This is a genomic window from Pseudomonas sp. URMO17WK12:I6 (genome assembly GCF_003253625.1).
In the GTDB taxonomy this organism is placed as follows: domain Bacteria; phylum Pseudomonadota; class Gammaproteobacteria; order Pseudomonadales; family Pseudomonadaceae; genus Aquipseudomonas.
This window is the reverse complement of sequence record NZ_QKYZ01000023.1, coordinates 1-57671: the sequence shown is the minus strand read 5'-3', so window position 1 is coordinate 57671 and position 57671 is coordinate 1. Positions and strand designations below refer to the sequence as shown.

Genomic DNA, 57671 nt, shown 5'->3' with positions numbered 1-57671 from the left:
AGTCATTCGCGGGCAAACCCGCTCCCACGGCGGTGTTGAAGCTGTGGGGGCGGGCTTGCCCGCGATGCTCTTAGAAGCTCATGTCGACCTTGGTCCAGAGCGTGCGCCCCGGTTCATTGATGGCTTGCGGATCATTGGCCGGGAAGCCGAAACCGGCGTTACCGGCCAGGTTCAGGTGTTCGGCGTAGGCCTTGCCGAACAAGTTGTCGACGCCGCTGCTGACCTTCCAGTTCTTGTTGATCCGGTACGCGCCGTTGAGCGAGAACACGCCGAACCCCGAGCTTTTGTCGAAGTCTTTGCCGACCACGTTGCCCTTGTTCCGGTCGATGCGGTTTTGCGCCGCGACCACCCGCCACAAGGCGCCGGCGCTCCAGTTGTCTTCGCTGTAGGTCAGGCCGAAACGTGCATCCAGCGGTGGCATTTGCGGCAGGGCAGTGCCGTCGCTGCTGTTCTTGCCCCAGGCATAGGCCAGGGTCGCGTCGGCTTTCCAGTTGGCCGTCAGTTTGTAGGCTGCACCGAGTTCGCCGCCCATGATTCGCGCGTCGATGTTCTCGGCTTGCGAGGTCATGCCCATCATTCCCGGCGTGTAGTTGAACAGGATGTAGTCACGCACCTGCCCGACATAACCCGAGGCCCAGGCTTCGAGGTCGGCGGTCTTGTATTGCAGGCCGAAGTCGAGCTGGGTGGTTTTCTCCGGCTTGATCGCGTCGAACGCATTCACCGAACCGGCAGGGCCGGACTTGGGTGAAAACAGCTCCCAGTAATCCGGGAAACGCTGGGCATGACCGAGGCCTGCATACAGCGTGGTCGGGCTGTCGGCCAGGTCATGCTCGTAACGCACGAAACCGCTGGGCAGGGTATCGGCGCGGGTGTCATCGGCGGTCGGGTTGGGGCGGGCCATCATCCCGGAGCCGATGGTCTGCCGATAATCCTTGGCCGAAGCACGGTCCAGTCGTGCGCCAGTGATCAGCCGATCACGGTCGGCGGCGTACCAGGTCAGTTCGCTGAACACGCCGTAGTTGTGGAAGTCGGCGTCCTTGTTGCGCGGCACATCCTTGTAGGCGTCGACGCCCATGGCGCTGCGTTGGCGGTGTTCGTTGGTTTGCGCGTCCAGGCCACTGATCAGTTGCACATCGGCCCAGCGCCAGGTGGCTTTGATCCGCGCGCCGAGGGTTCGGCGATCGACATTGGAGGCCATGGGACCGGCCATCATCCCGGTGCCGGACGGCGTGCGCAGGGTGTAGTTGTCCATCACGTGGTCGGCGTAGTTGTAGTAGACCTGCGCCTCGACCTTATCCAGCACTTCACCGATGTTCGACTGCTCGAAGCGCAGGCCCAGGCTTTCGCGCAAGAACTGCGAACCGTCCATGCCACGCCCGGCGTAACGGGCTTCGCCGTCGCCTTTGCCGGCAGTCAATTCCAGCAGGGTGTCGGCGTTCGGCGTCCAGCCCAGCGCTATATCACCGTTCCATTTGTCGTAGCGCGAGGGCACGGTGTCGTTGTTGCCGTCCTTATAGTCATCGGAGTGCGCGGTGTTGCCGATCACGCGCACGTAACCCAGCGGCCCGCCAGCGGCGGCATCCACCACTTTGTCGAAGCGGCCGTTGGAGCCGGCCAATACGCTGGCATTCACCCGGGTGCCGAGTTCGCCGAAGCTTTCCGGCTCCCGGTCGAACAGGATGGTGCCGGCGGAGGCGCCGGGGCCCCAGAGCACGGTTTGCGGGCCTTTGATCACGGTGAGTTTGTCGTAGGTTTCCGGTGAGATGTACGAGGTCGGAGCGTCCATCCGGCCGGGGCAGGCGCCGAGCATCATGCTGCCGTTGGTGAGGATATTCAGGCGCGAACCGAACATGCCGCGCAGCACCGGGTCGCCATTGGTGCCGCCGTTGCGCACCAGCGCGAAGCCGGGGATGGTCTTCAGATAATCACCACCGTCGCTGGCCGGCACCGGTTGGCGCGGGTCCTTGGGGTTGGTGACGACGGTCAGCGGCGAGCTCGGCGCGATGGCGGTGATCACCGTCGGGCTCAGTTCTTCGGTGTGGCCGGCGTGTTCATCGGCCAGCACCATTGGCGTCAGCAACAAGCCGCAAAGGGCGGCGGTGGCTTGCCTGAAACGAACGCGGGATGGGTTCAGGGCAAAAAAAGCCTGGGCAGCGCCCAAACGTGTGTCAGCAGAAAACCTGGACATGAAAATTTCCATCGAACAGTCGTAAACGACACGGCCGGCAGCCTGCGGCTGTCTTCTAAACCGTGTGAGATCAGAGGTGGGGGTGTTTACGCGACGATGGGCGGGGCGCGGGTGCGGGCGCCAGGGAAGAAGGTTTGCCGGGCGTGGCCCAGGCGGGTGGCGGGTGTGGTGAAGGTGGTGGCGGGCGGGGTGTCGAACGCGGTGAATGAAGCGCCACCGGTGAGCGCTGGGCAATTGAACAGCAGGCTGCAATAGCCGCATTTTTCCCACAGCGCGTGATGTTCGGCTGTCGGCCGGCAGTGTTCGGCGGCGGGTTGTGCGTCGTGGTCGGCGTGCTCCATCGCCGACATGTCCGAGCCCATGTCCATCGACATGTTCATGGACATGGACATGCCCATCGCCATGCTCGAAGCAGCCGCGCGCGAATCCATCGGCATCGACTGAGAAATCAGCGGGCCGATAAAGATCATCAGCATGGCGAACAGGCTGATCCAGCTGCCGCGGGTCAGGCTCATTGGCTGACGGCGGCGCACGGATGGCCTGGCGCTATGCGGGCGCATAGGCGTTTTCAACGGGGGCGATTACTGGGCGTGCATGTGCGCTTGCATGCTGTCCGGCGCCTTTTTCTGCACCGAGACCTCGACCGTTACATCACCGGACTTCTCGAAGTGCAGGGTCAGCGGGAAGCGTTTGCCGTCGCTCAACAGGCTGCGGTCTCTGAGCTCCAGCAGCATCACGTGGTACGCCATCGGGGCGAAGGCGACTTCGCCGCCAGCCGGGATTTCGACGTCGGGCACTTGCTGCATTTTCATCAGATCATTTTGCATCACATGTTCGTGCAACTCGGCCTTGCCGGATATCGGCGAGCCGACGCTGAGCAGCCGGTCGGCGGTTTTGCCGTTGTTGTGAATCACGAAATACGCTGCGACGGTGGGCGCGTTGGGCGGCAACTCCTGCGACCACGGATGGGCGATCTCAAGTTCGCCAACCTTGTATTCGTGGGCATTGGCAAAACAGGCAGGCAGCAGCAACGCAGCCAGGACGATGAGTTTGTTCAACATGGCAGTTCTCCAGAACGATTCAAAACGCAGGTCAATTGCGAGAAGGAATCACACCAGAGGGGACGCGCGGGGGTTGAGACTCGGCCATTGCTGGCGCGGTGTCGGTGTGTCGAGCGTGGCCGGCGGCACGCTTCGATTGGCCTCGAATCGCGCGTAATACAACTGCGGCGTATGCCCCGGCAACGCCACCAACGGCGCGGAGCCCGAGCAACACCAGCAATGCTGCATGTTGGAATGATCGTCGTTCTGCGGGGCTTTCTGCTCGATGTCGCCCAGGGAAATCGCCACCAGCTTCGTGCCGCTGGAAGAGCAGAAACTGCCCCACAGCAACTGTTCGGCCGGCGATTTCGCCGTTTGCGCCATCGCTCCGGACATCGGCATGGCGAGCATGTTGAACAGCACTGCAAAGCAGGCGATCCAGGCAAATGCGAGCCGTTGTCGGGACATGGGACAGATCCGTTTGAGTGGGCGATCAGGCGCGGTTATTTAGCCTGATCAGGGGCGATAAGTAAAAAGACCGCGTGCGGTGTGGTGTCGCAGCGAGTCAGTCAGCATATCGAGCAGCCGGCGTGCAAGCTCAGCCTCGCCGTTTTGAAAGAGTGTAGCGACTTCGACTCTTAATGCCTGAGCGAATTGAGGGTCACTTTGGATTCTTGCCCGGATTGTGTGTTTGACATCTCTGAGCGCTACACGATTGAAGCTTCCATCGCCCGGGTCTTCCTCTTCGCAGGCCTTGATGTAGTGCCACATATCGGCAGACGTCAGGAGAAACTCAGTGATATCGAAGCGAGTGAATTTTTCAGTCATCCGCCATTTCCCGTTACATGGGTGGGGCTTTGAAATATGGGGGTTGGGTTGTGAGCCCACAAGTCAGTCGATTTGGATGATGTTGTGCGTTAGGTCCGATGGATATGTAGGGGATTGCGCATTTTATGTAGCAGCTGCCGAAGGCTGCGTTCGGCTGCGTAGCGGTCGTGATCCCATGCGCCGCAGTCAACCTGGCAGACCGTGGTGTTTGATTTTACGACTGCTGCGCAGCCGAACGCAGGCTTCGCCAGCTGCTACCAGTTTTGTGTGAGGGCCGTTAAAACCTCAGTCACCGCCCCAAACTCCCGCTCAACCCCCGGCAACACCGGCCGCTTCAACACCAGCACCGGCACTCCACGTTCCCGCGCCACTTCCAGCTTCGGCTCGGTGGCGGTGCTGCCACTGTTCTTGCTGATCAGCACATCGATCTGCCGCCGCTCGAACAGCGCGCGTTCATCCTCGATCAGAAACGGCCCACGGGCGCCGATCACTTCGCAGCGCGCGTTGCCCGGATAAACGTCCAGTGCACGCAACGTCCAGAATTGCTCCGGCGGGATTTCGTGCAGGTGCTGCAATGGCTCGCGACCGAGGGTGAACAGCGGTCGGCGAAAGGGTTTCAGCGCTTCGATCAGCTCGCCCCAGTCGCTGACTTCGCGCCAGTCATCTGCGGCTTGTGGCTGCCAGGCCGGACGGCGCAAGGCCCAGCAGGCAATGCCGCTCAACTTCGCGGCGGTGGCGGCGTTGTGGCTGATGCGGGCCGCGTAGGGGTGGGTCGCATCCAGCAGCAGGTCAATACCTTCATCGCGGATGAACTGCGCCAGACCTTCGGCGCCGCCATAGCCGCCAACGCGGACCTGACAGTTCAGATCCGTCGGCACACGACCGACGCCAGCCAGGCTGTAGATGTGCTCCGGCCCCAGGGTTCGGGCGATGGCCAATGCCTCAGTGACGCCGCCGAGCAACAACACGCGCTTCATTGAAAAACTCCCGCATGGCCGACAATCCCGCCCTGGCGATCGATGGCGAACACTTCGACCTGAACCTGCGCCGGCACCACGCTGCGGGCAAAGTCGAGAGCGTGTTGGCACACCGCGTCGCCGAGGGCGATCCCGGCGGCGCTGGCCATGGCCAAGGCTTGTTGACTGGTATTGGCATCGCGGATCGCCTGTTGCAACGCCGCATCGGCACCGACCGCCGCGGCCCATTCGGCCAGTTGCGGCAGGTCGATGCTTGAATGCCGACTGTGCAAATCCATGTGCCCGGCCGCCAGTTTACTGATCTTGCCGAAGCCGCCGCACAGGCTGAGTTTTTCCACAGGTACTTTACGCAAGTGCTTGAGCACCGCGCCGACGAAGTCGCCCATTTCGATCAGGGCGATTTCCGGCAAGTCGTAGACCCGGCGCATGGTGTCTTCGCTGGCGTTGCCAGTGCATGCGGCGATGTGCAGGTAACCGTTGGTTTTGGCGACGTCGATGCCCTGGTGGATCGAGGCAATGTAGGCGGCGCAGGAGAATGGCCGGACGATGCCGCTGGTGCCGAGGATCGACAAGCCGCCGAGAATGCCCAGCCGCGGGTTCATGGTCTTCAGCGCCAGGGCTTCGCCGTCCTCGACGTTTACCGTGACCTCGAAGCCGCCCTGGTAATTCAGTTCCTCGGCCAGCAACGTCAGGTGATCAGTGATCATCTTGCGCGGCACCGGGTTGATCGCCGGTTCGCCGACGTTCAGCACCAGCCCGGGCCGGGTGACGGTGCCGACGCCACGGCCGGCGCTGAAGCGGATACCCGGTTCGCTGTGCAAGCGCACCTGGGAAAACAGCAGGGCGCCGTGGGTCACGTCGGGGTCGTCGCCGGCGTCCTTGATCGTTCCGGCTTCGGCGCCGTCGTCCGTCAGTCGACAGAATTCCAGGCGCATTTGCACCCGTTTGCCTTTGGGCAGAATGATCTCGACGGCGTCCGCTTCCACGCCGCCGAGCAGCAGGCGGGCGGCCGCGAGGCTGGTGGCGGTGGCGCAGCTGCCGGTGGTCAAGCCGCTGCGCAGCGGGGCGGGTTGTTCGGCGGTTTCGTCACGCATCGAGGGGTTTCGTCACGTCCAGCAAGGTAATCGGCAGCGCCTGACGCCAGGTATCGAACTCGCCCAGCGGTTGCGCCTGGGCGACGTGAATGCGGGTCAGCTCACCGCCATGCCGTTCACGCCAGGCCGTCAAGGTCACTTCGCTTTGCAGTGTCACAGCGTTGGCGATCAACCGGCCGCCGGGTTTGAGTTGCGCCCAGCAAGTATCGAGCACGCCCTCACGAGTGACGCCACCGCCGATGAAAATCGCGTCCGGGCGTTCGAGTCCGCTCAGGGCTTGCGGCGCACTGCCGCGAATCAATTGCAGGCCGGGAACGCCCAGGGCATCGCGGTTGTGTTCAATCAACGCTTGCCGTCCCTCATCCGCTTCGATGGCCAGCGCCCGGCAACTCGGGTGAGCGCGCATCCATTCGATGCCGATCGAGCCGCTGCCGGCGCCGACGTCCCATAGCAGTTCGCCGGGGATCGGGGCGAGGCGAGAAAGGGTGATGGCGCGCACGTCGCGTTTAGTCAGTTGGCCGTCGTGCTGGAAGGCCGAATCCGGCAGGCCGGCCAGGCGCGACAGGCGCGGTGTGTTGGGTTCAGCGATGCATTCGATGGCGATCAGGTTCAGATCGGCGATCGCCGGGTCGCTCCAGTCGTTGGCAGCGCCCTCGATGCGCCGTTCGGCTTCGCCGCCCAGATGTTCCAGCACGGTCAGGCGACTCGGCCCGAAACCGCGCTCACGCAGCAGCGCCGCAATGGCCGCTGGACTCTGGCCGTCGTTGCTCAGCACCAGCAAACGCACACCACTGAACAAATGAGCGTTGAGCGCCGCGACGGGACGGGCGACCACCGACAGCGTCACCACATCCTGCAACGGCCAGCCCAGGCGAGCGGCCGCCAGTGACACGGAGGATGGGGCGGGCAGGATCAGCATTTCTGCGCCGGGTAGTTGCCGCGCCAGGCTGGCACCGACGCCAAAGAACATCGGGTCGCCGCTGGCCAGCACGCAAACCGGCTCGCCCCGCAGCGCCAATAGGGGTTCAAGGGAGAACGGACTAGGCCAGAGCTGGCGCTCGCCGCGAATGCACACGGGCAACAAATCCAGTTGCCGTTGGCCGCCGAATATCCGCGAAGCGCCCAGCAGGGCGCGACGGGCGTTCTTGCCCAGCCCCTTGAAGCCGTCTTCACCGATACCTACTACTGTCAGCCAGGGCGACATCTGCAGTCCTCAAAAAATGCCTCAAACGGGGTGTTCCGACGGGCAGGCTTTTCATGCCGTCGGACAAAGCAGGCATAATACCGCGCCTTCGCCCGCGAAGCGCCTTTCCCACACAGCCGGTCGCCCCTTTGAACGAACGCCCGATGTCTACCGCCTTACGCCCCTCGGCCTGCCCGGGGTTGCTGCGTATCGTCCCGGCGCTGGATGGCGGCATCTGCCGGATCAAATTGAACGGCGGCTCGATCAGCGCGGCCCAGGCTGAAGCGGTGGCCAGCGCGGCCGAACGGTTTGCCGGGGGCGTGATCGAGGCGACCAACCGGGCCAACCTGCAGATTCGCGGGATTGGCAGTGAGCAGACGGCTTTGATCGACAGCCTGCTCGCCGCAGGGTTGGGGCCGCGTACCGCGGCGGGCGACGATGTGCGCAATCTGATGCTCAGCCCGTCTGCCGGGGTTGACCGGCGCATGCTCTTCGACACGCATGCGCTGGCGGAGCAGATCCTCACGACCCTGCAAAGCCACGAACGTTTCCACGATCTCAGCGCCAAGTTTGCCGTGCAACTCGATGGCGGCGAGGCGTTGGCGATGCTCGAACACCCGCATGATCTGTGGTTGTCTGCTGCTGAGCGAAACGGCGAGCTGTTGCTGGCGTTCGGTCTGGCGGGTTGCCCTACGGACAGGCCCGCAGGCGCGGTGTCACTCGAGCAGGGGTACGCACTGGTGGTAGCGGTGCTGGAGTTGTTTCTCGACCTGGCGCGTCCGGATCAAACACGAATGCGTCATTTGCTGGCCGAGTATCCACTCGCAGAGTTTCTCGCTCGCCTGGCCGAGCGTGTGCCCTTGAAGTCGATTGCCGATTGGCAGCGTTCACTGAACCCGGACACTCTGCACATCGGCGCTCATCCGCAACGTGAAGCCGAACACGTCTATATCGGCGCCGTCCCCCCTTTGGGGCGGCTCGATCCCGTCATGCTCAGGGGCGTGGCGCAACTGGCGTGCGAATTCGGCGACGCGAGTCTGCGTTTCACTCCATGGCAAAGTCTGTTGCTGCCCAACGTTCGAAAAGAGCGGGCGCCTGAAGTGATTAGGCGTCTGGAGCAACTGGGCCTGCTATATGACGCTGATCAGCCTGTGTCACGGTTGATCGCCTGCACCGGTTCCGCTGGCTGTGGCAAGGGCCTGGCCGATACCAAGAGCGACGCCATGCAGTTGGCCGCGCTGTTGCAACGTCACGATCAAGCAGTGCATTTGTCCGGCTGCCAGCGTTCCTGCGCCGCGGCCCATGTGGCACCGGTCACGCTGCTGGCTGTCGCCCCCGGTCACTACGACCTCTATTTTCGCGATGCAGGGCAGCCGGGTTTCGGCGCCCTGCACGCACACAACCTCACTATTGAAGCGGTCGCAGCCTTGCTCGACGCCCGCTCACGGAGCCCCCTTGATGCTTGATTACATCCGCGACGGTCAGGAGATCTATCGCAACTCCTTCGCGATCATTCGCGCCGAGGCCAACCTTGCGCGTATTCCGGCCGATCTGGAGAAACTCGCCGTGCGGGTGATCCACGCCTGCGGCATGGTCGAGGCCATCGACGGTCTGCAGTTTTCCGAAGGCGCCGGCAAGGCCGGGCGCGACGCGCTGGCGGCCGGTGCGCCGATTCTGTGCGACGCGCGGATGGTCAGCGAGGGCGTGACCCGCGCGCGTTTGCCGGCCAACAACCCGGTGATTTGCACCCTGCGCGACGACAGCGTGCCGGAGCTTGCCCGCGAGTTGGGCAATACCCGTTCCGCCGCCGCGCTGGAGCTGTGGCGCCCGCATCTGGAAGGCAGCGTGGTGGTGATCGGCAACGCACCGACCGCACTGTTTTATCTGTTGGAAATGCTCGATGCCGGCGCGCCGAAGCCGGCGCTGATCCTCGGCTTCCCGGTGGGCTTCGTCGGTGCCGCCGAATCCAAGGCGATGCTCGCGGCGGACAGCCGTGGCGTGCCTTTCGTCATCATGCAAGGCCGGCTGGGCGGTAGCGCCATGGCCGCCGCCGCCGTCAATGCCCTCGCCACGGAGATCGAATGATGCAGCAACCTGGACGTTTGATTGGCCTGGGCGTCGGCCCCGGTGATCCGGAACTGATTACCGTCAAAGCCTTGCGCCTGCTGCGCGAATCGCCAGTGGTGGCGTACTTCGTCGCCAAGGGCAAGAAGGGCAATGCATTCGGCATCATCGAAGCGCATCTGCAAGATCCACAAACCCTGCTGCCGCTGGTTTATCCGGTGACCACCGAAGCGCTGCCGGCACCGTTGTCGTATGAACAAGTGATCAGCGATTTCTACGATACGGCCGCTGAACAACTTGCCGCGCATCTGGACGCGGGCCGTGATGTGGCGGTGATCTGCGAAGGCGATCCGTTCTTCTACGGCTCCTACATGTACCTGCACGATCGACTGGCCGAGCGTTACGAAGCCGAAGTCGTGCCGGGTGTCTGCTCGATGCTCGGCGGTGCCTCGGTACTCGGTGCGCCGCTGGTGTATCGCAATCAGAGCCTGTCGGTGTTGTCCGGCGTGCTGCCCCACGAAGACCTCAAGCGTCGCCTGGCCGATGCCGATGCGGCAGTGATCATGAAACTGGGGCGTAACTTTCCCAAGGTCCGTCAGGTGCTCGAAGAACTCGGTCTGGCAGAGCGTGCTCTGTATGTGGAGCGCGCGACCATGGCCAACCAGAAAATCGTGCCGCTGGATCAGGTCGAGCCGATGTCCTCGCCGTATTTCTCGCTGATCATCGTTCCCGGCGAGCGGTGGCAAGGCTGATGACTCATTCCACCCCCGCAATCGTCATTCTCGGTCAAGGCAGTCTGGCCACTGCCCGCCGTATTCAACAGGTGTATCCGGCTGCGTTGATCCACGGCCTGGCCGGACGGGTCGAGGGCGCCGACCGCACTTATCCCGAATTCGGCGCGACCCTGCGCGAGCTGTATCAGCAGGACACGCCGATCATTGCCCTGTGCGCGGCGGGGATCGTTATTCGCACCCTGGCTGCGCTGTTGCTGGAAAAGGGCGCCGAACCGCCGGTGCTGGCCGTGGCCGAAGACGGCAGCGCGGTGGTGCCCTTGCTCGGTGGCCTCGGTGGAGTGAACGTCATGGCGCGCAAGATCGCTGCCGGTTTGCAGGTCGCCGCGGCGATCACCACCAGCGGCGAACTGCGCTTTGGCACCTGCCTGCTCAATCCGCCAAGCGGTTACGCCCTTGGCGATCTGGAACTGGGCAAGCGTTTTGTCTCTGATTTGCTCGCCGGGCACAGCGTGCGCATCGAAGGCGCGGCGCCGTGGCTGGAGCAGGCGCAGTTGGTGGAAGATCCACTGGCGCAGCGTTCGATCCATGTCGGCAGCGACGCCCGTGAGGCAAGTGCCAATGAGCTGGTGATTTATCCGCGCAGTGTTGCGGTGGCGATTGGCGCCGCCGCAGATTTGCCGAGCGCTGTTCGCGCGGCGTTACAGCAGGCGAACGTCGCGGTGCAGGCGCTGGCCTGCCTGGTAGCGGCTGACACTGCAATGGCCAGCCCGGTGTTGCATGCAGCGGCCGTTGCGCTGGGTGTGCCGCTGCGTTTTGTCGCGCCGGCGAGCGACATCGGCGCGTTGGCACGTAGCGCGGTGCCCGAGGCGACGATCATCGCAACGACAAACAATGTGGCTGTGGCCGTGACCGAACAGCCGCTGGACCTCACGCAAGTCGGCCGCCCACGTGGGCGTCTGGCCGTGATCGGCCTCGGCCCGGGCGCCGCCGAACTGATGGTTCCGGCCGTCAAGGCCGAATTGGCCCGGGCCACCGATGTGCTCGGCTACGAAACCTACGTGCGCATGGCCGGTCCCTTCCGCGCGGATCAGGTGCTGCATTGCACCGACAACCGCGAAGAAATGCAGCGTGCCCGTCACGCCTTCGAACTGGCGGCCCGGGGCCGTTCGGTGATCGTGGTGTCCTCAGGCGACCCGGGCGTGTTCGCGATGGCGGCGGCGGTGCTTGAAGCCTTGCACGAGTCGAGTGACCCGGCCTGGCACACTGTCGAGCTGGAGATCCTGCCGGGCGTCTCCGCGTCGCTCGCCACCGCTGCCCAGGCCGGTGCGCCGCTGGGGCATGACTTCTGCGTGATGTCCCTGTCGGACAATCTCAAGCCGTGGTCGATCATCGAAAAGCGTCTGGACCTGGCCGCCGAAGCGGACCTGGCCCTGGCGTTCTATAACCCGATCTCACGTTCACGGCCATGGCAGCTGGGGCGTGCGCTGGAGATCGTCGCGCAGCATCGCAAACCTGAAACGCCGGTGGTGCTGGGGCGGGATATCGGCCGACCGGGACAGACCTTACGCACGACCACCTTGGGGGCGTTGACCCCGGATCAAGTGGACATGCGCACCATGGTGCTCGTCGGCTCTTCCACTACCTGCGCATTCCCTCGCGCGGAGGGCGGCGATTGGGTGTATACGCCACGCTGGTACGGTGAAAAACCGGCGTCCTGATATCCAGCGGCCCTTCGGGGCCGCAGTCTTTTCCGTCACTTCCCAGCACTGGAATCCCAGTGGTCGGGTTGGTTTTTTCCACGTTCGAACGTGTCGTCCTTTTCAGCGGCTGTCATGGGATTTGGCGCGGTTGCCTGTGGTCTTTTTTCTGTCACTAATGTCTTGTTTTATTTATTCGGAAATATTAAATATTTTGCATCGTTGAGTGTGTGACAGGTTTATTTGAGATGGCAGTAGTTTGATGTTTGCTGGTGATGTGTTAAGTAACTTTTGGTGTCGTTAGAGTGTGTTGTTAAGTTTTTTTGTTTCTGTTTTATTGAAACTAATTGAATTTCTTCCTGTTTGAGCTTGCCTGTTTCAAAGCGTAGTTTTCAACTTCCAGATCAAAGTTTTAGATGCCCTGTTGTTTGAGTGTCTGTGCTTATTGGCTGGCCTATTCGTTGATAATTAAACCGAAACAGTAAACGGGATACGCATGCACGATATTGAGCGCCGAAACAAGGATGGTTATGTTGATTTTGTCAGTCTTTTCAAACTGGCGGATCTTGAGCGCGGATTGTCGTCGCATAAAGACAGTCCACACTACGAGGAACTATTGCGTTATTACTTTGCCTGTGTGGGGCTGCTGGAGTCGCCAAGACTGCTCGAACCGTTAGGGTTATTTAAACACACGCTGACACTGTTGCTGGGCAACAAGCGAGTCAAACGCAATCTTGATTCGCAGACGCCGGGCAATGCTGACGACACCGCGATGCAACTATCGCAGATACATGACGAAGTCGAACGGTATGAGTCGCGTCTTCGGTTCAGTGTGGAGCAGATGAACACAGTGGCGACGGAAGTTCCCAAGGTGTTGCATTTTGTCTGGCTCGGTGGCGGTCTCGGCGCCATTCAGCGCGATTACCTCAACCTATGGAAACAGGTGTTGGCCGAGCATGGCTACACCCTCAATCTCTGGTATGACAGCGATGCGCTGCTGGCTTATCAAACCAACAAACTGATTGTTGACGCCGCCAAGGCGCATGCCCTGACGCAGGTCGCAGACAAAAGTATCTCCGAAGATGAACTGGCAACCCTGTACGAGGAGCGCGCTATTGTTCTGAAGCAACAGATGTACGCACACATCAATGCGGCAGTGGCAAACGGTGAATCAGCCGATGAGGCACGGATGGATTTGCTGACTCGGGCCTACGGCCAGGATGCGGCGCAACTGCAAGCGTTGAAGGAAAGCAATCACCGCAGTGTGCAGGACATGAACGGTTTCCAATTGCGCGATCTTGATGCAGCCGAGGTGCCGTTGCAATTACAGGGCATCTACGAACAGGAAATGCGATTACGCGGCAATCTGGCGGCGGCGTCCGATGTGGTGCGTGTTGAAGTTCTGTTTGGCGAAGGTGGCATCTATGCCGATGTGGATAACCTGCCGCCGTTATCGAGAACGCTGGGCGGAGTCGATATCCACGGTTTGGGTTCCGATGCGCATTTGGGGATTTTGCAGTTATTGCTCAATGACAATCCCGAATGGATGCCTGGGCGTCGCGCATCCTCCAGTTACATCGAGACGATTCCCCCTGAGCATTTGCCGGCACTGGAGGCTTTTGTAAAAAGCCGGCCGGGCCTGAGTGAGGTATTTCAGCCACCGGCAGATCGGTTGGCCCGACCCTTTATGCTGCGAGCGGCGTCGGAAGGCAGTTCGATAACGAATGCATTTCTGATGGCGCATCCCCGCTCGACGATTCTGCAAACCGTGCTCGAGCGTTTCCGGTTCAACTATGAGGTGATTGAGGCTTCGAACCGGTTGGCCGCCCGACGAGGCGTTGCTTTGAGCGATGTTGATGCCATAGCACCGCTGGTGCAGGAAGTGGTGGAAGGAACGTATGGGCCGCTGATTGAGCTGTCGATGGAAGAGGAAATATTTGCAGGGTTTCTGATCGATGCCATTGCGACCTACTTTCGCGACGGCATTCGGCTTCAGAGCGAAGGGACTATCTACCTGACCGGCCCTGGAGCCGTGCGTGATGGCATGGCCGATTACGCAAGAGCCCACTTTACCCCCTCGGTGGCTGAGGCCGTGCGCAAGGAGGCCGCCATTGCGCGCTACACGTCGGTCAACCGCGCGACCGAAGAAGAACTGGACCATTCCTGGAAGGACAATGAAACCGACCCTGATAAATGGGTCAGTAATGAGCAGAAACGCTGGCAGGAAGGCCAATACAAGACCCGTTACAGCGGCGATATCGCGCAATTGCTCAAAGGCCCGACGATTGAGTTCGAACAGGGCTGGCCGGTGATCGAAGAGCGGCCGGTGCTGCTGACCCACGTGCTGGAGCGTTTGGTCGAAGGGCTGGGCGAGCCGTTCATGGCGGCGATGAGTCGGGGGCACACTGGCGCTATCCGCTTCGAAGATCCACTGCCGCTGAGTTTTGATGATCGCCAGGCCATCCGTAATCAGCCCCTCGAATCGCAAGCCCCTGCTTTCCTGAACGATGGGCAAAGCCACAACCCGGGTGTCGATGAAGTGCTGAGCGACATCGCCAATGGCCCCCGTCACTTCGTCGAGACAACCCCCTTGCAGAGGCTGTCGCTGGGGGTGTTGTTGGGAATGGACTCACTGCATAACCAACGCTTTGTGGAGTTCACCGGTGAGCTGGACAATCTGGCCAACAGCATGGTCGGGCAGGGCGCTTCAGGCCGTTACGCCGTCATTGAGCGGCAACTGTACAAGCGCGAGGCACCGGGATTCATCGCCAGTCTGAACAGTGATTCAGAACCGGCGCCGAGGGCGGCCGGCAGCGCACTTGAACTGAAAAAGGCTGCATTGACACAGGCGCGGACGGCGGGCCAGTGGGGGCGCCATGTGGCGCAAATCCAGCAAGTGGCGACCCTTGAACATCGCATGCAGATCGTCGAGAAGGTGGGGCAGATACTCGACGAGATCGAAGCCAGCAGCATCAAACTGGTTCCCCAGGATCTGCTACTGCGCAGCGGTGGCGAGGCGGTTGGCGGCCGGTGCTACCCGTTGGCCCTGGTGATGAGCGCGGCACTGCTGCAGGACGACGTGGCCTCCCGGCAGTTGCGTGAACGTTTCTATCTGTCCGCCATCGATCCCGAGCAAGCTGATTCGGCAACCTTCCTTCAAGCGCTGGAAGAGCTGCGGGATGTGCAATTGAACGATGTAGGGGCACCGCTTGACCGCGCGGACCTGGATCAGGTCACTGCCGCTCTCGAGCAACATGAAGGCAGCCGCGCACTGATGCTTAACTCCGACAATCATTCGATGCTGGTGGCCAAGACCGTAGAGGGCGATCACACCACTTATCATTTTTACGACCCCAACTTCGCGTTGTTCGAATTCGAGCAACCGGCCATGTTCAAGCGGGCGCTGGAATACTTTTTTCTGAAGCAAGGCATGGCACGGCATTACGCGGCCTATGGTTCGCAAGCCCGGCCGGAGTTTGACCTGATTGACCTGCATGGGGAAAAGGTGTCTGACTTGAAGCTGTCTGCCGGATTTGCCGTGGAGCAGCTACTGAAGTCCGAACCGTTGCCGGGAGCACCGCTGCGTCCGATTCGCCAGCGCCTGAACAGTGCCCGTGGGCAATCGCTGGTCAACAATTGGCATCTGGGCAGCAGTTTGCTGGAGCTCGATAGCCACTGGTGGGGACAGCAGATCGCACACGCCAGCGTCGGTTTGCAGGAGTTGCATGCGTCGGTAACGCCGCTGGTGCCGTTGTTCGAAACGCTGGAAATTACGCCCGAGGGCAAATATCGGGTGAGTCTGATCAATCCGTCAGACCCGGAACACGAGGTTCAGGTGATCAGCGGCGATCACCGTCTGTTGCGGATCAAGAATTGGCTGTCGGAACAGTTTTCGACCCTGGCGCGTAAACCGGCCGGGACGGGCGGTGTCGTGGATCCGACCGAGATCGGCAGTGTTCACACCCTCAACGCAGGGTTCGCCATTCAGGCGTTGATGAACGCGTTGCGTGGCCGGGAAGGGGAGGGTCGGACATTGACCACCGCCGTGCGCCTGCACGCTTACGTCAACTATGCCCAGTTGGTGCATGGCACCGTCGTGGATGTGGTTGGCCTGGTGCAGTTGGTTCGCACCGCGTTGAGAGAAGAGAAAATCATCGCTCGTACTTGCGCTCCGGTCGTCGGCGAAGCTTTGGGGCATGCAGCCGGTGAAGGTGTCGGCGCCGTATTGGGGCTGGCCAACGTCGGCTTTGATATTTATCAGCTGTCGACGGCGCAAAACGAAGTCGAGAAGGCCCAGTTCGGTACTCAATTGACATTCGATACTGCCAGCCTGGCGCTCACGGCAGGCGGTATCGGTGCAGGACTGGCCGGCGCATCGACCGCCGCTGCGGTGCTCGGTGGCGCCGGGGTGATTCTTGGTGGCTTGGCCATTGGTGTTGCTGCACTGGCCCAAGGGTTTGCCAGCATCTTGCGAGACGCCGAGGAGGTCGGCAAGTTCTTCGACGACATGGATCGGGGGTATCGCTCGCACGGCTACCGGTTCGATCACACCGTTGGTGCCTGGGTCGTGCGGCCTTCGCTGATCGTCCAGCGCATAGATCTGGGAGCTGGCAAGTTGCTGCTCGACAGCCCGAAGCTGTTTCCACTGCACGATCACTTTGGAGTGCCGGGTTTCGATGTTGATTACACGCGGGCGATCAATATCCGCCAGGAATTGAACCTGCCCGGTCAAAAAGAATTTGCACCGCCCACAGGGCAAGCCATTGTGCTGCCATGCACACCGCAAACCTTTTACGGCTATGAGTACAAGGCGCTGCCGTTCGCCTCCGCATTTCACGACCCTGGTTTTGACACGGCCCGGCGCCTTGAAAAAAAGCAAGCGGATGGTCAGCGGCTATTTCTGTTTACGTTCTATTCCTTTCCGTCGCATTACATCCTCCACCGCCTGAATCCGGTGTATCGCGAAACAGTCATCGAGGTGCAACTGGATGCGGTGGATCGTTCACTGGTGGTCCCCGTTTTGCCGGATGTCTGGCACGGCAAGTTGTCGTATGAGCTGACAGGCGCTGGGGGGAGCTGTTCATTGATGCTCAATCCCGGTGCAAGTATCCGTCTTGTCTCTCCCAGCCTGAAGCAATGCCACTGGGTGTTGCAGGCAAGCTGGGCGAGTGAAAGTGATATCCGCATCGAGCCTTACGGCGAACTGTACATCGGTACTGTCCACGTGAAAATTGCCGGCAAAGGTCGTCATGAGGTGCTGATCCAGGTGGCGGATAAACAGTTGTTCAGCGTTGACCCTGGCAAACGCCAATTGGACATTCTCCAGCAGACAGCGCCTGAAGGACTCGATGAACAGGCATTGCTGGCGCACTACAAAGGCCTCGCGCAGGAGCATCGACTGGTATTGCCGTACACGCAGATCCATCGTTACCTGATTCCGTACGAGGCGCCGGACGAGCCCCGTTACACCAATGCCTGGTATGACTGCGCTGAAGATCGTTTCCTGTATATCCGCAACGAGACCGTCCTTGAGGCCGACGAGGCGCAGCTGTCGATGGTGGTCGAGGGTTCTGCTTATTTCTACCAACCGGAGGGCCACCAGATCTGGCAAGTCGATGCCGCCACAGGCTTGCTCAAGAATCGCTATCGCTTACTGCTAGAGGACAGCAAAGGCTCCATTCGCAGTATCGAAGCGGATGCTCATGGTGTGATTCATGTCGTGCAGGAGTACGTCACGGGCAATCAGGCCGCCAGGCAGTACCGTTACCTGATTCATGAAGGTCGATTGCTGTTGAGTTCCGTGACTCACGATATGGCGCGGGAACTGCAGGCGTTGGTGTTTGCCAGCGAAACGCTGGCCGACTGGTCATCGGTGTTCGGCAAGTATGTGTCTTTCAATCCTGTTCCTGAGCGGGACGGCTTCACAACGGTCGACTGGCAGCCGGCGCCTTACGTTTCGATCTGTTGGAAGTTTGACCCGGATCGGCGAGACATGGCGTGGGTTCGCAGTCGCGATCAGTTGCTCATTCATCCGCTGCCCCGACCTCAACACACGCGTGGCTGGGCCGATTCGATCAAGCACCTGAACGATCTGATGCTGTTGCCGATGGCCGACGACAGCGACATATTCTTCATTTACGACCGGCTCGCCCAGACCCTTTGCCGACTGCAACGGACCGTGACGGAGGGCAAAGGACAGTGGGGCCACCAATGGGTGCAGCCCGCCGGTCTCAAGCAGGTCGTGGCCGTCGAGAGCGGCTATGTGGCACTCGATGAGGAGGGGCTGTTTTTCAACCTGACCGCGCAAGGCGAGGTGCAGCTGGGCGGCCTGAGCGAGCAGTGGCTCAACGGCCGCGCCCAGTGGTGGCAGGCGCTGGAGCCGATTGCCGAGCGGTACCCAGGCAAAAATATTGCCATTGTCGGCCTGCGCAATTTCGCCGATAACGGCAACGTGGGTGCCTGGTATGTGAGTAACCGCCTGGTGCTGTGCGATCCGGGACTCGACAAGGAAATTCGCCTGCTTGGCATTACCCCGGACAATCAGGCGATCTGGCTGTTCGATCTGTCCAGCGGTGAAATCTGGAATCAGACGTTCATCGATCCGCAGCAACTTGATCAGGCATTCGGCACGGGCTCGCGATTGTTACTGGGCGACAGGTTGCCGGCTCATCAACCAGAGTGGGCGGATTGGCGTTTTGCCGACGTGACCATCGAGGGCGCCGGCTTGCGTGGGACAACCGTTGACGGCGTACTGCTCGAACTCCGCCATCAAGAGGTGGAGATCATCACTGGCGTCAGCCACGACTGGGTGAGCGCCCATGGCGAACACTTGATCGAAAGTCTCCAGGCGTTACTGGAAACGACGGAACATGCCGAATTTGTATCTGTGGAGTCCGAACCCGGCAGCTTGCAGTGGTATGCCGTCCAAAGCGCCCGGTTGATCCGGATTACCGGTAAAGATCTGCCCGCAGATTATTCGCTGCTGGGTACTCAAGGCCAGGTCAATGTGTTGCTGCATGAGGCCCGGGAAGGACGGGTGCGTGTGTATCCGGACAGGCGAAGCATCGGGCCGTTCGATTATGTCCAGCGCAACGCCGAAGTGCTGGTTGTCGAAGGAGAAAAGACCCTGGGTGATCTCCTGCCGCTGATTCCCGATGACGTCAATACGTTGATTCTGCGATTGGGGCAGGGTGCCGTGACTTATCACCTGACGAAGGCTGTCTGGCTGAGGCTCGACTCAGTCATCGTCGACTGCCGGCACGCACTGGGTGAAGTGCCGGCCATTCCAGGCAAATTGATCTGGGCCTTCGATGATCCGCAAAGATTGCTGTTCGAGATTGTTCAGGAACATCTGGTCATCGTTGACCCGGACAGTGAGCACAGTTTGATCTTCCGTGATGTGTGTTCCGTCGACCCGGCATTGCGCGGTGATGTGTTCCTAGCGTTTGAAAAGCTGCAATCCCATCCGGTATCGATGTTCGTGGCGCGGTTGCGCGACAGGAAAGAAAAAAACGGCAGTGCAACGCTGCAGGAGTTGTTGGCGGACCCGGCAGTCGCAGGATAAGCAGCGACTGGCGCCGGGTTCATGAAAAAAGGCCGCGAACGATTCCGTTCGCGGCCTTTGACATGATGGGGTCGGTGTGGCGATCACCACGTTCACGGGATGACGGAGTTGTTCGCCTATCAGGGCACCAGATAGCCTTTTACGCCGGTAAAGATGATCTGTGCTGCCAGCGCACAGACAAAAAGTCCCATCAAGCGACTGACGATCTGCAGGCCCTGATCGCCAAGAATCCGCTCGATACGGTTCGACAAGTAAAGCACCACCCCCACCGTGAAACTGGCCAGGGCAATGCTGAGGATCGCGGTGAGTTTGTCGTCCCAGTGCGGTTGGCTGACACCCATCACCAACAGCGCACCGATGGTGCCCGGGCCGACGGTCAGGGGGATGGTCAGCGGGACGATGGTCACGTCTTGCTGCACGTTGTCGGTTTGCACCACCGACTTACCCTGGGCCATGCCCAGCGCCGAGATGAATAGCACGCTGCCGGCGCCGATGCGAAATGCATCCACGGTAATGCCGAACACGTCAAATATCACCCTCCCGAACAGGTACAGCAAGACGCTGGAAACCAGTGTGGCAATTGCCACTTTCCAGGCCAGGCGACGTTGTTCCTTGCGCGAATAACCGCGGCTCAGACTGATGAAACAGGACAACACGAAGAACGGGCTGTAGAGCACCAGCATCTTCAGATAAACGCTGAATAACACGTGGAGCATAATGTCGGCTCGCGGCAGGAGATTGTTGGAGCGGAGTCTATCAGCCGGTTTAGAAAGTTGTCGGCGCGCGACGGGAGATTGCTCAGAACGTCGAAGCCGTACGATTCTGATGATCGCGCTGGGCAACCCAATGCTCGATCAGGTCGCGCAACTGCGACAGCTCGACCGGTTTGGCCATGTGCCCGTCCATGCCGGCCTGACGCGCGCGCTCTTTGTGCTCGGCGAGGATGTGCGCGGTCAACGCCACCACGGGGGTGCGAATCCGCTGGTTGCCGACTTCCCAGGCACGCAATTGCTGGGTGGCGGAGAAGCCGTCAAGGATTGGCATTTCGCAGTCCATCAGCACCAGGTCGTAACGCTGGGCCTTCATTGCCACCAAGGCTTCTTCGCCATTGCTGGCGGTATCCGGTTGCAGGTTGAGCTTGCCCAGCATGCCGCGGATGACCTTGGTCGAGATGCTGTTGTCTTCGGCCACCAGGATGCGGAAGTCGCTGGGCACCTTGACCGGAAGGGTAGGGCCGGTGGGCAGGTGCTGCGAGGTCGCCGGGCCGTTGTTGCGCTGGTTCAGTTCGTCCGCCAGGGTGGTCTTGAGGGTGTAGCCGGCCACTGGCTTGGCGAGGATGCGCTTGATCCCGGAGTTGCGCGCGATGATCTTGCTCGGCGCGTTGCTGATGCCGGTGAGCATGATCAGCAGAATGTCGTGGTTCAGGCTCGGGTCTTCCTTGATCTTGGCGGCCAGTTGCATGCCGGTCATACCGGGCATGTTCTGGTCCAGCAGGACCACGTCGAAATAATCGCGCAGGTGGGCCTTGGTGCGCAGCAGCGCCAGGGCCTCCTTGCCGGACGGTACGGCGCTGACGTTCAGGCCCCAGGCGCTGCACTGCTGCACCAGCACCTTGCGACAGGTGTCGTTGTCGTCCACGACCAGTACGCGTGCGCCTTGCAACGGACTGTCCAGGTCCGAGGTCGGATGCTCGAGACGGTCCGGGTCCAGTGGCAGGGTCAGCCACAATGTGCTGCCTTGGTTGGCGCCGCTCTTGATGCCGAATTCGCCCTGCATCAAACGGATCAGCTGACGGGCAATCACCAGCCCCAGATTGCCCCCCAGGCTGGTGGCCGAGAGGAAATGCTTGCTGTGCAGCTCGGCGTGCATCAGTGCGTCGCGTTCTTCAGCCTCCATCGGCTGGCCGCTGTCCTGCACGGCGATGCGCAGCCGCGGTTTGGCGCTGCGTTCATCCAGGGCGACAACGATCAGAATCTCGCCTTCGTCGGTTTTCTTCAGGGCGTTTTCCAGCAGGCTCAGCAGGGTCTGGCGCAGGCGCGTCGGATCGCCGCTGATGACGCGCGGTACCTGTGGCTGGATAAAGCTGATCAGCTCGATGTTCTGTTGTTCGGCCTTGGCGCGGAAGATGCTCAGGCAGTCTTCGATCAGGGCATTGAGGTCGAACTGCACATCGTCCAGCTCGATCTGTCCGGACTCGAGCTTGGAGATGTCGAGAATTTCGTTGATCAGTGTCAGCAGTTCGTTGCCGGCGCTATGGATGGTTTGCACATAGTCGCGCTGCTTGACCGACAGCGGTGTGCCCAGCAGCAGTTCGGTCATGCCCAGCACACCATTCATCGGGGTGCGGATTTCGTGGCTGATTTTCGCCAGGAATTCAGCTTTGGCGTTTATTTCGGCATTGCTGGCAGCCAGGTCGCGACTGACGCTGAAACGGTCTTCGGTGATGCTACGCTGTCGCTCGCCCAGGGCCACACTCATCAACAGGCCACTGATACAGATAAACACCAGCAGGGTGATGATCAGGCCTTGCGGGGCGACAAGGGTCAGCCCCTGCAGCGCCGGCAGGATAATCAACGTGCCAAGGTTGAACACCACCATGGCCGCCACGAACAGGCGAGCCGGGCGATAACCTTTTTGCCAGTGATGGGCGCTGACGAACAACATGCTCAGGCCGGCCAGGGCAACCAGTGCGTACGTGATCAGGTTCAGCGGCAGGGTGTTGACGAACAACAGCAGCAGGCCGCAGGCCACGATGAACAGGATGTCCCCCAGCAGCAGCTTGTTCAGCGGGTGCGGGCCGAGCGGGGCGAAAAAACGGTAGGCGAACATCAGGCCGCAAGGTGCGGTCAGCAGCAAGGCAAGATAGGCACCGGGTGTTTGTACGACGGACCAGTTCGGCAACCATGGTCGGGCCAGGTTCAGCAGCAGCACCAGGCTGAGCAGCAACAACCCTTCGCACGCTGCCAGCCAGAGGCTGCTGCGCGAGCGGGTGTAGGTGTAGCGGGTCAGGTTATGCAGGATCAGCATCCCGAGACAGCCAAAGAGCAGACCGTAGATCAATGTCTGGTTCTGAGTGGCTGCGCTCATGACCGCCGATTGCAGGGTGATGTAAGGCCGAAACTGGTGTTCGGAGACCAGTCGCATATAGACGTCGAGGGTTTTGTCGCTTTGCGGCAGCGGTAACATGAAGTCGTTGCCGGGCAGGGGGCGCTCAGCCTGAGGCTGCCCGGTGCCGGTATTCAATTGATCGATCAGCTGGTCGCCATCGAGCACATACAGATTGAGGTGCGACAGGTCGGGAGCGAACACCCTCAGCAACTGTTCGTGTTTGCCGGGTGCCAGCCTGAAACGCAGCCACAGCGCACCGTCAGGCCCGGCTGCGGTGAGGCGGTCGAGTTCAACGGGGCTGAATTGATTGGTGTAGCGGCCGGAGCGGATGTCGCTCAGCTGCAGATCGCCCTGTTCGTCGAGCAATACCGCCCAGCCACTGCCTTGCGAGGCCTGGGCCGGGAGCATGCAGAGCAAGGTCAGCAGAGTGACGGTGAAGCCTATGGCAATCCTGAGCCAGCGCACGGCGAAATCCCTTCGTAGGTTGATGCCAGAATATAACTATGCGCGGCGCCGGAATAGTCCGGCAAGGGCTGCAAGCCCTTGCCTGGCCGAATGGATGGCTTATTCCTGATTTTCGCCACGCTCGCGGGCAATGGCACGGTAGCCAATGTCCTTACGATAGAAGCAGCCTTCCCAGTCGATTTTAGCCGCCAGTTTGTAAGCCTGCTGCTGGGCTGCGTCGACGCTGGTGCCCATGGCGGTTGCGCACAGTACCCGACCACCGGCCGTCACCACCTGACCGTCCTTGAGTGCAGTGCCGGCGTGGAAGACTTTGCCTTCCAGTGCCGCGGCTGCATCCAGACCGTTGATGGCAACGCCTTTGGCGTAGTCACCCGGGTAACCGCCAGCGGCCAATACGATACCGACGCTCGGACGTGGATCCCACTGTGCTTCGACCTTGTCCAGCGCTTGCGCCAGGGCCGCTTCGACCAGCAACACCAGGCTCGACTGCAAACGCAGCATCACCGGTTGGGTCTCAGGATCGCCGAAACGGCAGTTGAACTCGATAACTTTTGGGTTACCAGCCTTGTCGATCATCAAGCCGGCATAGAGGAAACCGGTGTAAACATTGCCTTCCTCGGCCATGCCGCGCACGGTTGGCCAGATCACCAGGTCCATGACCCGCTGATGGACTTCGGCGGTGACGACCGGTGCCGGGGAGTAGGCGCCCATGCCGCCGGTGTTCGGACCGGTGTCGCCGTCGCCGACGCGTTTGTGGTCCTGGCTGGTGGCCATCGGCAGCACGTTCTTGCCGTCGACCATGACGATGAAGCTGGCTTCTTCGCCGTCCAGGAACTCCTCGATGACCACGCGGGAGCCGGCATCGCCAAACGCGTTGCCAGCGAGCATGTCGCGCACCGCGTCTTCAGCTTCAGCCAATGTCATGGCCACGATCACGCCTTTGCCGGCGGCCAGGCCATCGGCCTTGATCACGATCGGTGCGCCTTTTTCACGCAGATAAGCCAGGGCCGGCTCGATCTCGGTGAAGTTCTGGTAGTCGGCGGTCGGGATCTTGTGACGCGCCAGGAAATCCTTGGTAAAGGCTTTCGAACCTTCCAGTTGCGCGGCACCTGCGGTCGGGCCGAAGCAATCCAGGCCACGGGAGCGGAACAGGTCGACAACGCCTGCAACCAGCGGCACTTCCGGGCCGACGATGGTGAGGGAAACGTTTTTCTCCGCGAAATCTGCAAGCTGCTCGAGGGCCAGCACGTCGATGGCGACGTTCTCGCACTTGGCTTCAATGGCGGTGCCTGCGTTGCCCGGGGCAACGAACACTTTCTGCACGCGCGGATCCTGAGCCACTTTCCAGGCCAGGGCGTGTTCACGGCCACCACTGCCAATGATCAAAACATTCATTTCAAAAACCTCGGATGACGCTAATTCTGTTTTGGAACCTAAAGCGCTTCACGCCGTAGGAGGTCGCAATGAAGCCGGTAGATGCAAGGCGGAGTCGACCTCGATGAGCGGAGTTGCCTTTTGGCAATGAGCATCATCGAGGTCGGTTCCAACGCAGCAGATACCGGGTTCAGTGCGGCCGTTGTCTTATTAGTGACGGAAGTGGCGCATGCCGGTGAAGACCATGGCGATGCCGGCTTCATCAGCTGCCGCAATCACTTCGTTATCACGCATCGAGCCACCTGGCTGGATCACCGCAGTGATACCGACCTTGGCTGCGTTGTCGATGCCGTCGCGGAACGGGAAGAACGCATCCGACGCCATGACCGCGCCCTGCACTTGCAAGCCGGCATGTTCAGCCTTGATCGCGGCGATACGCGCGGAGTTCACGCGGCTCATCTGGCCGGCGCCGACACCGATGGTCTGACGGTTCTTGGCGTAGACGATGGCGTTGGACTTGACGTACTTGGCGACTTTCCAGGCGAAGATCAGGTCGTTGATTTCCTGCTCGGTTGGCGCGCGCTTGGTCACCACTTTCAGATCTTCGCTGCCGATCATACCGATGTCGCGGCTCTGTACCAGCAAACCGCCGTTGACGCGTTTGTAGTCCCAGGCTGGAACGCGGTCAGCCGACCACTCACCGCAGGCCAGCAGGCGTACGTTGGCTTTGGCGGCCACGATGGCGCGGGCTTCTGCGCTGACGGATGGGGCGATGATCACTTCGACGAACTGACGCTCGACGATGGCCTTGGCGGTTTCAGCATCCAGCTCGCGGTTGAACGCGATGATGCCGCCGAACGCCGACTCGGTGTCGGTGGCGTAGGCCAGCTCGTAGGCTTGACGGATGCCGCCTTCGGCGTCCGGGCTCACGGCCACGCCGCACGGGTTGGCGTGCTTGACGATCACGCAGGCCGGCTTGACGAAGCTCTTCACGCATTCCAGCGCGGCGTCGGTGTCGGCCACGTTGTTGTACGACAGCTCTTTGCCTTGCAGTTGGGTCGCGGTGGCGATGCCGACTTCGGCAGGCTTGGCTTCAACGTAGAACGCCGCGCTCTGGTGCGGGTTCTCGCCGTAGCGCATTTCCTGAGCCTTGATGAACTGGCTGTTGAAGGTGCGCGGGAATTCGCTGCGGCCGGAGGTCGAGAGGGTTTCAGCCGCCTGGTTCACGGTGCCCATGTAGTTGGCGATCATGCCGTCGTAGGCGGCGGTGTGTTCGAAGGCCTTGAGCATCAGGTCGAAACGCTGAGCGTAGGTCAGGCCGCCGGCCTTGAGGCTTTCCAGAACGTTGGCGTAATCGCTGGCATTCACCACGATGGCCACGTCTTTGTGGTTTTTTGCCGCCGAACGGACCATGGTCGGGCCGCCGATGTCGATGTTCTCGATGGCAGTCGGCAGGTCGCAGCCTGGCTTGTTGATGGTGGCTTCGAACGGGTACAGGTTGACCGCTACCAGATCGATCGGCTTGATGCCGTGCTCGCTCATGATGGCGTCGTCGATACCGCGACGACCAAGGATCCCGCCGTGGATTTTCGGGTGCAGGGTTTTCACCCGACCGTCCATCATTTCTGCGAAACCGGTGTAATCCGCGACTTCCACTGCGGCAACACCATTGTCGCGCAGCAGCTTGAACGTCCCGCCGGTGGAGAGGATCTCTACGCCCAGGGCTTCGAGCTCTTTGGCGAATTCAAGGATCCCGGTCTTGTCGGAAACGCTGATCAAGGCGCGGCGGATCGGCAGGCGGGTAGTCTGGTCGGTCATCTCAATTTCCATCAAAAGCAAAGGAGTCAGCAAAAAAGGCGACCGGTTTTACGTGGGCGCCTTTCTGGTTTGATTGAATGCTTACAGCAAATCGTACTGCTTGAGTTTCTTGCGCAGGGTGCCCCGGTTCAGTCCGAGCAGCTCACTGGCCTTGGTCTGGTTGCCCTTGACGTAGTTCATCACGCATTCGAGCAGGGGGGCCTCGACTTCGGAGAGCACCAGGTTGTACACATCCGTGACGGCAGCGCCCTCAAGGTGGGCGAAATAATTGTGCAGCGCCTTCTCGACACTCCCGCGAAGGGTCTGACCTTCTTCGCTCGGGGTATTGAGGTGCTGTTTCAAATTCACGTTGTCGCTCACGGGTGTTGTTCCACTCACTAAAGTCTCGGTCATCATCGTCATGCGGCCACCCCTTCTCCGTCCCCTGTCAGGCTCTTGTAACGTTCGGCGAAGAAGCCTCGAACGTAGGCGCATTGTGCTTCCGTATCTTCCAAACGATTGAAGTGGGCGCGAAACTCCCTGGCGCCCGGCAAGGTTGCGAGATACCAGCCCACATGCTTGCGAGCTATGCGCACGCCCATGACGTCGCCATAGAAGGCATGCAGCGCGGCCAGATGCTCAAGCAGAATACATTCCACCTCGATCAGTTCCGGTGCCGGGAGTTTTTCGCCGGTACGCAGATAATGGTCGATCTCACGAAAAATCCATGGCTGCCCCTGGGCAGCCCGACCCACCAACAGGCCATCGGCACCGGTCGCGTCGAGCACGTACCGGGCTTTCTCGGGCGAATCGATATCGCCATTGGCGAAGACCGGAATCGACACCGCCTGCTTGATCGCGGCAATGGTGTCGTACTCGGCTTCCCCGGTGTACAGGTCGGCACGCGTGCGGCCATGTACGGCCAACGCCGTGATGCCTGCCTGTTCGGCGATCTTCGCCACCGTCAGACCGTTCTTGTTCGCCCGGTCCCAGCCGGTGCGGATCTTCAGGGTGACCGGCACATCGACCGCAGCCACCACGGCCTGCAGGATCTCGGTCACCAATGCTTCATCTTTCAACAGTGCGGAACCGGCGGCCTTGTTGCAGACCTTCTTCGCCGGACAGCCCATGTTGATGTCAATAATCTGCGCGCCCAGTTCGACGTTGGCTCGGGCCGCATCCGCCAGCATCTGCGCATCTCCGCCGGCGATCTGTACCGAGCGGGGCTCGGGATCGCCTTCGTGGATCATGCGCATCCGCGATTTGCGGGTGTTCCACAAGCTCATGTCGCTGGTGACCATTTCCGAGACTACAAGTCCAGCGCCCAATCGTTTGCACAGCTGACGAAAGGGCTGGTCGGTGACGCCCGCCATGGGGGCGAGGATCAAGCCGTTGTGCAATGTATATGGACCGATGCGTACCGCCGACATAGGACTTCCCTGTTGTGGGGCCGGATCATGAGAGTTCGAAAAAGGGTTGGCATGATACCCGCTCTCGATGACTGGATAAAGGCTGAATTGAACAAAATCTGAACAACTAATTCGTTATCGCCAGCGGTTTGGTTTGAACGGTCAAAGTCAGGAAACCGCCGTCAAGCCTGCAACGCTTGAGTGTTTCACTCGGGCGAATGGAAGCTCAGGCTGTAGTTCACCGCTTTGGGGCCTGGGTCGAGAATGTCCAGTGCGATGTGGATCGGCGTTTGCGGCGGCATTTCGGCCATGCCTTCGAGATCGCCGTTGAGGTACTCGCCGGGCTTGAAGCGGCGGCTGGCGATCAGGTGGCCGTTGAGGTCGGCAAAACGCAGCTCCAGCAGCGGGAACGGCTGGGAGAAGGGCGCACGGTTATAAATGATGGCATCGACCACCAGCGCTCCGTTGAAGTCCGGGTGGCTGCGGACCACCAGATTGCTGCTTTTGACTTTCGCGATGTCGACCTTGGACGGCACTGTGCAGCCGATGTGCGGGCACAGTTGCTGGAACCACGGACGATACTGGTCCTGGCGCGCCAGTTCGTCGAAGTGGTAGGCGACGTATTGGCCAACGAGGCCGGCGGCACCGATCAGGATCAGCAGCAGCCAGAAAAAGCGCCGACCCCAGGGGGAGCGGCGTTTTTGCCAATCCAGTTGCAACGGATCGTCGGTCAGGTCCTGCAGCACTTCAGCGCGCATGGCCGGTTCGCTGCGTTCGCGTCGCTTGCGCAGGGGCTCGACGGAGGGCAGGTCATCTTCGATCTCATCGTCATCGGTTTTCGCCGACAGGCTGCCAAAAGGGATCGGGGCGTCGAGCGGGTCGTGCAGGCGCAGCTGCTGTATCTCGGGCTCATCGTCCAGCGGCACGGGCTCCATGGACAGCGAAGGCTCGGTGCGCGAGTGTTTGCCTGGCTCGATCGTCGGTTCGACCATCGGTGATGGCGTCTGCACGTCGGCGGCTTGCGCACGATCGGCGGCCGACTCACTGAAGAGACTGTCGGGCCAAGGGGCTTCGTCGTGTTCGGTGCTGTCGCGACGAGCACTGAGGCTGTCTTCGCGGGGGTGACCGAACTCCGTCGTCGGCTGGATTTCCCGCTGTTCGAGCCGGGCGAGCTCTTCGTCCAGGTCCAGGCTGTCCAGGTCCATCTCGGCCGCGGTCCATTGCTTTTGGCTGATGGCCCGCTGCACGGGCGGTTCTACGGGCGCCGATGCAGCCGGTTTTACCGCTTCCTTGCCGGCCCGTTGCTCAAGCAACTGCCTGGCGGCGTTGAACACCTGCAAGCACGAGCCGCAACGAACCACCCCACGGGCCACGCTCAACTGAGCGTGGCTGACGCGGAAGCTGGTTTGGCAATGCGGGCATTGGGTGACGAAGCTATCGGTCATGCGGCAATCCGGTTTATGCAGGCGCTCATTCTAGCGCCGACGGCCAGTGATGCGTACCCAGCCGTCGCGATTGGCGATCGGATCCAGATCGAAGTCCCGGGCATAGGCAGCGGCAACCTCTTCGCCCTGTTCGGCGAGGATGCCCGACAGTGCCAGGCGACCGCCGGGCTTGACCAGGCTGGACAGTTGCGGCGCCAGGGAAACCAGCGGGCCGGCGAGGATATTGGCGACCAGTACGTCGGCTTGAACCTGCGGCAAATCTTCCGGCAGATAGAGCGGGAACAGCTCGTCGGCAATGTTGTTGCGTCCGGCGTTGTCGCGGGAGGCCTCCAGGGCTTGCACATCGATATCGGTGCCGACGGCTTGTTTGGCGCCCAGCAACAGGGCGGCAATCGCCAGAATCCCCGAGCCGCAGCCGAAATCCAGCACGTTGCAGTCTTTCAGGTCCTGGCCATCGAGCCATTCCAGGCACAGCGCGGTGGTCGGGTGAGTGCCGGTGCCGAACGCCAGGCCCGGGTCCAGCAGCAGGTTCACCGCGTCAGGCTCAGGGGCGGCGTGCCAGCTCGGGACAATCCACAGGCGCTGGCCGAAGCGCATCGGCTGGAAGCCATCCATCCAGCTGCGTTCCCAGTCCTGGTCTTCGATCACTTCGCTGTGATGCTCGGGCAGCGGGCTGCCGGTCAGCAACTCCAGGTGGGCCAGCACGCTGGCGGCGTCAGTGCCGCCTTCGAACAAGGCCAGCAGGTGTGTGTGCGACCACAGCGGGGTGGTGTTGAGTTCCGGCTCGAAGATCGGCTGATCTTCGGCGTCCATGAAGGTCACCGATACGGCGCCCACTTCAAGGAAAGCGTCTTCGTAGGTTTCGGCTTGTTCTGGGCTGATGGCGAGACGGACTTGCAGCCAAGGCATGGCGGGCACCTTTGAAAAATATAGATTGCAGCCTAGCGGGCTGCGAGAAGCGCGCAAGTTTACGCGAGCGCGCGGCAGAAGACGACCGGGTTGCCATCCAATAGCGGAGACGTCGGTCTCTGTGGCGAGGGAGCTTGCTCCCGCTGGAGCGCGAAGCGGTCCCAAAATGGCAGATACGGCTCTGTCTGACACAACTCGGATGAATGGTCTTGCGGCTGCTGCGCAACCGAGCGGGAGCAAGCTCCCTCGCCACAAGGTTTCCGGGCGGCATCTCCAGAAACAACAAAGCCGCCCGAAGGCGGCCTTGTCATGTTCCGGCTGAAGCTTAGTGCTTCTCGCCAGCCAGCTTGTGCTCGAGGTAGTGAATGTTCACCCCCCCTTTGCAGAAGCCTTCGTCACGGGTCAGATCACGGTGCAGCGGGATGTTGGTCTTGATCCCGTCGACAACGATCTCGTCCAGCGCATTACGCATGCGCGCCATGGCTTCGTCACGGGTTGCGCCGTAGGTGATCAGCTTGCCGATCAACGAGTCGTAGTTCGGCGGAACGGCATAGCCACTGTACAGGTGCGAATCGACGCGAACGCCGTTGCCGCCTGGTGCGTGGAAATGCTTGACCGTGCCTGGGCTCGGCATGAACGTTTTCGGGTCTTCGGCGTTGATCCGGCATTCCAGCGCGTGACCGCGGATGACCACGTCATCCTGGGTGAACGACAGCTTGTTGCCGGCGGCGATGCTGAGCATCTCCTTGACGATGTCGATGCCGGTGACCATTTCCGATACCGGGTGCTCTACCTGGACACGAGTGTTCATCTCGATGAAGTAGAAGCGGCCATTCTCGTACAGGAACTCGAAAGTGCCGGCGCCACGGTAGCCGATGTCGATGCAAGCCTTGACGCAACGGGCGAGGACTTCCTCGCGCGCGTTCTCGTCGATGCCCGGTGCCGGCGCTTCTTCGAGAACCTTCTGGTGACGACGTTGCAGCGAGCAGTCGCGGTCGCCCAGATGGATGGCGTGGCCCTGACCGTCGGAAAGCACCTGAACTTCCACGTGACGTGGGTTGGTCAGGAATTTTTCCAGATAGACCATCGGGTTGCCGAACGCTGCGCCCGCTTCGGAGCGGGTCAGTTTCGCCGAGGAGATCAGGTCTTCTTCTTTGTGCACCACGCGCATGCCACGACCACCACCGCCGCCAGCGGCTTTGATGATCACCGGATAACCGACTTCGCGACCAATGCGCAGAGCGGTTTCTTCGTCTTCAGGCAGTGGGCCGTCGGAGCCCGGAACGGTTGGAACGCCAGCGGCGATCATGGCGTGCTTGGCCGATACCTTGTCGCCCATCAGGCGGATGGTATCGGCTTTCGGGCCAATGAACGCGAAACCGGAGTTCTCGACCTGTTCGGCAAAGTCGGCGTTTTCCGCAAGGAAGCCGTAGCCTGGGTGAATGGCGGTAGCGCCGGTCACTTCAGCAGCGGCGATGATGGCCGGAATGTGCAGGTAGGAGTGAGCGGCGGAGGCCGGACCGATGCAGACGGATTCGTCTGCCAGGCCCAGGTGCATCAGCTCTTTGTCGGCCTTGGAGTAAACGGCGACGGTCTTGATGCCCATTTCCTTGCAGGCACGCAGAATCCGCAGGGCGATCTCACCGCGGTTGGCGATCAGAACTTTTTCCAACTTCGCAGTCATCAAAGGCTCTCCGCGATTCAAACGATGGTGAACAGCGGTTGGTCGAACTCAACCGGCTGGCCGTCTTCGACGAGGATGGATTCGATCACACCGCTGTGGTCAGCCTCAATGTGGTTCATCATCTTCATGGCTTCGACGATGCACAGGGTGTCGCCTTTCTTCACGGTCTGGCCAACTTCAACGAAGGATGGCGAGGACGGCGAAGATTTGCGATAGAACGTGCCGACCATCGGCGAACGGGCAACATTGCCGTTCAGCGTTGGAGCCGCTGGAGCCGCAGGCGCAGCGGCAGCAACCGGAGCGGCGGCAGCAACTGGAGCCGGTGCCGGCGCATGCATCGGAGCCGGTGCGTAGTACTGCTGAGCCGGCGTCTTGCTGTGACGGCTGATGCGTACGGACTCTTCGCCTTCCTTGATCTCAAGCTCGTCGATGCCGGACTCTTCCAGCAATTCGATCAATTTCTTAACTTTACGGATATCCATGAATCATCAACTCCCAAGGGTCGGTCAGGGGCGTTTAACGCTTGTTGTTCAAGCCGTTGCCTGTCTTTCAAGCTGCTCTAGTGCGGCCTCCAGGGCCAGTCGATAACCGCTGGCGCCAAGGCCGCAGATCACTCCCACCGCTACATCGGAGAAGTAAGAGTGATGGCGGAAAGGTTCGCGTTTATGCACGTTAGACAAATGCACTTCGATGAATGGGATGCTCACCGCCAGCAGCGCGTCACGTAACGCGACACTTGTATGCGTAAAAGCTGCTGGATTGATCAGAATGAAGTCCACACCTTCGCCGCGAGCAGCGTGGATGCGGTCAATCAATTCGTACTCGGCGTTGCTTTGCAGGTAAAGCAAATGGTGGCCGGCATTGCGCGCCCGCTGTTCCAGGTCCTGGTTGATTTGTGCCAGGGTGGTTGCACCATAGACGCCCGGTTCCCGGGTGCCGAGCAGGTTCAGGTTAGGGCCGTGCAAAACCAATAGGGTCGCCATCTGCTGCTCCTTTGTGATCCGTGTGCAATTGTCAGAACCAGGCGACTATGCCGCAAAGACTTTGTGACTGTCCAGTTCTATGCAATAGGCAGCACGATGGCCGATGTTTGCGCGAAATATGTGACCGGGTGATTAAATCCGGTCATTTGCTTTCGCAACACGTTCGGCGAAGCCCGTGGCGTTTATCTCGCCGATCACTCGCACATCGGTGCGTTCGACGCCGTCCCTGCCGAAAAACATCAGCGCCGGAGGGCCGAACAGCTTGTAGCGGTCGAGCAGGGCGCGCTGTTCGGTGTTGCTGGCGGTGATGTCGAAACGGATCAGTCGATAGCCTTTGAGACGTTCGACGACGTTGGCATCGTTGAGCACTTCGTGTTCGATGACTTTGCAACTGATGCACCAGTCGGCGTACCAGTCGAGCAGCAGCGGCGTGCCGGAGGATTTGGCTTCGGCGAGGACGCGATCCAGTTCGGCTGGAGTGCTGATGGTTTGCCAGGTGCTGGCGATTGGCGCTTGCTGCTCGCTGCTGGCGACGAGGCGCGGCTGGCCAATGGGGTTGAATGGATCGGACTGACCGCTGAACGCGCCGTACCAACAGGCCAGTGCATAAAACAGCAGAAACATCCCCAGCAATTGCCCCAGGCGTTTTCTCGGCGGCTTATAGACAAACTCCAGCGCGCCCATGAACAAACCGACGCCACCGGCGAGCAAACCGATCAACAGTAAAGTGATCTGGCCTGGCAATACTCGGCTGAGCAAACCGATCGCCAGCCCCAGCAAGAGCACACCAATCGCGTTTTTCACGTAGATCAGCCACGGCCCGCTTTTCGGCAACCAGGCCGCGCCGCCAGTCGCCACCAGCAACAGCGGTGCGCCCATGCCCAGGCCAAGCATGAACAGTTTCAATCCGCCGCCCAAGGCATCGCCGCTGGCGCTGATGTACAGCAGCGCACCGGCCAGGGGAGCCGAGACGCAGGGCGAAACCAGCAGGCTCGACACCACGCCCAGCACCGCCGCGCCCCACAGTGAGCCACCTTCGGTGCGTCCGGCGATCCGGTCCAGGCGGCTGCTGATGGCGTAGGGAAGTTTCAGTTCGAACACCCCGAACATCGCTAAGGCAAACACTGCGAAAAACATCGCGAACGGCACCAGCACCCAGGCCGATTGCAAGCGCGCCTGAAGATTAAGCTGTGCGCCGAACATGCCCATCAATGCACCCAACAGGGCGAAGCAGATGGCCATCGGCAGCACATAAGCCAGCGACAGGTTGAAGCCACGTAAACCGCCAATCTGCCCGCGCAGGACTACCCCGGAGAGGATCGGCAGCATCGGCAGCACACAGGGGGTGAAGGTCAGGCCGAGGCCTGCGAGGAAGAACAGCGCCAGTTCGCGCCAGCCCCAGGCTGTGGTCGCGGCACCGCTGCCATCAATACTCAGGCGCTCGGTCTCGGGCGGGTAGCACAGGCCTTTGTCGGCGCAGCCCTGATAGGTCACGGCCAGCGTAAAGGCGCGGGAATCGGTGCGTGGCAGCTCTACATCGAGAATGCCGTGGTAAACCTCGACATCGCCGAAGTATTCATCGTGCTTTTGTTCGCCCTTGGGCAGTTGAGCCGCACCGAGGCCAACGTCGGCCGGATCTGCGCGAAACTGGAAGCGATGGCGGTAGAGGTAGTAACCCTCGGTGGCGACGAAACGCAGCTTGATCGATTGCGGCGTACTTTCTACCAGGCTCAACTGAAAGGCTTCGCGTACCGGCAGAAAGTCGGCGCTGTTGTTGATCGAACCCAGGGTGGAACTGGGGCGACTGTCCAGCAACCCGGCGGCGGAGGCCGGGAGGGCGAGCACTAAAAACAGCAGGCAGAGCAAACGGCGCATGACAATCTCGCGTATTGGAGGTGCGGGCATGATAGCTGAGTGTGCAATGTATGCGACTACGCCGATCTCCCGTAGGCGCTGCCAAAGGCTGCGATATTTTGCTTTGATCTTCAACGCTCGATCCGCCGCCAGGATCAACATCAAATGATCGCAGCCTTCGGCAGCTCCTGCAGGGAGGTGTTTCAGTCAGGCTTCGGGCTTACTTTGTTGGTTGATCGCTGGAGTGTTTACACAAGTTGATTGTTACAGGGGTGTAGTGGTTACTGTTGGTATGTCGAAACAGCGTGCTGCTGTGATACTCATAGACTTCCTGGTTGGTCGATACATTGATAGTTGAACCTTGGATATCGACCTTTATGGCTGGATCTCGGGTGACTAAAAACGGACCAGCGGTCTTGAGTTCAGACGCTATTTGCTCGTTGGATGTCAGTTCGCGATAGACATAGTATCGATAGCTGAACGGTACTGTTGCTCCGCCTCGATCATCTTTGACGCCGTAGATGAAGCCGTTTTCGCCAAGGGGTAGTTTAAGTACTACATCGGTCAGCACTGGGTTGCCGGAAGACATGAGCCATGTCCAGCCGATGTAAGCCAAGCATACAGCTAGCAGGGAGGAGGCGACGATTGTGTATGCAGTGTTTTTAGTAGTTCCTGAAACGGGCATACCTGACTCCCTTCTTGATCCATTCCTGATCCGCAGGATCATCGCCAAAAGGAGCCTCGCTCCACCAGCTTCCAAATTCTACTTTTGTCGTTTTTGCCTGTGTCTGGGCAAGGCCGGCGGCACGTAACAGAACATTCTCGGAAAACCCCGCAGCAATCCCGGTCGCGCCGTAATTGAAATTGCCAAAGGCTTCATAGTCAGGGGATAGCTTTTTGTAGTCCCAAGGGCCGCGATTTCTGACTTGGCTATAGAACCAGGAGTAAATGAATGCGGATCCCTCTTTCAAAACTTTTTTCTTGTGGAAGGCAATGGCCATGTTTTCCTCCACAGATACGCCTGGGGGCGACGTTGGAACTATCACGGGGCACTCCTGTGCACGCTCGATTGATTGAAGCGCTAAACTCTAGCATCAAAACGATGACTAAAAGCACCGTATAGATAAACAGGAGTTTTCATACAAAAACTCAGGTGTCGATAATCTTGCTCGTTGGTAGCGTTCAGGCCCGAGCCCTTAAACCCGAAATGCCTGCACCGCTGTATGCAACTGCCCACCCAATGTCAGTAAATGTTCGCCTTGGCTGCGCCCTTCACCAATCCTCAGCAAGTTATCCCCACCCAATTGATGAATCCGCTCACTGTGATCGCGGATTTCGCTGACAGCGCCGCTCTGCTGGGCAGTGACATCGGCGATGCGCACGGCGGTGTCGGAAATGGTCTGGATCGCTCCGACGATTTTATCCAGCGCACCGTCGGCGGCCTGGGCCTGGTTGGCCGTGGCTTCGGCGTGTTCGACCTGGGCGCGCATGCCTTCGACCGATTGCCGCGCGGCGGTTTGCAGGCCGGCGATCAGTGTCTGAATCTCGGCGGTGGCACCGGCGGTGCGCTGCGCCAGTGAACGAACCTCTTCGGCCACCACCGCAAATCCCCGGCCCATCTCCCCGGCGCGGGCCGCCTCGATGGCGGCATTCAGCGCCAGCAGGTTGGTCTGGTCGGCAATCGAGCGAATCACCGTCAGCACGCCGCCGATAGTCGCCGACTCTTCGGCCAGATGTTCGATCATCTGCGCGTTGCCTTGCACTTCACCCACCAGCGCATGCAGCCCGGTGAGGCTCAGGCCGATGACCTTCTGACCATGCTCCACCGCCAGCCCTGCATGACGACTGGCGTCCGCGGCCTGGCTGGCATCACCGGCGACTTGTTGAATCGTCGCCTCGAGTTCACCGAGGGAGTCGCGGATCAGCGCGGTGTCGCCGGCCTGATGCTCGGCGCCGCTGTGCAGGTCATTGCTCAATTCGGCCAGCGTCCGGCTGCTGCCGGCGACTTGCTCGGCATTGAGGCGAATGGTCCCCACCAGGTCGACCAGATAGGCACGCAAGCGATTGAGCGAAGCTTGAATGTCATGCAGTTCGCGGTTGGTCGCACCCAGTTGAATGTCGCGACTGAAGTCGCCCTCGGCCCAGATCGAAAGGGCTGGCGCCAGATTGGTCAGGGTTCGGGCCAGGCGTCGCTGTAAGGTATCGATGAGCAAGGCGATCAGCAGAATCAGCCCGATCATCACGCCCTGCATCAGCCGCACTTCGCCCTGGATTTGCCCGTGCTGGGCGCGCACTACCGGTTCCAGCCCGGCGATGGCCTGCTGCACGGCGGTGATTTTCAAGTGAGTCGCGGCGCCGAGGTCGGCGCGTTTCTGGATCTGTCCGCGCGTGCGTGCCAGTTCAGTCGGGTAGCGGGTGAGCAGGCTGTTGAGTTCACGCTTGAGGCTGACGCCGGCGTCTTCGGCGACGGCTTTCTCGGTGTTCTCCAGGCCCATCATGGCGGAGAAGTCATCGGTGTTCGATTCACTGCTGGCAGTCACCCCCAGCAGCGGCAAGCTGTTCAATTGTTCAGCCTGAACGCGGATGCTGGCGACTTCGCGCTCGACATCGGCGGCCAGTTCACTGCGCCCGCTGCTGACCAGTTTGTCCCGGGCCAAAGACAACTTGCCCAGATGCTGGGAAGCTGCGAGCAAAGGCGTCAGGTACGCCGCGTTGCCGTTGGCGTACTGGCTGAGCTGATCGAGGCTGGCACCGAGCTCGCGTTCAGCTTGCAACAGCAGGGCTTGTGGATCGCCGGCAAGTTTGCCGGCGGCCAGCAGGTCCGTCTTGCTGAACTCCTCCAGATTCGACAGGCTGGGGTGCAAGGTATCGGCCAGGGGCGGAGGTAATTCGCCGAGCTCCTTTTGCAGGCTGTCAATGGCCTGGCTGGCGCTGCTCAGACGCAGGGCATCGCCGCTGGCCAGGTAATCCTCGACGTTGCGCGCCACTTCATTTTGAAACTGCTGGGACAGGCCCAGGTAACGCTCCATCAACAGATAGGGGCGTTCCAGGGCTTTTTGCGACCACCAGAGGGTCGCGCCGAGGGCCACGCACACGGCGACCAGAAGGAGGGTATTGAGATTGGTCAACAGCTTCAGGCGCATTGCGGACTACCAACGGCAGAATGGTAAGTGCCTGAAGTTATTGCGTTTCTGTTACAGCGTTATGACCGAATCGGTCGATTCCGATGAAAAAGTGGCACTTTGCTTTGACTCCCGCGCGGCTTGCACGCGGTTGCGTCCGGCGTCCTTGGCGCGGTACAGCGCCTCGTCTGCCTGTGTGGCCATCATCAGGCTGTCGGAGCCTTCGTGCAGTTCGACGACGCCGGCACTGAAGGTGCACCAGAGGTCCTGGGGCTGCGCGGGGTAGTGAATTTCGGCAAAGCGCTGACGAATTTCATCGAGCACCTTGTAGGCCGATTCAATATCGGTGTCCGGCATGACGATGGCGAACTCTTCACCGCCATAACGGCCGATGAAGTCGCTCTTGCGCAACCGTTGCTTGAGGAACAGCGCCAGGCTCTTGATCACCCGGTCGCCCATGGGATGGCCGTGGCTGTCGTTGACCCGTTTGAAGTGGTCGATGTCGAGCATCGCAAAGCTCAGCGGCTTGTTTTCGCGACGGGCGCGGAATGAACAGTCTTCGAGCAATTGCAGGATATGGGTGTGGTTGTACAAGCCAGTCAGGCTGTCGCGCACCATCCGCGCTTTCAGATTGCGCGCCCGCGCCGCGCGGTTGCGCACGGTGGTGATCAGGTGTCGCGGCTTGATCGGTTTGGTCAGGAAGTCGTCGCCGCCCTCACTCATGGCGTCGAGCTGCTTGTCTAGATCGTCTTCGGCCGACAGATAAATGATCGGCACGCTGACATAGCGGTCGTTATGGCGGATTACCTTGGCCAGTTCCGTACCGGTGCAGGCCGGCATGTACATGTCGAGGATGATCAGGTCCGGCTGGAAATCCGCCAGCTCGGCCATGGCCTGGATCGGTTCGATCAAGGTCCGCGTAACGATCCCGGCGCTGTTGAGCAGGCGTTCGGTGTGCAAGGCCTGTGCGCGGGAGTCGTCGATGATCAGCACTTTATAAGGTTCGTACTGGGCGACGCAGGTCAGCACTTCGATCTTTTCCAGCAGGCTCGAGGCTTCGAGGGTGCCGGTGAGAAACTCCTGGCCGCCGGCGCGCACGGCGGCGAGGCGGGTCGGGGTGTCGGTTTCGTGCAGGCTGAAAAACAACAGCGGCAAGGGCTGCTCCAAGCCTTGCTGGGCTTCGGCCGCCAGTTTCAGGCCGATGCCGGCGCCGCTGAAGTCGACGTCCATGACAATCGCCGCCGGTAAGCGCTCGACCATCGAGGCGCGGAACGCGGCGACGCTGTCGAGGGCTTGGGCGCTGAGCCCGAAGAATTCAAGTTGCTTGGCCAGCCGTTCGGCCCGGTCGTGATCCTGCAGCATCACGTAGATCGGTTTGCGCAGCGGCGGCAGGAAGGTGTGTTCGAGCTGATCGCCATGGCGCAGGCCGGTGCGGGACAAGCGCTGCATCAGGCGGTTGAGGTCAGTGATCAATCCGCTGCTCAGGCGTCCGCGATTGGCGTCGACGGCCTCCAGCGACTGGCCGATATGACGGGCCAGCAGGGTGTGTTCCGGTTGTTCGAAACGTTCGGCAAAGCGCAGCAGGCGCAGATTGGCCTCGCTCAGCTCCGACAGGTCGGTGATGGACCATTCATTGCGTTGCAGACGTTGCCATATCTCAAGAATCTGACGTGCCTGATGAATTACCCGCTGGGCAAAGTGGTGCTTGAGGCGCTCACGGCTGGGGTCTTCTGGCTCGGTCATATCCTGACTACTAGTTAGGGTGCATGCTGAGATCGACTGGTGGCTCTATGCTAGCATCTCTTTTCAATTGCATGAGTGTCCTGCGTCAATAATCTGCAAAGCGACATCATTCAGTTCCCGACCGACTGGTCGCATAGGCTCAACGCTGTGCTTCATTTATAGTGATGGCTTCGATTGCAGTCATTGTATGGCTCGCTGTGTCCCGCAGGATTTAATGCGCGGCAAATAAGGCACGATGGCGTAGGGTTGTAGTCGAACCGATGAACTCAAGTGATTGAAAGGATATCGCCATGCTGGACTGGAAGAACCGCACGGGCAGCGCGCCTGAGCGTGCCGCTGAACCGAAATCGGCCACCCGCAGTTATTTTGGTGGCCTGTTGTTCAGCCGGGCGCTGGCCACTCTGATTTGCCTTTACTTGTTGGTGGCTATCGCGCTGGGCTGGTACTGGAGCCAGGAACCCGCGCTGTTCCCGGTTCAGCAGAATGCCCAGATGGCAGCTGAGAAAGAAGGTAAGCAGATGGTGGTCGGGTACACCACGGTGGAAACCCTCAAGACCGTCGCCGGTACCTTGCTGACCAAACCGGGTGGCTATATTTCCAACGACCGTTTCCCGCCGGGCCTGTGGATGGACAACATGCCGAGCTGGGAATATGGCGTGCTGGTCCAGGTCCGCGACCTGAGCCGTGCGCTGCGTAAAGACTTCGCCCGTTCCCAGTCGCAGTCCGCCGAAGACGCCGATTTGGCCAAGGCCGAGCCGCGCTTCAACTTCGACAACAAGAGCTGGGTGTTGCCATCCAGTGAGTCCGAGTATCAGGAAGGCATCAACTCCCTGAGCCGCTATCAGGCACGCCTGTCGGGGCCTGACCAGAAGAGCGCGCTGTTCTACGCCCGCGCCGACAACCTGAACAACTGGCTGGGTGATGTAGGGACCCGTCTGGGCTCGCTGTCGCAACGGCTGTCGGCCAGCGTTGGCCGGGTCAAGCTCAACACTGCGCTGAAAACCGAAATCCCGGCGCTCGGCCAGGTGCCGCAGGTTGACGAAGAAGTCGTTGAAACCCCGTGGATGCAGATCGATAACGTGTTCTACGAAGCCCGTGGTCAGGCCTGGGCATTGTCCCATCTGCTGCGCGCCATCGAAGTCGACTTCGCCGATGTGCTGGCGAAGAAAAACGCTACGGTCAGCGTGCGCCAGATCATCCGTGAGCTGGAGGCTTCGCAAGAGCCGGTCTGGAGCCCGATGATCCTCAACGGCAGCGGCTTCGGTGTGCTGGCCAACCACTCGCTGGTCATGGCCAATTACATCTCCCGGGCCAACGCCGCGGTGATCGACTTGCGTCAACTGCTCAATCAGGGCTGAGTCATGGTAGATAGCGCTAAAGAGGCCGCCCACCGCGCGGCCTCCGATGCCGAACAGATCGCCTGGGTCGACGAGCGGGACAACCTGCTCGGCGCCCTGGTGCGCTCCGACCTGCGTGAGCGTGGGCTGATCGGGCGCGGCACCTACATCATGCTGTTCAATTCTGCCGGTGAGCTGTGCGTTCACCGGCGCACCCTGAGCAAGGCGATTTATCCCGGTTATTGGGACGTGGCGGCCGGCGGCATGGTGCTGGCCACCGAGACCTACGCCGAATCGGCGGCCCGTGAGCTGGAAGAAGAGCTGGGGGTGAGCGGTGTGGAACTGACCGCCCACGATCACTTTTTCTTCGAGGACACCGGCAACCGGCTCTGGTGTTCGGCGTTTTCGGCGGTGTGGGACGGCCCATTGATCCTGCAGCCGGAAGAGGTGCTGGAAGCGCGCTTTATCCCGATCGATCAGGTCCTGCTGGAAATCCAGCAAAAGCCGTACTGCCCGGACTCTTTGGCAGCCCTGAAGCGCTATCTTCGCGCCCAAGGGGATGACGTCGCAAAAGAGCTGTAAATTGGCGCCGATTGGCTCTTAGCAAGTCGGCTTTTTGCCGTTACACTGCGCGACCTTTTCAAGCTGAACCGGCAGTGCCCGGCTCAGTAGCGCTGCCCCTGCCTGAGTGGGGCTTCGCGGTCGATAACCTTGCCCAAGGTTGCGATCAGTCTTTGTCCTCCCAAGAGGATTGCCGGTGGCCAAAAAAGCCGCATCCTTCGCCGCCCTTGGTGGCCTGGTATTTTCCACCGACGCAGGTCGTCATTGCCCGGAATGCAGTAAACCGGTGGATGCCTGCATCTGCAAACAAACCGTTATCCCGGCCGGCGACGGCATCGCTCGCGTGCGTCGCGAAAGCAAGGGCCGTGGCGGCAAGACGGTGACGACCATCACCGGCGTGCCGTTGGCCGAAGACGCGCTCAAGGAACTGGCCACCACGTTGAAGAAACGTTGTGGGACCGGTGGGGCGTTGAAAGACGGGATCATCGAAATCCAGGGCGATCATGTCGAGCTACTCTTGGCTGAGCTGATCAAGCACGGTTTCAAAGCGAAGAAGTCCGGCGGCTAGCAGCCTCTGTGAAAACCACCCGCGGCTTGATCCAGTCCTGATTTCATTCTGGTCTGGCGTCGTCTCCATGGTTTTCACAGAGCCTGTTCAAGACCGGTTTCTAAACTCACTGCGGTCAGCGAGGTCTACCCCCTCGTTGACGAAACGTCATTTTCATTCTTTAGACTGCGCCGGCCTGAACTCAAGGCGACGCTCTATGACTTCTTTATAGGGGACTTCGATGTCCGTAAGACGCACACGCAAAGACGATGGCAGCCAATGGACAGTTGCGGACAGCCGCAGTGTTTACGGGATTCGCCATTGGGGGGCCGGGTATTTCGCGATCAATGACGCCGGTCGCGTCGAAGTTCGTCCGAACGGCCCGACCAGTTCGCCTATCGACCTGTTCGAGCAAGTCGACCAACTGCGCAAAAGCGGTTTGTCCTTGCCGTTGCTGGTGCGTTTCCCAGACATCCTGCAAGACCGCGTGCGTCAGCTGACCGGTGCGTTTGACGCCAACATCGAGCGCCTGGAATACCAGAGCAAGTACACCGCGCTGTACCCGATCAAGGTCAACCAGCAGGAAGCGGTGATCGAGAACATCATCGCTACCCAGAACGTTTCCATCGGTCTGGAAGCCGGCTCCAAGCCTGAGCTGCTGGCGGTACTGGCGCTGGCGCCGAAGGGTGGCACCATTGTCTGCAACGGTTACAAGGACCGTGAGTTCATCCGTCTGGCGCTGATGGGCCAGAAGCTGGGCCACAACGTGTTCATCGTGATCGAGAAAGAATCCGAAGTCGGTCTGGTGATCGAAGAAGCGGCGTCGCTCAAGGTCAAGCCTCAGGTCGGCCTGCGTGTGCGTCTGTCGTCCCTGGCGTCGAGCAAGTGGGCAGACACCGGTGGCGAAAAATCCAAGTTCGGCCTGTCGGCGGCGCAACTGCTGTCGGTGGTCGAGCGTTTCCGTGCCGCTGGCCTGGACCAAGGCATTCGCCTGCTGCACTTCCACATGGGGTCGCAGATCGCCAACCTGGCGGACTACCAGCACGGCTTCAAGGAAGCGATTCGTTACTACGGCGAACTGCGCAACCTTGGCCTGCCGGTCGATCACATCGACGTCGGCGGCGGTTTGGGCGTGGACTACGACGGTACTCACTCGCGTAACGCCAGTTCGATCAACTACGACATGGACGATTACGCCGGTGTCGTGGTCGGGATGCTCAAGGAATTCTGCGACGCGCAGAGCCTGCCGCACCCGAACATCTTCTCTGAAAGCGGCCGCTCCCTGACCGCCCACCACGCGATGCTGGTGGTGCAGGTGACCGACGTCGAGAAACACAACGACGACGTGCCGAAGATCGACAACAAGGAAGAACTGCCGGAAACCGTGCAGTGGCTGGTTGACCTGCTCGGCCCGACCGACATCGAAATGGTCACCGAGACCTACTGGCGCGCCACGCACTACATGAGCGACGTGGCCACCCAATACGCCGATGGCAAGCTGACCCTGGCGCAAAAAGCCTTGGCCGAGCAATGCTACTTCGCCGTTTGCCGCCGCCTGCACAACTCGTTGAAGGCCCGTCAGCGTTCCCACCGTCAGGTGCTCGACGAACTCAACGACAAGCTGGCCGACAAGTACATCTGCAACTTCTCGGTATTCCAGAGCCTGCCGGACACCTGGGCCATCGGCCAGGTCCTGCCGATCCTGCCGCTGCACCGTCTCGACGAAGAGCCGCTGCGCCGTGCAGTGCTGCAAGACTTGACCTGCGACTCCGACGGCAAGATCAAGCAGTACGTCGACGAGCAGAGCATCGAGACCAGCCTGCCGGTGCACGGTCTGAACGAGGGTGAAGACTACCTGCTGGGGATCTTCCTGGTCGGTGCCTACCAGGAAATTCTTGGCGACATGCACAACCTGTTCGGTGACACCGACTCGGTGAACATCTATCAGAATGCTGACGGCAGCGTGTACCACGCAGGTATCGAAACCCACGACACCATCGAAGACATGCTGCGTTACGTGCACTTGTCGCCGGAAGAGCTGATGACTCACTACCGCGACAAGTGCGCCAGTGCCCGCATCAGCGCCAGCGAGCGCACCCAGTTCCTTGATGCCTTGCGTCTGGGCCTGACCCGTTCGTCTTACCTGTCTTCTTGAGGTAGGGCACCGCGCCCATCAGGTTGTCTGAAATTTCTCCGTAGGTTGCGGAAATTTCAGATGACCTGGTGCGGGGCTTCTCTTTTGTCCCGCGAAATAGCCCACATGCCGAGCAATCCAAGTGATGTGGTCTTCTTTTCACGTAGGTCATTTCCTAAGTTGTACTTCGGCACTCTACTCGGCCATGTCTCTCAGCGAGAATCCCCGGCCGCCCCTCCTGTAGAGAATCGCCGATGTTCGATTCAGTCAACGAGCCGTCATTTCGTCTGGATATAGCGGGTCTTGCCGACCCCTTTGAGGTCTTGGCCTTTACCGGTAGTGAAGCGATCAGCGAGCCTTTTGCGTTCGACGTGGACCTGCTGAACGATGACCCGACACTGGACCTTGCAAGCCTGCTGTACCGCTCGGCCTTTTTGCACTTCGGGCCGCAGGGGGAGGGTATTCACGGACAGTTGCTTGGCCTCGTTCAACCCGGCCATGGCAATGAGCCCAGGCTTTGTCGCGTGCGTCTGGGCCCCAGGCTTGCTTGCCTGGCCCAGCGCTTCAACCAGCGAATTTTCAGCGATCGCTCGGTGCCGGACATTCTCGCCCAGGTTCTCAAGGAGCACGGCATTGCCGGCAAGGATCGTCGTTTCGACCTGAACGGCGATTACCCGTCCCGTGATTTCTGCACGCAGTACCGGGAGTCGGACCTGCAGTTTTTCCAGCGTCTATGCGCCCAGGAGCGGCTTCATTACTACTTCGAGCACCGTACGCGCGGGCATTGTCTGGTCTTGGGCGACGGTCCGGGGCAGTTTCGCCGTGGCGAAGAGAGGGTCTTCGAGGATGTGAGCGAGCGACCGGGAGTGCATCAGTTCAAGCTTCATGGCTGCGGGCAGATTGCCGAGGGGCAGACGAACCTGCCAACGCTGCGCAGCGGTCAACTGATGCCGTTGTCCGGTCATCCGTATGCGGACTGGAATCGTCTCTGGCGAGTGACCCATGTCGAGCATCAGGGAGGACAACAGCCAGATTTTTTGTATCGCAACCAGCTGCGCGTCGTTGCGCAGGAGGTGCCTTTCATCGCGGCTCATCCCGTTGTGAAACCCAGGATGCACAGCCTGCAAAGGGGATGGGTAGTCGACGTCGGTGAATCTCGCCCCGATCCCGGCAGATCAGTTGCCGTGCAGTTTGACTGGCTTTATCAGGGCGAAGGCGCAGCCCCCAGCCACTGTTGGTTGCCGTTGTCTGGCGAGCTGGAAAGCGCGGGTGTCATGCCCTTGAGTGAGGGCACGCAAGTGCTGGTGAGCTTTATCGAAGGTGATCCTGATCAACCCTTGATCAGCGGATTTCTTCCCGGAGCACCGTCCAGCCCAGAGTCAGCCATGGCCGACCGGCTATCCGCCTCGACCACTGAAGCCAGCCGCGCGGTTGATGGTTTATTGGGCTTGCTGCAATCCAGCGAACCCTTGGTACTCCTGTGTCTGCTGCCAGGTGGGGGCAGTTTCAGTCATTGCGCGCAATCCTTATGCACTTGCCGGGCAGCGACGCAGCTTGGCCAGAGCGGTGCGGCATGATTGCCGTTCAGGCGCCCGACTCGACCCCGCAATGGCTGTTGCTCGATGTACCGGGCGTGCCTCAGGCCGGTGCGATGTTGCGGCAACAGTTTGCTCATGTCCGATGGTTCTGGCTGTTCGAAGGCACCGAGTTTCATCCGTTGCGTGAGCACGGGCCAGTGTTGGTCGACCTTCGCGAATGCCCGGCACTCGCCGAGCTGTACTCAAGTGAGCCGCATACATGGGGCGGGTTGCTGCTGGTCAGTGAAGCCTCTTCATCACAACTGCTGGAGCATTTGCGCCGCATGCTCACCGTCACCTTCAGCCTGCATCACCGGGCCTTGTTGAGTTACTACAACCCTCAAACGGCGAGTTACTTTTTCGATGCCTGCGATGCGCAGGAGCTGAGTCGCTGGCTCGGTCCGATCGATCAGTTACGCTGGTTCGGCGGCACTTGGGCCGATCGGGCCATTGGCTGTCTGGGCTGGCAACAGTTGTTCAATCCACGGCTTACCGTCAGGCCGCTGGCCATCGAAGAAAACCTCAGCTCGCGTCAGCGAGACAGCTTGCAGACCTGCCTGCTGGAGCAGCATGCCTGGCGCTGGAGCCGATCCACCGGCACCGACTACAACAGCTTGTGGGCTCACCTGCAGGAAGGGCTGGCGCTGGGTTTCAGTGAGCGCCCGGTGCTCGATGGCTGGTTATGGCTGCGCTTGCAGCACCCTGATGCCGTGCCGGGGCAGTCGTTATCGGGAACCACCCAGCAGGAGCGTCTCGATAGCCTGCGCAACCTGTGGCAGAACGATCAACCCTGAACGGGTTGAAGGTATGTCGCTCGTCATCCTTTTAACCAGCCGTCGTTCTTGCGCAAGTACCAGGCGAATGTGCCAAGGGTCAGGCTGCGCAGCACCATGAACAGCAGGAAGGTTATCCACAGTCCATGGTTGCCCAAGCCTTGCAGTATCCAGGCGAAGGGCAGTAGCAGGATCACGGTCAACAGCATGCCGTTGCGCATTTCCCGGGCGCGGGTGGCGCCGATGAACAGGCCGTCGAGCAGGTAACTCCAGACCGCAATCAGCGGCAGCGCGGCGAGGTACGGCAGGTAGATGAAGGCGGTGTCGCGCACGCTCTGGATGTTGGTCTGCATCTGGATGAACAGGTGCCCGGCGAACAGAAACAGCAAGGCAAACCCCAGGCTTGCCAGCAACGACCAGCCGCACGCCACCACCAGTGAGCGGCGCAGGGCATCACGGTCGCGAGCACCGATGGCGTGTCCGCACAGGGCTTCCACGGCGTGGGCCAGACCGTCCAGCGCATGGGCGGTCAGCAGCAGGCCGTTGAGCAGCAGCGCATTGGCGGCGACCGTGGCATCGCCCAGTCGTGCACCCTGCACGGTGATCAGGAAGAACACCGACTGCAACGCCAGGCTGCGGATGAAAATATCGCGGTTGACCGCCAACAATGGGCGCCAGCTCTGCCACAACGCCAATGCGGCCCAGGCGATATGGCCGGGATAGGCGCGCAGGGCTTTGCGGGTCATGAATAGGCCGATCAATGCGCCGGTCCACTCGGCGATCACCGAGGCCCGTGCCGCGCCGACCACTCCCCACTCCAGGCCAAGCACAAACCACAGGTTGAGTGCGATGTTGACCAGGTTGGTGCTCAGCAGAATCGCCAGCGGAGCCCGGGCATTCTGGGTGCCGAGAAACCAGCCGACCAGCGCATAACTGGCCAGCGCCGCCGGCAGGCCGAACAGCCGTGTGTGGAAAAACTCGCGGGTCAGTTGATCCAGCTCCGCCGACGGTTGCATGAAGTGCAACGCGACCCCGCTCAACGGCACGCCCAACGCCCCCAACAAAATGGCCAGGCCCATGGCCAACAACAGACCTTGCAGCAAAATCTGCCGCAACGCAGCGCCATCCCCACGCCCTGCAGCCTGGGCGGCGAACCCGGTGGAGCCCATGCGCAGAAAGCCCATGGCCCAGGCAAGAAAGGTATACAGACTGGCGCCCACCGCGACGGCGCCGAGCTGATGAGCATAGGGCAGGTGACCGATGACGGTACTGTCGACCAGCGCCACCAGCGGTACGGAAATGTTCGAGAGAATCATCGGGGCGGCGAGCGCCCAGACGCGGCGATGGGTCGGACGGTCGCGCCAGTCGGCAATCAGGTTGGACATGCAGGCTCCTTGGGGGCGCCTGCATTGTAGCGACGAACTCGGAATCCGCATCGATCCATTGTGGAAGCGAGCCTGTGTGGCAGCCTTAGTGAATGATCCAGCTCAGCAACCACAACCCCAGCAGCAACCAGATAATCCCCATGATGATCGACGCGTTCATGAAGGCGCGGATCGCCGACCACAGCAGCATCAGCCCGAGGATCAAGGTGATGATGCTGATGATCGAGGTTTCCATGCCCAATGCCTGGGCCAGCCCTTCGACAAAATTGCTGCCGGCGTTGCTCAACAGGTTGAACAGGCCACTGAGGGTGTCGATGATAAAACGGATGACCGAACCGATTGCCTGGCCGAGCCATTCGAAAAAGCTGTCTACCTGCATGTGTACGTCCTGATGGAGTGGTGGCGTGGTTGCCGGATCCGAGCCTTGGGCTATTGATCGTGCTCCCGGGTTCCCGTGGAAGCTGCCGAAGGCTGCGATTTTTTTGAGTATGGCGCAAGTACGCAGGCACAACGCTGCCACTTGCCTTCACCCGTCATCCCCCTGAAGCTATACGCCTTCAGGAGAGCCCGATGAACCTTGTTGAACTGACCGAACGCCTGCACGCCATTCGTGACCGCAATGACTGGCGGCAATTTCACAGCCCGAAAAACCTGGCCATGGCCGCGAGCGTGGAAATGTCCGAGCTGGTGGAAATCTTCCAGTGGCTGACCGAAGACCAGTCGCGCCAGTTGCCGGCGGACAAACTGGCCCATGCCGGGCAGGAAATCGGCGACATCGTGCTGTATTTACTGCTGCTGTGCAGCGAGTTGGGACTGGACATGAATGAAGTGGTACGTAACAAGCTCGCGGACAGCGAACGGCGGTTCAGCTGATGAGCGACCGTCATTTCGATCAGTTGGCGACCCGCTTCGCTGAAAAAATCTACGGTGGCGCCAAAGGGGCGATCCGCCTCGCCGTGTTGCAGGCCGACCTGGCCGAAACCCTGCCGGACCGCCCGTTGCGCGTACTGGACATCGGTGCCGGCCTGGGCCACATGTCGTTGTGGCTGGCCCAGCGCGGTCACCAGGTGACCCTGGCCGAACCCGCCGAGCCGATGCTTGAAGGCGCTCGCCAGCGTTTTGCCGAAGCCGGGCAGACCGCGACATTCATTCAGGCGCCGTGGCAGGAGTTGCTTGGTCAGCTCACCGAACCCTACGACCTGGTGCTGTGCCACGCCGTGCTGGAATGGCTGGCCGAACCCCATGCGATTTTGCCGGTGTTGCATCAACTGACGAAGCCGGACGGCTGGTTGTCCCTGGCGTTCTATAACCGCGATGCGCTGATCTACCGCAACCTGCTCAAGGGCCATTTCCGCAAGATGCGCAAGAACGACATGGCCGGCGAGAAGCAGAGCCTGACGCCGCAACAGCCGCTTGATCCACGGGATCTGGCAGCGCAACTTGAGGGGCTGTGGCGGGTCGAAACCCAGAGTGGAGTGCGGGTTTTTCATGACTACATGCCGGTGGAATTCCAGGCCCGCGCCGAACTGCTCGATTTGCTGGAAATGGAACTGGCTCACCGCCGTCACCCAAGCTTCGCCGGGCTTGGGCGCTACTTGCACTGGATCTGTCGGCCGATCTGACCGGAGTGCGCAATGAATAGTCGTTCAGGTCTACTGGTGATCTGTCTCGGGTTGGCGGCCTGTCAGGGCAGCAACCCTTACATCGCGACGTCCAATCCCTTGCCACCGGCACCGCCCCAGGCCGCCGGCACTTTCGACCGCAGCGCCTACCCGGCGGCGCCACGGGATTACGGTCGCTACCGCAGCTGGGCCTGGCTCAACGGGCGCCTGCCTGCGGGCACGGCCTGGGCCGATTCGGAGCAGGTGGCCGAAGTCGTCAGCAATGCCCTTGATCAGCGCGGCTTGCGCCCACTGCACGACAACCGCCCGGCGGACCTGTTGGTCAGCGCCGACCTGCATCTGGAAACCCGCTTGCGCCAGGTGCAGGACGGCTCTGGTTACGGTGGCGGCTATGGCGGCGGGTATTACGGCGGTGGTTACAACCGCTACGGCACGGGTTACGGCATGTACAACAGCGTGCCGGTCGTCCGTACTTATCAGGTACAGGTTGTGGTGGTGCGGGTCGATCTGTTCGACGCAAGCACCGGTCAACCGGTGTGGAGTGCCAGTGCCGAAACCAGCAGTCAGGGCAACCAGAGCGAACGTGCCGATGCCCTGCGCGAAGCTGTCGAAAAGGCCATGTCGGCGTATCCTCCTAGTTAGCTTCCTGTTCAGGAAGCCTCCCGCAGGTGCATGTCTTCAATCGGAGAAAAATCATGTTCCGCCGTCTCGTTTTACTGGCCATCGCCGCGCTGCTCACTGCCTGCGCCGCCAACGAGGTCAATCATGACTTCGATGCCAGTCGCGACTTTGCCGCCTATCGCAGCTGGAGCTGGAAAGAGCCCGCCGTGCAGTACCGTCCAGACGACCCACGGATCAAGAGTGACCTGACCGAGCAACGCATCCGCCAGGCCGTTGCCGATCAACTGGATCAGCGTGGCTTGCGTCCGGCCGCCGCCGGCGCCAAGGCAGACCTTAAGGTGCAGACCTACCTGATCGTTGAAGATCGCCAGCAACAAGTGACCACCTCCTATGGCGGTGGTTATGGTGGTCCATGGAACGGCTATTGGGGCGGGCCGATGTACAACGAAACCCGCAACGTCAGCTACAAGGTGGCGACCATCCAGATCGACCTGCTCGATGGCAAGGACGGCAAACTGGTGTGGCGCGGCAGCGACGAGCAGACCCTCAGCCGCACACCCAAGCCAGAGGACCGCAGCAATACGATACGCCAGACGGTTGGGCGCATATTGGCCAACTATCCACCGCGCTAAATGGCTTAGCCCTCTAACACTACAGCCCCTGTAGGAGCGAGGCTTGCCCGCGAAGAAGACACCGCGGTTTTTCAGTCATTACGCGTTATCGTTCTTCGCGGGCAAGCCTCGCTCCTACAGGATCTTCGTCGTCACACAAGCCCACAATAAGTTGGTGGGATGGCTAGTTGCCAGCAATCTGCCAAACCCTTGTCTACACTGCTGTTCATCAATGGAGGTAGCCCTCGGCGGTGCGCCGGCAAAGGAGTGCGCCATGTCTCCCTGCTTGCAGTTTCGTAGCCCGGCCCGGCAACGGGGAGCGATCGGTTTGATGGCAGTGCTGACCCTCGGCATGGCCCTGGCGTTCCTGCTGATCGTGGTCGACAGTGGCCGCTTGTACCTGGAAAAACGCAGCTTGCAGCGGATAGCCGACATGGCCGCACTGGAGGCTGCCACGCGCAACGGTGATTGCGCCGTGGGTGCCAGCGCTACCGCCTATGCCACCGCCAGCGTAAATCGTAACGGCTTCACCCTTCCTGACCCCACGCGCAGCCTGGCGGTAGCCTGTGGCACCTTGAGCCTGGACGCCAACAGTCTTCGGGTTTTTGTGGCTAACCCAAGCAGCAGCGAAGCCATTCGGGTGATCGTCAGTCATTCGGTGCCGCAGAGTTTCGCCGGTGGCGTTGGCGCCCTGTTCGGCGGTGCACCGGCCGGGGCCACCCTCAACCTGACGGCGACCGCCGTTGCGGGGCTGCCGCCACCGCTGGCATCGCTGACCCTGCGCACCACGGCGCTGAGCATCGATAGCAGCAAGTCGGCCACCCTCAATGCGCTGTTCGGCGGTTTGCTCGGCGGCAGTCTGAACCTGTCCGTGGCAGGGTGGGATGGGTTGGTGAACACCAACATCAGCCTGCTGGGTTACCTTGATCGACTGAAGGTCGACCTCGGCCTCAACGCCGCCGGGTATAACCAGGTATTGGGCGCTTCGGTGGCCGTCAGCCAATTGATCCAGACCGCCGTCAATGTGCTGGACCCCGGCGGCACCCTCGGCGCGACGGCGACTATTGTCGGTCTGCAAGCCCTCAAGGTGGCCGCTGGCTCCACGACCGTGGTGTTGGGCAATCTGCTGCACGTCGAGAACGGCAGCGACGTCTCAACGTTCGCGACGACTGTGAGTGTGTTCAACCTGATCGAAGGCGTCGTGCAACTGGCCAACAAGAAAAACGGTGTGGTGGCGACAGTGCCGATCAATCTGGCAGGGCTGGCGCAAATCACCGCTCGGGTGCAGGTGTTGGAGCCGCCGCAACTCTCCGCGATCGGCAATCCGAAAAACGCCGCGCTGGATCCGCTGGGGCCCAATCGGATCTACGTGAGAACCGCACAGCTTCGCACGTTGTTGTCGATCGACTTGCCGGCGCTGGACGCCATCGCGGCGCTGGTCAATGCCGCGGCGGATCTGGCAGGACCGCTGACCAACACCCTCAACGCCTTGCTCAATCTCGACCTGGTGGCGGTGCTCAATTCACTGACCTGTGCCATCGGCGTGCCCTGTCAGACGCCCGACGTCATCGTGCTACCGGGGCCGATACGGCTCGACGTGGCGCTGGACGTCGCCAGTGCCGATAGTTACGTCACGGCTTACAGCTGCATCAGCAACACCAACAAAACCCTGACCACCAACACCAGCGCATCGCTGGTGAACCTGAAAATCGGCCGGATCGATGCCGCCAGTATGTTCGGCAGCAACACCGTACCACCGACGGTCACGGTGCAGCCGTTGAAGCTGATCGATATCGGGATCAAAACCTGCCGCAGGTTTTTGTTCGTGCCCATCACCTGCGATCCGCGTGTACCTGGCGTCGGTGGTGGCATCGATGTCGTTGCCGACACCAGTGTGGCGGCGAACACCAACATGCCCCATGTCTACTCCGCACCACCGGCCAACAGCCTGCCGGACATCAGCCAGCCGCCGTTTTACTACTCATTTTCCACCAGCAGCATTGTCAGCAACTTGCTCAACACCCCGGTCAACCTTCACGTCGATATGTATGGCCCGTCAGGCAGTCTCGTCGGCGGTCTGGGGGCGATCCTGAGCAGCGTGACCAGTTTGCTGGTCAGCGCAATCAACGGCGTGCTCAACCCGTTGCTCGACAGTCTGATCAACACTGTGCTGATAAGCCTTGGGGTCGACTTGAACAAGGTCGACGTCGGCGCCAACCTCAGTTGTCACTCAGGGCGCGCGTCGCTGGTGATCTGATCGCCCGTGACAATCGGCAACTCGATGCAGAAGCGCGCGCCCTCGGCCGCGTTTCTTACGCTCAACCGTCCGCCCATGTTCTCGACGATGCCGTAACTCACCGACAACCCGAGCCCAGTACCGACGCCCACCGGTTTGGTGGTGAAGAATGGCTCGAAAATCCGCTCCAGCAACCGTGGGTCGATGCCGCCGCCGTTGTCCTCGACCCACAGCCGCACTGAATGCTCATCACGTTCGGCGTACAGCGAAATCCACGGTTTGAACGCCGGGTCGGCCTCGCGGTTGCTCAGCAGCGCATCCCGTGCATTGACCATCAGGTTGATCAGCACCTGTTCCAGCTGATCGACGTAACCGCGCACCTGCACATCAAAACCGCTCTCGCTGACCCGCAGCTCAATGCCTTTGCCGCGCAAGCCTTCGGACAGCAGTGCCAGCGTGCCCTCGATGGCTTGAACCGGATTGAACGGCTGCTGCTCGACCTCCGAACGCCGGCCGAACACCCGCATGTGATCCACCACCTTCGCGGCGCGCTGGACTTGTGCGTCGATGCGATTGAGCTTGTCAGTCAGGTAATCGATTTGCGCATCGCCATTGCTCAGACGCTTGAGCACATTGACGATGGCCATGCGCATCACGTTCAGCGGCTGATTGATTTCATGGGCAAGCCCGGTGGCCATTTCGCCGAGGGTGGCCATTTTCGCGCTCTGGGTAAGCTGCTGCTGGGCGCGCCTGACCTCAGTGTTGTCGCGGCCCACGGCCTGAATTTCCAGCAAACGACCCTGGTCGTCGAACACGCCGCGATCCGACCAGACCCACCAGGCATGTTCCCGTCCCGGCAGTTGCAGGTTGATCTCCGCAGTGCTGACCGGGAACTCCGGGCTCAGTCTACTGAGGCGCTGGAGGAACGCTTCGCGCTGCTCCGGCGACATCCAGCTGCCCAGATTCACCCCCGGCAGCTGCTCGGGTTGGCATTCCAGATAGGTCGCCAGTGGCCGGTTGCCGAAGGTCAGCGTCAGGTCGGGGCGGTAGCGGCAGATCATCGCCGGGGAGTCTTCCACCAGGATCCGGTAGCGCTCTTCACTCTGTTTGACTTTCTCGGTGGCCAGGGTCGCCTCGGTGACATCCAGCCACAGGCCCACGGCTTCCACCGGCAACCCGAGGTCATCGCGCAGCAGTTTGGCTTCGTCGAGCAGCCAGTGGTAATCGCCGTGACTGTCGCGCAGTCGATAACGGGCGCTCACCGAACCCTCGCGCAGCAGTTGCCGGGTACGCTCGAAATAGCCGTCGCGGTCTTCAGGATGGACCCGCTCCACCAGCGAGCCTGCGGCGCAATCGGCGAGCGACCAACCGAGCAGCGGCAACAGGCTGTCACTGAAAAACGTCGGTTGCAGCGCCCCTTCGACATAGCGCTGCACGTAGATCACCGCCGGTGAACTGGCGATCAGGTTGTCCAGCCGGGCATGGGCGGCAGCGGCGTTCTGCTGTTGGTTTTTGATGTCGCTGATGTCGAGCATGAAACCCACCAGCCGGCGGTTTTTACCGATGCCCAACGCCTGGCCTTGCAGTCGATACCAGATCGGCGTTTGTGTCGTGTCGGGGCGATGCAGACGTACGCACAATAGCAACGGCGCGCCTTCGTCTTGCAAGGATTGCAGGCGAATCGTCAGCTCTTCACGGTCGGCGGGATGAATCTGTTCGAGCCAGTCGTGCAGCGGAAAACGAGTGCTCGCAAGGTTCAGCGTACTGGCGAGCGACGGCGCCAATTGCACTTCGGCATGGTCGCTGAAGACCTCCCACCAACCGGTACCGAGCAAGGCTTGTAGAGATTCCAGCCGCTCCAGTTGCAGGTGGTGCTGATGCTCGCGCAAGCGCTCAAGCAGCGGCCCGGCCAGGGCGGCGGTGAGTTGCAACCAGTCGCGCTCGCTCAAGTCGGGGGCACGTTCTTGCACCGGGTAGAAACCACAGAGCAACCACGCGACCACGCCCAGGGCATTGCGATAGGGCACCGCGAACCCTTCGGCATTGCCGAAGATGCTTTGCAGGCGTGGGTGCTCGCTGGGTGTCAACTGTTGGGGGACTGAGCCATTCAAACTGTCGAGGCCGGTGCCCAGGCGTTGATGGGTTTCCCATAACCTTGGTGCATCGAAGGCCGCGTACTGCTGGTGAATCAACCAACCCTCGGCCTGTTCATCGAGCAAGGCCATGGCCATGCACGGGATCTGAAAACGCTGGGCCAGACCTTGCAGTTGTTCGGCCAATACCTCGGGCAGGCGCGTCAGGCTGCACAGGCGCAACTGCTCGCTGACCTGCGCCGCGAGCAACTGGCACTGTTCACGACTGCGCGCTTGTCGACGTTCGAGCAACAGATCGCCGATGTCGATCAACTGCAATAACCATCCTTCGCCCAACGGCTGCACCCAGCCGCGCAAGTGCAGCGGTTGCCCGGCGAGACTGAAAAAATCCAGGTCCAGGTTTTGTCCCTGCCACTCGGCCGGCCTGCCTTCGACCGACAGGGCGCTATGGGGCATGAGGTAATCGAGCAGGTGCGGTGACTGCGCGTCGGGTATCTGTTGCGCCAGCAGATGCCGCAACGGACCGCTCAGCTGAATCACTCGACCTTCATCATTCAGATGCAGCTGCAAGCCGACACGCTGCACGCTCGCAGGCTCTGGCGTGTTCGGGGTCTGTGGCGGGTGACGATTGAGCAGACGCCCGAAGAGTTTGTCCCCAGAGCTCAAAACTGCAGGCTCGATTGGGCCGTGAGGGTCGGCGGCAGATTGGGCACCGAACCGATTCCCGGCAGTACCAGAAACGGCAGCACTTGATTCAGTTTACTGGTGGGGTAGTTGATGCTGACCGTCAGCACGCCGCCGGTGTAGGTGGCGCTGGCGTCGGTGGCCACGTTGAAATTCAGCGCGGCGGGAATCCAGGCCAGCTGCCGGGTCAGTTCGGTGGTCGCGATGTTTCTGACCGCCGTGTCGTAATTGGCGGTGCTCGGGTCCAGCGCCACACTGCGACGCACCGCTTCGGCCGTGGACTTATTGAACGATTGCATCAGCAACAGCGGCAGGCTGTAACTGACCAACCCATAAAACACGGCGAAAAAAATCACGAACACCAAGGCGAACTCAATCGCCACGGCACCTTTTTGCTTGCGGGGGAGGCCTGTTTTCATGAGTGCGTCTACCCTGACAATTACTGCGTAGTGTCAGCATAGAATCATTCAGCCAAAACGGACGTTTTTTACCGGATGCAGAGCCTTGTCCTACTCATCTGGCTGACGCTTTGCGCAGCACAGGATGCCCGAGAACGCCACATCGCCAATGGCCTGACCGTTGGTGCAGGTGTGCTGGCGCTTATCTATCTGTTGTGGACAGGGACTACGTGGCTGGGGGCCGAGGCGGTGCAGGGCGGCTGGGCTTTGTTGTTGGCACTGGCCTTCACCTTGCCCGGTTATGCAGTGCGACGCATGGGGGCAGGCGACGTGAAGCTGATGGCGACGCTGGGTCTTGCGACGGACGGTACGCACCTGCTCGGCGGTTTCATCGGCGCCGGGGTGGCCGGTGTGCTCTGGTTGCTGCTGGCGCCAAGACTCTGGCTGCATATGGGGCAGAGGCTTAGAGCGCGTCTTCGTTACCTGGAGCCTGGCGCGTCAAAAAAGCAGCCCTTTGCGCCGTTCGTGCTGGTGGGTGTGCTGCTCACACTGGCCTGGATGCATTAATCGCAGGCGTCCCCTGTTCTATGTACATAGTTGGAAAGTGCGTCTACTTTCAAAACTGTTGTTGTACAGCTGTGGTGTCGGTGCAGGAGCAGCCAAGCCAGACTTGGCATGGAGTGGCCCGTGAACAAGCTTACCTCGGCAGTAAAAGTTCTTGTGGTTGATGATGAGCCGTTGATTGTCGAAGAACTTTGCGAGTTCATTGAACGCAATGGTTATCGCTGTGTTCCTTGTCGGTCCGGAAATCAGGCGATCGAGCGTTTCAGCGAAGACGAGAATATCGGCCTGGTGCTGTGTGATTTGCAGATGCCTGACATGGATGGCATTCAGCTCGTCCAGGCGCTGCAGCGGTTGTGCGGCAAGCACCGGGCGTTCGAGGCGATCATGCTCACCGGGCATGCGAACAAGCAGGATGTGATCAAGGCCTTGCGTACCGGATTCGCCGATTACTATCAGAAGCCGATTGATCTGGCTGAGTTGCTCGAAGGTTTGCAGCGTCAGGAGGTGGCCTTGCAGGAGCGGCAGAGAAATCTGCAGTTGGGGCATTTGAGTCAGAAGCTGCAGTATCTTTGTGAATCGATCGATGAGCTTTATCAGGATCTGGACAAGGTTCGTCGGGGGGCGTCCCCGGAACCTGTGTCAGGTTCAGTTGACGGTGTGGTCGGTGACCCGGAGCGGGTGGTGGGGATGCCGGCGGTGTTCAATCAGTTGTCGCCGCGTCAGTTGGAGGTGGCGCAGTTGGTGGGCAAGGGGCAGACCAATTATCAGATTGCCTGTGAGTTGGGGATTACCGAGAACACGGTGAAGCTTTATGTGTCGCAGGTGTTGCGGTTGACGCATATGCATAATCGTACGCAGGTGGCGTTGGCGTTGTCGCCCGGGAATGCCGGGGGGCGGCGGGTTTCTGCGCATTGATCTTGGCGGCCTTTGGGCCGACCATGTTCTTGTTGACCGGGTACATATCCATTTCTGCGGTAACGGCTGCTTAGGGTTCCGCTCTTACAGCGGGTCACTTTTGGCAAACGCCCCAAAAGTAACCAAAAGGTCTCGCCCCGAACGTCCGGCCCCTCGCTAAGGCTCGGGGTTCCTTCGCTCCGGTATCCATCTGGGGGCATCGCCCTACGGTTGGCTTCGCTTCAACCTACATGCGATGTGTTCGACTGCGTCGAACGGCGCTGCGCGCCAATCCCCAGATGAACACCTCCACTCAGCCTCCCGAAGGGGCGGGTGAATCAAGATCAAAAGCGGCAGGCGAGCTAACGCTCG

The 57671-nt window shown here is 60.7% G+C and carries 46 protein-coding genes; 18 read left to right on the top strand and 28 right to left on the bottom strand.

Annotated features, from left to right (window positions below):
• Positions 1–70 precede the first annotated feature (70 nt).
• The 8 genes from F475_RS27945 to cbiE form a co-directional block, all read right to left on the bottom strand.
• Entirely contained in the window at positions 71–2188 is a 2118-nt protein-coding gene (locus tag F475_RS27945) for a TonB-dependent copper receptor (protein ID WP_111455277.1), read from the bottom strand.
• A gap of 86 nt (positions 2189–2274) precedes the next feature.
• Positions 2275–2748 carry a DUF2946 domain-containing protein gene (locus F475_RS27940; protein ID WP_111455276.1) on the bottom strand — a complete coding sequence of 158 codons (474 nt, stop codon included), beginning with the start codon at positions 2746–2748 and terminating at the stop codon, positions 2275–2277.
• 21 nt (positions 2749–2769) lie between these two features.
• Positions 2770–3249 (bottom strand): copper chaperone PCu(A)C, encoded by a 480-nt coding sequence (locus tag F475_RS27935; protein ID WP_111455275.1) that lies wholly within the window; start codon positions 3247–3249, stop codon positions 2770–2772.
• Positions 3250–3297: 48 nt separating this feature from the next.
• Entirely contained in the window at positions 3298–3696 is a 399-nt protein-coding gene (locus F475_RS27930) for a DUF2946 domain-containing protein (RefSeq protein ID WP_019582256.1), read from the bottom strand.
• Between the two features lie 48 nt (positions 3697–3744).
• On the bottom strand, positions 3745–4056 hold the full coding sequence (locus F475_RS27925; RefSeq protein WP_018928436.1) for a hypothetical protein: 312 nt from the start codon (positions 4054–4056) through the stop codon (positions 3745–3747).
• Positions 4057–4310: 254 nt separating this feature from the next.
• The gene (locus F475_RS27920; protein ID WP_111455274.1) at positions 4311–5033 is read right to left on the bottom strand and encodes a cobalt-precorrin-6A reductase; all 723 of its coding nucleotides are present in this window, start codon (positions 5031–5033) and stop codon (positions 4311–4313) included.
• Complete coding sequence (locus tag F475_RS27915; RefSeq protein ID WP_111455273.1) at positions 5030–6127, bottom strand: cobalt-precorrin-5B (C(1))-methyltransferase; 1098 nt, start codon at positions 6125–6127, stop codon at positions 5030–5032. The genes F475_RS27920 and F475_RS27915 overlap by 4 nt, the downstream gene beginning before the upstream one ends.
• Positions 6120–7331 carry a precorrin-6y C5,15-methyltransferase (decarboxylating) subunit CbiE gene (gene cbiE / locus F475_RS27910; RefSeq protein ID WP_111455272.1) on the bottom strand — a complete coding sequence of 404 codons (1212 nt, stop codon included), beginning with the start codon at positions 7329–7331 and terminating at the stop codon, positions 6120–6122. Before cbiE ends, F475_RS27915 begins: the two co-directional genes overlap by 8 nt.
• A 143-nt stretch (positions 7332–7474) precedes the next feature.
• On the opposite strand from cbiE, the gene cobG reads away from it, so the two are divergent.
• The 5 genes from cobG to F475_RS27885 all read left to right on the top strand — a co-directional run bounded on the left by cobG (position 7475) and on the right by F475_RS27885 (position 19369).
• A complete protein-coding gene (gene cobG, locus F475_RS27905) occupies positions 7475–8776 on the top strand; it encodes a precorrin-3B synthase (RefSeq protein ID WP_305887976.1) in 1302 nt (433 codons plus the stop codon).
• Positions 8769–9395: a precorrin-8X methylmutase gene (locus F475_RS27900; protein WP_007937188.1), complete on the top strand. Its 627-nt coding sequence runs from the start codon at positions 8769–8771 to the stop codon at positions 9393–9395. The genes cobG and F475_RS27900 overlap by 8 nt, the downstream gene beginning before the upstream one ends.
• Complete coding sequence (locus F475_RS27895; protein ID WP_018928431.1) at positions 9395–10126, top strand: precorrin-2 C(20)-methyltransferase; 732 nt, start codon at positions 9395–9397, stop codon at positions 10124–10126. Before F475_RS27900 ends, F475_RS27895 begins: the two co-directional genes overlap by 1 nt.
• Positions 10126–11826 carry a precorrin-3B C(17)-methyltransferase gene (cobJ, locus tag F475_RS27890; protein WP_111455270.1) on the top strand — a complete coding sequence of 567 codons (1701 nt, stop codon included), beginning with the start codon at positions 10126–10128 and terminating at the stop codon, positions 11824–11826. Before F475_RS27895 ends, cobJ begins: the two co-directional genes overlap by 1 nt.
• 475 nt (positions 11827–12301) lie before the next feature.
• Complete coding sequence (locus F475_RS27885; protein WP_111455269.1) at positions 12302–19369, top strand: TcdA/TcdB pore-forming domain-containing protein; 7068 nt, start codon at positions 12302–12304, stop codon at positions 19367–19369.
• A gap of 119 nt (positions 19370–19488) precedes the next feature.
• Here the strand turns inward: F475_RS27885 and F475_RS27880 are convergent, their stop codons facing one another.
• The 16 genes from F475_RS27880 to gcbA all read right to left on the bottom strand — a co-directional run bounded on the left by F475_RS27880 (position 19489) and on the right by gcbA (position 39262).
• Positions 19489–20085: a MarC family protein gene (locus F475_RS27880; RefSeq protein WP_018928428.1), complete on the bottom strand. Its 597-nt coding sequence runs from the start codon at positions 20083–20085 to the stop codon at positions 19489–19491.
• 82 nt (positions 20086–20167) lie between these two features.
• Positions 20168–22942 (bottom strand): hybrid sensor histidine kinase/response regulator, encoded by a 2775-nt coding sequence (locus tag F475_RS27875; protein ID WP_018928427.1) that lies wholly within the window; start codon positions 22940–22942, stop codon positions 20168–20170.
• 99 nt (positions 22943–23041) lie between these two features.
• Positions 23042–24337 (bottom strand): phosphoribosylamine--glycine ligase, encoded by a 1296-nt coding sequence (purD, locus tag F475_RS27870; RefSeq protein WP_007937200.1) that lies wholly within the window; start codon positions 24335–24337, stop codon positions 23042–23044.
• 189 nt (positions 24338–24526) lie between these two features.
• Positions 24527–26134 (bottom strand): bifunctional phosphoribosylaminoimidazolecarboxamide formyltransferase/IMP cyclohydrolase, encoded by a 1608-nt coding sequence (gene purH, locus F475_RS27865; protein WP_018928426.1) that lies wholly within the window; start codon positions 26132–26134, stop codon positions 24527–24529.
• Positions 26135–26215: 81 nt separating this feature from the next.
• Positions 26216–26536, bottom strand: coding sequence for a DNA-binding transcriptional regulator Fis (gene fis, locus F475_RS27860; RefSeq protein WP_007907419.1), 321 nt, complete (start codon positions 26534–26536; stop codon positions 26216–26218).
• Positions 26533–27543 (bottom strand): tRNA dihydrouridine synthase DusB, encoded by a 1011-nt coding sequence (gene dusB / locus F475_RS27855; protein WP_018928425.1) that lies wholly within the window; start codon positions 27541–27543, stop codon positions 26533–26535. Before dusB ends, fis begins: the two co-directional genes overlap by 4 nt.
• A 185-nt stretch (positions 27544–27728) precedes the next feature.
• Positions 27729–28967: a DUF3426 domain-containing protein gene (locus F475_RS27850; protein WP_111455268.1), complete on the bottom strand. Its 1239-nt coding sequence runs from the start codon at positions 28965–28967 to the stop codon at positions 27729–27731.
• Positions 28968–28997: 30 nt separating this feature from the next.
• A complete protein-coding gene (prmA, locus tag F475_RS27845; protein ID WP_019582270.1) occupies positions 28998–29876 on the bottom strand; it encodes a 50S ribosomal protein L11 methyltransferase in 879 nt (292 codons plus the stop codon).
• A 325-nt stretch (positions 29877–30201) separates the two neighbouring features.
• Positions 30202–31560: an acetyl-CoA carboxylase biotin carboxylase subunit gene (accC, locus tag F475_RS27835; RefSeq protein WP_018928422.1), complete on the bottom strand. Its 1359-nt coding sequence runs from the start codon at positions 31558–31560 to the stop codon at positions 30202–30204.
• A 17-nt stretch (positions 31561–31577) separates the two neighbouring features.
• Positions 31578–32042, bottom strand: a complete 465-nt coding sequence (gene accB, locus F475_RS27830) for an acetyl-CoA carboxylase biotin carboxyl carrier protein (protein WP_111455267.1) — start codon at positions 32040–32042, stop codon at positions 31578–31580.
• 48 nt (positions 32043–32090) lie between these two features.
• On the bottom strand, positions 32091–32543 hold the full coding sequence (gene aroQ / locus F475_RS27825) for a type II 3-dehydroquinate dehydratase (RefSeq protein ID WP_007937215.1): 453 nt from the start codon (positions 32541–32543) through the stop codon (positions 32091–32093).
• 132 nt (positions 32544–32675) lie between these two features.
• Positions 32676–34418: a protein-disulfide reductase DsbD gene (locus F475_RS27820; RefSeq protein ID WP_111455293.1), complete on the bottom strand. Its 1743-nt coding sequence runs from the start codon at positions 34416–34418 to the stop codon at positions 32676–32678.
• 199 nt (positions 34419–34617) lie between these two features.
• A complete protein-coding gene (locus tag F475_RS27815) occupies positions 34618–35082 on the bottom strand; it encodes a hypothetical protein (protein ID WP_086944043.1) in 465 nt (154 codons plus the stop codon).
• Entirely contained in the window at positions 35060–35398 is a 339-nt protein-coding gene (locus tag F475_RS27810; RefSeq protein ID WP_086944042.1) for a polymorphic toxin type 44 domain-containing protein, read from the bottom strand. The genes F475_RS27815 and F475_RS27810 overlap by 23 nt, the downstream gene beginning before the upstream one ends.
• 195 nt (positions 35399–35593) lie before the next feature.
• The gene (locus F475_RS31205) at positions 35594–36637 is read right to left on the bottom strand and encodes a methyl-accepting chemotaxis protein (RefSeq protein WP_370741084.1); all 1044 of its coding nucleotides are present in this window, start codon (positions 36635–36637) and stop codon (positions 35594–35596) included.
• A 954-nt stretch (positions 36638–37591) separates the two neighbouring features.
• Entirely contained in the window at positions 37592–39262 is a 1671-nt protein-coding gene (gene gcbA / locus F475_RS27800) for a diguanylate cyclase GcbA (protein ID WP_018928418.1), read from the bottom strand.
• Positions 39263–39552: 290 nt separating this feature from the next.
• Here gcbA and F475_RS27795 point away from each other — a divergent pair, with 290 nt between their 5' ends.
• From F475_RS27795 to F475_RS27770, 6 genes are all read left to right on the top strand, one after another.
• Positions 39553–40620 (top strand): DUF2333 family protein, encoded by a 1068-nt coding sequence (locus F475_RS27795; RefSeq protein ID WP_064616066.1) that lies wholly within the window; start codon positions 39553–39555, stop codon positions 40618–40620.
• A 3-nt stretch (positions 40621–40623) separates the two neighbouring features.
• Positions 40624–41181, top strand: coding sequence for an NUDIX hydrolase (locus F475_RS27790; RefSeq protein WP_018928416.1), 558 nt, complete (start codon positions 40624–40626; stop codon positions 41179–41181).
• 175 nt (positions 41182–41356) lie between these two features.
• Entirely contained in the window at positions 41357–41728 is a 372-nt protein-coding gene (locus F475_RS27785) for a translation initiation factor Sui1 (protein ID WP_007914613.1), read from the top strand.
• 220 nt (positions 41729–41948) lie between these two features.
• Positions 41949–43862, top strand: coding sequence for an arginine decarboxylase (speA, locus tag F475_RS27780; RefSeq protein WP_018928415.1), 1914 nt, complete (start codon positions 41949–41951; stop codon positions 43860–43862).
• Between the two features lie 233 nt (positions 43863–44095).
• Positions 44096–45418, top strand: coding sequence for a contractile injection system protein, VgrG/Pvc8 family (locus F475_RS27775; RefSeq protein ID WP_111455265.1), 1323 nt, complete (start codon positions 44096–44098; stop codon positions 45416–45418).
• The gene (locus F475_RS27770) at positions 45415–46212 is read left to right on the top strand and encodes a DUF4123 domain-containing protein (RefSeq protein ID WP_111455264.1); all 798 of its coding nucleotides are present in this window, start codon (positions 45415–45417) and stop codon (positions 46210–46212) included. Before F475_RS27775 ends, F475_RS27770 begins: the two co-directional genes overlap by 4 nt.
• 23 nt (positions 46213–46235) lie before the next feature.
• Here F475_RS27770 and F475_RS27765 read toward each other — a convergent pair whose 3' ends face one another.
• Positions 46236–47576, bottom strand: coding sequence for an MATE family efflux transporter (locus F475_RS27765; RefSeq protein WP_086944038.1), 1341 nt, complete (start codon positions 47574–47576; stop codon positions 46236–46238).
• An 85-nt stretch (positions 47577–47661) separates the two neighbouring features.
• Positions 47662–47955, bottom strand: coding sequence for a hypothetical protein (locus F475_RS27760; RefSeq protein WP_018928411.1), 294 nt, complete (start codon positions 47953–47955; stop codon positions 47662–47664).
• Positions 47956–48146: 191 nt separating this feature from the next.
• On the opposite strand from F475_RS27760, the gene F475_RS27755 reads away from it, so the two are divergent.
• The 5 genes from F475_RS27755 to F475_RS27730 all read left to right on the top strand — a co-directional run bounded on the left by F475_RS27755 (position 48147) and on the right by F475_RS27730 (position 52687).
• Entirely contained in the window at positions 48147–48449 is a 303-nt protein-coding gene (locus F475_RS27755; protein WP_007937232.1) for a MazG-like family protein, read from the top strand.
• Positions 48449–49198: a methyltransferase domain-containing protein gene (locus F475_RS27750; protein ID WP_018928410.1), complete on the top strand. Its 750-nt coding sequence runs from the start codon at positions 48449–48451 to the stop codon at positions 49196–49198. Before F475_RS27755 ends, F475_RS27750 begins: the two co-directional genes overlap by 1 nt.
• A gap of 12 nt (positions 49199–49210) precedes the next feature.
• On the top strand, positions 49211–49840 hold the full coding sequence (locus F475_RS27745; protein WP_086944037.1) for a DUF4136 domain-containing protein: 630 nt from the start codon (positions 49211–49213) through the stop codon (positions 49838–49840).
• A 53-nt stretch (positions 49841–49893) separates the two neighbouring features.
• Positions 49894–50451: a DUF4136 domain-containing protein gene (locus F475_RS27740; RefSeq protein WP_111455263.1), complete on the top strand. Its 558-nt coding sequence runs from the start codon at positions 49894–49896 to the stop codon at positions 50449–50451.
• Between the two features lie 253 nt (positions 50452–50704).
• Positions 50705–52687, top strand: coding sequence for a pilus assembly protein TadG-related protein (locus F475_RS27730; protein ID WP_111455262.1), 1983 nt, complete (start codon positions 50705–50707; stop codon positions 52685–52687).
• On the opposite strand, the gene F475_RS27725 is transcribed toward F475_RS27730, so the two are convergent.
• Both F475_RS27725 and F475_RS27720 read right to left on the bottom strand, forming a co-directional pair.
• Entirely contained in the window at positions 52657–55425 is a 2769-nt protein-coding gene (locus F475_RS27725; protein WP_111455261.1) for an ATP-binding protein, read from the bottom strand. The genes F475_RS27730 and F475_RS27725 overlap by 31 nt on opposite strands.
• The gene (locus F475_RS27720) at positions 55422–55862 is read right to left on the bottom strand and encodes a TadE/TadG family type IV pilus assembly protein (RefSeq protein WP_018928405.1); all 441 of its coding nucleotides are present in this window, start codon (positions 55860–55862) and stop codon (positions 55422–55424) included. The genes F475_RS27725 and F475_RS27720 overlap by 4 nt, the downstream gene beginning before the upstream one ends.
• Positions 55863–55937: 75 nt before the next feature.
• Between F475_RS27720 and F475_RS27715 the strand changes: the two genes are divergently transcribed.
• Both F475_RS27715 and F475_RS27710 read left to right on the top strand, forming a co-directional pair.
• Positions 55938–56408 carry a prepilin peptidase gene (locus F475_RS27715; RefSeq protein ID WP_111455260.1) on the top strand — a complete coding sequence of 157 codons (471 nt, stop codon included), beginning with the start codon at positions 55938–55940 and terminating at the stop codon, positions 56406–56408.
• Positions 56409–56528: 120 nt separating this feature from the next.
• Positions 56529–57320 (top strand): response regulator transcription factor, encoded by a 792-nt coding sequence (locus tag F475_RS27710; protein WP_305887975.1) that lies wholly within the window; start codon positions 56529–56531, stop codon positions 57318–57320.
• Positions 57321–57671 lie beyond the last annotated feature (351 nt).

What these genes read in the sequence shown, in the direction of transcription:
- F475_RS27775 (WP_111455265.1), top strand. Translation starts at nt 44,096, where the DNA reads ATGTTCGATTCAGTCAACGAGCCGTCATTTCGTCTGGATATAGCGGGT.
- F475_RS27810 (WP_086944042.1), bottom strand. Translation starts at nt 35,398, where the DNA reads ATGGCCATTGCCTTCCACAAGAAAAAAGTTTTGAAAGAGGGATCCGCA.
- F475_RS27795 (WP_064616066.1), top strand. Translation starts at nt 39,553, where the DNA reads ATGCTGGACTGGAAGAACCGCACGGGCAGCGCGCCTGAGCGTGCCGCT.
- F475_RS27930 (WP_019582256.1), bottom strand. Translation starts at nt 3,696, where the DNA reads ATGTCCCGACAACGGCTCGCATTTGCCTGGATCGCCTGCTTTGCAGTG.
- dusB (WP_018928425.1), bottom strand. Translation starts at nt 27,543, where the DNA reads ATGTCGGCGGTACGCATCGGTCCATATACATTGCACAACGGCTTGATC.
- F475_RS27765 (WP_086944038.1), bottom strand. Translation starts at nt 47,576, where the DNA reads ATGTCCAACCTGATTGCCGACTGGCGCGACCGTCCGACCCATCGCCGC.
- F475_RS27920 (WP_111455274.1), bottom strand. Translation starts at nt 5,033, where the DNA reads ATGAAGCGCGTGTTGTTGCTCGGCGGCGTCACTGAGGCATTGGCCATC.
- cobG (WP_305887976.1), top strand. Translation starts at nt 7,475, where the DNA reads ATGTCTACCGCCTTACGCCCCTCGGCCTGCCCGGGGTTGCTGCGTATC.
- F475_RS27880 (WP_018928428.1), bottom strand. Translation starts at nt 20,085, where the DNA reads ATGCTCCACGTGTTATTCAGCGTTTATCTGAAGATGCTGGTGCTCTAC.
- cbiE (WP_111455272.1), bottom strand. Translation starts at nt 7,331, where the DNA reads ATGTCGCCCTGGCTGACAGTAGTAGGTATCGGTGAAGACGGCTTCAAG.
- fis (WP_007907419.1), bottom strand. Translation starts at nt 26,536, where the DNA reads ATGACGATGATGACCGAGACTTTAGTGAGTGGAACAACACCCGTGAGC.
- accC (WP_018928422.1), bottom strand. Translation starts at nt 31,560, where the DNA reads ATGACTGCGAAGTTGGAAAAAGTTCTGATCGCCAACCGCGGTGAGATC.
- F475_RS27770 (WP_111455264.1), top strand. Translation starts at nt 45,415, where the DNA reads ATGATTGCCGTTCAGGCGCCCGACTCGACCCCGCAATGGCTGTTGCTC.
- speA (WP_018928415.1), top strand. Translation starts at nt 41,949, where the DNA reads ATGTCCGTAAGACGCACACGCAAAGACGATGGCAGCCAATGGACAGTT.
- F475_RS27790 (WP_018928416.1), top strand. Translation starts at nt 40,624, where the DNA reads ATGGTAGATAGCGCTAAAGAGGCCGCCCACCGCGCGGCCTCCGATGCC.
- F475_RS31205 (WP_370741084.1), bottom strand. Translation starts at nt 36,637, where the DNA reads ATGATCGGGCTGATTCTGCTGATCGCCTTGCTCATCGATACCTTACAG.
- F475_RS27720 (WP_018928405.1), bottom strand. Translation starts at nt 55,862, where the DNA reads ATGAAAACAGGCCTCCCCCGCAAGCAAAAAGGTGCCGTGGCGATTGAG.
- F475_RS27945 (WP_111455277.1), bottom strand. Translation starts at nt 2,188, where the DNA reads ATGTCCAGGTTTTCTGCTGACACACGTTTGGGCGCTGCCCAGGCTTTT.
- F475_RS27815 (WP_086944043.1), bottom strand. Translation starts at nt 35,082, where the DNA reads ATGCCCGTTTCAGGAACTACTAAAAACACTGCATACACAATCGTCGCC.
- F475_RS27740 (WP_111455263.1), top strand. Translation starts at nt 49,894, where the DNA reads ATGTTCCGCCGTCTCGTTTTACTGGCCATCGCCGCGCTGCTCACTGCC.
- F475_RS27730 (WP_111455262.1), top strand. Translation starts at nt 50,705, where the DNA reads ATGTCTCCCTGCTTGCAGTTTCGTAGCCCGGCCCGGCAACGGGGAGCG.
- F475_RS27885 (WP_111455269.1), top strand. Translation starts at nt 12,302, where the DNA reads ATGCACGATATTGAGCGCCGAAACAAGGATGGTTATGTTGATTTTGTC.
- F475_RS27820 (WP_111455293.1), bottom strand. Translation starts at nt 34,418, where the DNA reads ATGCGCCGTTTGCTCTGCCTGCTGTTTTTAGTGCTCGCCCTCCCGGCC.
- prmA (WP_019582270.1), bottom strand. Translation starts at nt 29,876, where the DNA reads ATGCCTTGGCTGCAAGTCCGTCTCGCCATCAGCCCAGAACAAGCCGAA.
- F475_RS27940 (WP_111455276.1), bottom strand. Translation starts at nt 2,748, where the DNA reads ATGCGCCCGCATAGCGCCAGGCCATCCGTGCGCCGCCGTCAGCCAATG.
- F475_RS27755 (WP_007937232.1), top strand. Translation starts at nt 48,147, where the DNA reads ATGAACCTTGTTGAACTGACCGAACGCCTGCACGCCATTCGTGACCGC.
- purD (WP_007937200.1), bottom strand. Translation starts at nt 24,337, where the DNA reads ATGAATGTTTTGATCATTGGCAGTGGTGGCCGTGAACACGCCCTGGCC.
- aroQ (WP_007937215.1), bottom strand. Translation starts at nt 32,543, where the DNA reads ATGGCGACCCTATTGGTTTTGCACGGCCCTAACCTGAACCTGCTCGGC.
- purH (WP_018928426.1), bottom strand. Translation starts at nt 26,134, where the DNA reads ATGACCGACCAGACTACCCGCCTGCCGATCCGCCGCGCCTTGATCAGC.
- F475_RS27895 (WP_018928431.1), top strand. Translation starts at nt 9,395, where the DNA reads ATGCAGCAACCTGGACGTTTGATTGGCCTGGGCGTCGGCCCCGGTGAT.
- accB (WP_111455267.1), bottom strand. Translation starts at nt 32,042, where the DNA reads ATGGATATCCGTAAAGTTAAGAAATTGATCGAATTGCTGGAAGAGTCC.
- F475_RS27925 (WP_018928436.1), bottom strand. Translation starts at nt 4,056, where the DNA reads ATGACTGAAAAATTCACTCGCTTCGATATCACTGAGTTTCTCCTGACG.
- cobJ (WP_111455270.1), top strand. Translation starts at nt 10,126, where the DNA reads ATGACTCATTCCACCCCCGCAATCGTCATTCTCGGTCAAGGCAGTCTG.
- F475_RS27900 (WP_007937188.1), top strand. Translation starts at nt 8,769, where the DNA reads ATGCTTGATTACATCCGCGACGGTCAGGAGATCTATCGCAACTCCTTC.
- F475_RS27915 (WP_111455273.1), bottom strand. Translation starts at nt 6,127, where the DNA reads ATGCGTGACGAAACCGCCGAACAACCCGCCCCGCTGCGCAGCGGCTTG.
- F475_RS27745 (WP_086944037.1), top strand. Translation starts at nt 49,211, where the DNA reads ATGAATAGTCGTTCAGGTCTACTGGTGATCTGTCTCGGGTTGGCGGCC.
- F475_RS27750 (WP_018928410.1), top strand. Translation starts at nt 48,449, where the DNA reads ATGAGCGACCGTCATTTCGATCAGTTGGCGACCCGCTTCGCTGAAAAA.
- F475_RS27850 (WP_111455268.1), bottom strand. Translation starts at nt 28,967, where the DNA reads ATGACCGATAGCTTCGTCACCCAATGCCCGCATTGCCAAACCAGCTTC.
- gcbA (WP_018928418.1), bottom strand. Translation starts at nt 39,262, where the DNA reads ATGACCGAGCCAGAAGACCCCAGCCGTGAGCGCCTCAAGCACCACTTT.
- F475_RS27935 (WP_111455275.1), bottom strand. Translation starts at nt 3,249, where the DNA reads ATGTTGAACAAACTCATCGTCCTGGCTGCGTTGCTGCTGCCTGCCTGT.
- F475_RS27715 (WP_111455260.1), top strand. Translation starts at nt 55,938, where the DNA reads ATGCAGAGCCTTGTCCTACTCATCTGGCTGACGCTTTGCGCAGCACAG.
- F475_RS27760 (WP_018928411.1), bottom strand. Translation starts at nt 47,955, where the DNA reads ATGCAGGTAGACAGCTTTTTCGAATGGCTCGGCCAGGCAATCGGTTCG.